The following is a 57,105-nucleotide window of genomic DNA, read 5'->3' as shown; positions in this document are numbered from 1 at the left end:
TTGCTCCTGCAAACATTCAACCCAAGAAAAAGGTATTCATTGTTCACGGACGTGACAATGAGTCAAAGCAAGAGCTGTCTCGTTACATTGAAAGCCTTGGCATAGAAGTCATTATTCTTCATGAACAAGCAAGTAGCGGTATGACTATCATTGAGAAAATTGAGCATTACTCAAATGAAGTTGGTTTTGCGTTTGTTCTTTACACTGCATGTGATCATGGGCGTGGTATTCACGAAACTAAAGTTCATCCAAAGAATAGAGCGAGGCAAAACGTTGTTTTTGAGCATGGCTACTTAATGGCTAAACTAGGTCGCCAAAATGTTTGTGCTTTAGTTAAAGGTGAAATTGAAACACCAAACGATATTAGTGGTGTAGTTTATGTGGCATTAGACCAAGTAGGTTCTTGGAAAATAGAAGTAAATAAAGAGCTTAATGCTTGTGGGTATAATATTTAACTGTAAGTATTGGTACAATATGCACTTAACAAGTGACTAAGGTTATGACTGCCCGCAATTGGCACATATGCGACTGTCAGATTTGATCAAAATCTAAAACCTGACAGATTAAGTTAAGACTTATTCACTTTAGTCTATGTGTAACGCTTTTTACTTTCCCTTTAAAAGCCCGTACAATTCGCCTCGCTTTTAGCGAGTACTTATTCCTGTTTACTGAGGCGAATTATTAAACCTTATGCACCAAATAGCCGATCTAATATCTATTTTTGAGTCAACGTTTTATCAAAGCCATAATACGCGCTTAGTAAAAGGTGAGCATGAGCCTATTTATATTCCTGCGAGTGATGAAACAAACTTTCATCAAATTATTTTTGCCCATGGTTTTTATGCCAGTGCACTGCATGAGATTGCTCACTGGCTAGTCGCGGGCGATAAACGACGATTATTAGAAGATTACGGTTATTGGTATTGCCCTGATGGCCGTGATAAAGAGCAGCAAGCTGAGTTTGAAAACGTTGAAATTAAACCACAAGCCATTGAATGGGCACTTAGTGTTGCCGCTGGGGTTAATTTTAATGTCTCGGTTGATAACTTAAATGGCGAACAAACGTGCCGATTTGCTTTTCAAACTCGCGTATACCAGCAGGTTTTACATTTGCTACAAGTAGGCTTTAATGAGCGTACTAATCGGTTATTACATGCGTTAAGTTCATTTTATAAAACACCGTGGCCTATCAGTGCTACGCAATTTGAGTGGCAGCCCCCTGAGGAGCTAAAGAATGCAGTTTAAATTAGGCTTAATTGTTAACCCTGTTGCAGGCCTTGGTGGCAGTGTTGCACTAAAAGGCAGCGATGGTATTGATACTGCTGCAAAAGCGATTGAACTTGGCGCTCAGCCTAAAGCCAATTTACGCACTAAAGCCGCGCTTGAGGTGTTGCTGCCTTATAAAGAGCAGTTAACCATTTTTACTGTTAATGATGGCATGGGTGAAAACACGGCTAAGGAACTTGGCTTTTCAACGCAGGTTATTTATCGCAGCGAGCACTCTACAACAAGTGATGATACAGAGCTTGCTGCAAAAGCCTTACAGCAACTTGGTGTAGATTTAATATTGTTTGCTGGTGGCGATGGTACCGCACGCAATATTTGTCATGCGGTGGATGACAGCGTACCAGTGCTTGGCATTCCTGCTGGCTGTAAAATTCATTCAGGAGTTTATGCCATTACCCCTAAAGCAGCGGGTCGGGTTGTAGAGATGCTGGTTAAAGGCGAGCTTGTTACATTAGCCGATGCGGATGTCATGGATATTGATGAAGATGCGTTTCGTCAAGGCACAGTAAAAGCCAAGCGTTACGGTGAAATGCAAGTACCTAGTGAAGTACGTTATGTACAAGCCGTTAAAAACGGCGGTAAAGAAACTGATGAATTAGTACTTGCTGATATTGCAGCTTACGTGGTGTCAGAAATGGAAGAAGATACCCAGTATATTATGGGCAGTGGCTCAACCGTTGAGGCCATAATGGAAGAAATGGGTCTGAATAACACTTTATTAGGTGTTGATTTAGTACAAGATCAAACCCTTATAGAACAAGATTTAACCGCTCAACAATTAATTGATTTAACGAAAGATGTGCCAACAAAGTTGGTGATCACTTTAATTGGCGGGCAAGGGCATATATTTGGTCGGGGTAATCAACAATTAAGCCCTGCACTTATTCGTGCAATCGGTAAAGACAATATTATCGTTGTGGCAACCAAAACAAAATTACAGGCCTTAAATGGCCGGCCGCTCATTGCTGATACTGGCGATAGCGAACTAGATGATGAATTAAGTGGTTATATGCGGGTTACAACCGGATTTAACGACCATGTTATGTATGCTGTGGGTCACCAAGACACCCTGCAAGTACAGGAGAATTAAATGAGTTTAGTAAGTTACATTGATGCAGCGCAGCAGTATTTTGACGATTTAGTAGTAAAAGCCACTGATGATGAGCTTTTTGCAGGTGGTTATCTACGTGGTCATTTTGATTTAGCTGTTGGGTATGCGCAAGTTGAAGAGCTTAATTTAGAAGTGTCAGAGCTCAATGAAACGGTTGAGAAAAGCTTAGTTAAAGCGTATCGCAATGGCGAACTAAACGAAGATGATAAAGCACTTGTAGTGCGTATTTGGGAAGAAGTAAAAGCACTGGCTTAAATGAGATTTATTGTTGTACAAATAAAAACGGCTGAATGGCCGTTTTTTTGTGCACTTACAAATGTTTGTTCCTAATTTACAGCTTTATTGTTTACTTAAAATTTACCTAACGTAGCATTTACGGTAATGTATGCTGGTTAAACTTCTAGGGAACAAGCGAAATGAACAACAATAATGATGCGACAATGCCGACCGGGCTAGTTGCGCGATTTTTAAACTTTGTAGAAAGGGTCGGGAATAAGCTTCCAGATCCGGCAATTATCTTTCTATTTGCCATGTTACTAATATGGGTTTTGTCGTGGTGGTTTTCAGGCGTTAACTTTGACGCCATCGACCCACGTACTGGCGAGGCCATTATAATCAATAACATGTTGGCCAGTGATTCACTCGCCACCTTTTTGTCTTCAATGGTAAAAACCTTTACTGGTTTTGCACCACTGGGCGTGGTTTTGGTTGCCATGTTAGGTGTGGGGGTTGCTGAGCATTCTGGCTTTATTAACACGGGCTTAAAGCTCATGTTAAAGGTCACGCCTAAACAGCTACTTACGCCTTCTATTATCTTAGTAGCTATTGTGAGCCACACTGCAACTGATGCTGGTTATGTATTGGTTATTCCTCTTGCGGGTGTTATTTTTTATGCGGCAGGGCGTCATCCACTTGCGGGTATTGCTGCGGCGTTTGCTGGTGTAAGTGGCGGCTTTGGTGCTAACTTTATTCCTTCAGGCATTGACCCATTATTGCAGAGTTTTACGCAAAGTGCGGCGCAAATAATTAACCCGACTATGTCGATTAATCCATTAAATAACTGGGCGTTCACTTCAGCTTCTAGTTTATTTATTGTTTTATTGGGCTGGTATATCACTGATAAAATTATTGAGCCTCGATTAAAAAATACTGATCTTGACGGAAATGAAGAAGATCTTCCTGTGTTTGAAGATGCCCGTAGCGATGAAAAGCGAGCTTTCTTTATTGCAAGTGCTGTGATGGTGGCGGGCCTTGCCTTATTAGCATTTGTTTCTGCGCCAGCGGATTCAGCAATGCGAAGCAGTGATGGTTCGCTTACTAATTTTAGTTCGCCATTAATGCAGTCTATTGTACCGTTAATCTTTTTATTGTTTTGGATACCTGGTGCAGTTTATGGCTTTACGGTTGGTACCTTTAAAAGCAGTAAAGACATGATAGATGCAATGAGTAAAGCAATGAATGGCATGGCTTATTATATTGTAATGGCGTTTTTCTGTTCACTATTTATTGCTGCATTTAGCAAATCAAACTTAGGTGCGTTATTGGCAATTGAAGGCGCACAAATTTTAAAAGCAATGGAGCTACCAAGCGCTGTAACGGTTGTTGGTATCATCTTTTTAACTGGCTTTGTAAACTTATTTGTAGGTTCTAGCTCGGCCAAATGGGCGCTACTAGGCCCTGTGTTTGTGCCTATGTTAATGCAACTGGGAATTTCACCTGACTTAACGCAGGCTGCATATCGTGTTGGTGATTCAAGTTCAAATATCATCACTCCGCTAATGCCTTACTTCCCGCTTGTGGTAGTGTATTGTCAGAAGTATGTTAAAGGCACAGGCATCGGTACACTCATCGCCATGATGCTGCCATACTCAATTGCCTTTATGATTGGTTGGAGTTTGTTTTTACTGGGCTATTGGGCACTTGGTATCCCGCTTGGTCTTGATGCAAGCTACGTTTACCCAGCTGTTGCGCCATAGTTTAAGCAGCTTATTTTAAGTTTAAAAACCTCACCATGAAAATGGTGAGGTTTTTTTGTATTTACGATATTTTATACACTAGCTAATGCAATAAAAGCTAACGAGTAAGCAGTTAGCAGCTTAATAGCTTTTGCGTAACTTTTGATTGAGGCTGGCCAAAAATAGTCTCTGTTTTACCACTTTCAACAATTACTCCGTGATCAAGAACGACTAAATGGTCGCTTATATGGCGAACTAAACTTAAGTGATGGGTGATCAAAATATAACTTAACCCAGTCTCTTGTTGTAATTTGAGTAATAAATTAACGGTTTGAGCGCGTACAGAGGGGTCTAACGAAGATAACGCTTCATCTAATACAACGACTTTTGGGTCGAGTATTAAAGCACGAGCCAGAGCGACTCGCTGCAATTGACCGCCGCTAAACATGTGCGGGTAATAATGTTGGTGGTCGTTCAACAAACCCACTTTATGCAAGGTCGCTGAGATTTTATTGGCGCGGGTTTCTTTATCTAAATCACTATTGTATTGCAGACAGTCATCGAGCATATCGCCAATGGTTAACCCTGGGTTTAATGAAGCTTCCGAGTCTTGGAAAATCATTCTTATATGGCGGCATTGTTGATCGCGAATGCCTTTATCTTCGATAATCGTGCCATCAAGTAATATTTGACCGCTATCAGCGTTGTCTGCACCAGATAAAAGTTTTGCTAGCGTGCTTTTTCCTGAGCCAGTTTCGCCAATAATGGCTAATGTTTCACCTTGGTTTAAGCAAAACGAGATATCTTTCAAGACCTCAAAGCGTTTACGTGAAAACAGACCTGCGCGTAAGTTAAAGCTTTTTGATAAGGCTTGCACCTTTAAAAGTGGTTGCATCATTTCATCGCCTTAATCAATGGAAAATGGCATGCATAACTATGGCCATGTTGTTTCGTTAATTGAGGAGTTACAACACAGGCTTTTTGTGCTTGTGGGCAGCGTGGCCCAAGCCGACATCCGATGGGTAAATGCTGCAAGGTCGGGATCGTTCCCTTTAGAGCATAAAAAGGCTCTTTATGCGCCAAGCCTTGCTCATAATCTGGAAGGCTCTTCAACAGGGCTTGAGTGTATGGGTGACGAGGCTGTTTAAAAATTTTCCCCGTAGGACCTGCTTCAACCATTTGTCCGCAATATAAAACATGCATGCCGTGAGACCAGTTCACAATTTCTTCAAGCTCATGGGAGATCATCAGTATCGACATGTTTTTAAGTTGATTCAAACTTTTTAATAGCCTAAACACTTGCGCACGAGTGGTGCTTTCAAGTGCAGTTGTGGGTTCATCTGCAATTAAAAGTTTAGGAGTACGAGCAATGGCCATTGCTATCATAACCTTTTGGCAAACCCCTTCTGAAAGCTCATGTGGGTAGCTTGTTAAAACTTTTTCATGATCTTTAATACCCACCTTATGGATAAGCGCTTTTACACGGTCTTTACGCTGACGATTGCGCTTTAAAAAAAAGCCCTTACTTTGAATCTCTGGTAAGGTTTCTGCTATTTGGTCAAATATTTTAGCTGTGGGGTCAAGGCAGCGACTTGGGTCTTGATATATCATTGCGATATCTTGACCAACAATTTTTCGTCGTTGTTCACTTGATAATCGCATTAAATCGACACCGCGCCAGTGCATACGATCGGCCGTAATGTGCCAGCGTTTATTGAGCACGCCAACAATGGCTTTGGCAATCAAGCTTTTTCCTGAGCCAGATTCACCGACAAGGGCATGAACTTCACCTTCTTTTAAGCTCAAGCTCACTCTATCTACTGCACGAATTACAGTGTCTGAAGTTCTAAGCTCTATCGTTAAGTTGCGTATGTCGAGTAATTGCATTTAATCTGCCTTACGTTCTTTTAACACTTGGCGAAGACCGTCACCGACTAAGTTAGTAGAGAGGACGGCTAAAAAGAGCAATACGCCGGGTAATCCAACTGTCCATGGAGCTAAATAAATTAATCCAAGGTTTTCAGCTAAAATAGCACCCCACTCAGTTGTTGGTGGTTGTGCGCCAAGTTTAAGAAAGCCCAGTGCTGCTATATCTAATATAGCGGTAGACAGCGCCATGGTAAAAATAACCACGATATGCTCGTAAATATTAGGGAAAATACCACGAGAAAGCACATGCCAATTAGAGGCTCCATCAAGCTTAAAGGCGGTGATATAGTCTTTATTAAGTTCTTCCACAATAAGGTTACGCACTGAGTGAATAAACTGAGGTAACAAGGCTAAAATAATTGCCCAAACTGTGTTCATCAAGCCAGGGCCTAGAATAGCAATAATAATAATGGCCAATAATAGTGATGGGATAGACAAAGTAATATCGAGTAAATGATTTAAAAAGCTCGAGCGTAAACCGTGGCTAATACCGGCAAACGTGCCCACTAAAACACCTATAACCGTGGTTATTAATGCCGCAATAACGGACAAACCAAAGGTATAGGTTGCCCCGTTCATTAAGCGTGAAAGTACATCTCGTCCCAAATCATCAGTGCCAAGTATAAAACGTACATCCCCAAGATCATGCCATGAAGGAGGAATGAGTAATGCATCGCTGTGCTGTTGATTAACACCGTAGGGTGCAAGAAAAGGTGCCGTCGTGGCCAACAAAACAAAAGCAATAAACACCCATAAGCCAACTAATGCGGGGTGATTAGACTTAAATTTTCGCCAAAATCGCGCTAGGGGCGACTTGTTAGACTCTTCTGAAAATAAATTAAACTTTGCCATGCGCTTGGTTCCGAGAAAGCGGATCGAACAGGGTATAGGTCAGTTCAGCAATAATAGTGGCCAAAATAACAAACATAGAAACCGCAAGTAAACCGCCTTGAATTGCAGGGTAATCACGTTGATAAATACTATCAATCAGCCAACGGCCTACACCAGGCCATGAGAAAATAACTTCTGTTATCATTGCAAGTGTGATCAAGGTACTAAATTGAAGACCAATTTGTTTAATAACAGGTAAAAGAGCATTACGCAGTGCATGATGGATTATTAATTGTGCTCGATTTAGCCCTTTAGCTCGCGCAGTTTTAATGAAGTTTTGCTCGAGCACATTTAGCATCGATTCACGTGTAAAACGAATCAATACCGTGGTGGGGTACATGGCCAATACAATGGTAGGTAATGTTAAGTGATGAATTGCATCAATCATTGCCATACCAGAGTAAGGAAAGCCTGCTAAGGCGATATCAATCAGAATAAACCCGGTGTCTGGTGGGATTTCGTAAAGTAGTCCCATACGTCCTGACATCGGAAACCAACCTAGTTGCAAAGAAAAGACCATGATGAGTAATAGTGCCAACCAAAAAACGGGCATTGAATACCCAGCAAGGGTTGAGGAGTTAATGAGTTTATCGGGCCACTTTTTATAATAGGCTGATGCTATTATTCCTGCAGGTACGCCAACTATCACCGAAATTATTAATGCGTATAAACTTAGCTCAAGTGTAGCGGGAAATAAATCCACAATGTGGTTAAAGACATTATCGCCAGAGGCAAATGATAACCCCCAATCACCCGAAATTATACGCTCTAAAAAAGCAAAATATTGATATACATAATTTTCGTTAAAGTGGTATTTTTCTTGTAATTCACTGGTCTGTGCAAAACTTGTATTTGAAATACCGCTTAAATTACTTAATGCATCCCCTGGAAACAAGTAGCTGAGTGAGAAGGTGAATATGCTTAAGGTGAGCATCATAAAAAAGAGTAAGCCCAAACGTCGTAAGAAATAATCTAATACCATTACTTCTTCCTCGCATTGGCTAATGAAATAGCGCCAAACGGTCCAAGCACAATGCCTTCTACATCGCTGCTACTTGCTTGAAATCGCATACCATGAGCAATCGGTAACAAGGGAAGTTCGTTAATAAGCATGGATTGCGCTTGTTGGTAATATTGTTTGCGCATAGCCAAATCAGTGCTATCAAGCGCTTGTGTCAACAATAAGTCAAACTTAGGGTCGCACCAATTTGCAGGGTTTTTACCACTAAAGGTAGCGGAGCAACTCAGTAAAGGGCTAAAAAAGTTATCTGGGTCTGGCGTATCAGCTGCCCATCCAAGCAATACGCTATCATGGCGATGTTCACCAATACGTTGAATAAACGTATTCCACTCATATTCTACTATGCTGACATTAACACCAATCTTGCGTAAATCACTTTGCATTAACTCTGCCATTTTACGCGCATTTGGGTTATAAATTCTGCTCACAGGCATAGCCCAAATCGTCATATTAAAACCGTTTTCCAGACCCGCTTCTTTTAAGAGTTCCATGGACAAGTCAGGGTTAAAAGCGGGCATATTTTGCTGCGATTTATATGCCCACGATGTAGGAGGTAGAATAGATCTTGCTCGAATACCGTTACCATAAAAAACGGCTTGCATGATTTTTTCAATATCGATGGCGTGGGCAAGCGCTTTGCGTACTCTAATATCATTAAATGGTGGTCGTTCAGTGTTAAACGCCCAATACCCCACATTAAGATTCGTTTCTTTTTGTACGGTTATGTCGTCACGTTGCGCCAAGATACTCAATTGAGCGCTACTTGGGTGTGCTGTTACATCACATTCTTTGGTGAGCATTTTCGCAATACGGGTTGTGCCATTTGGCGTGATGTCGTAAACCAGCTGCTCAAGTATGACTTTGTGTTTCCAGTATTCGGTGTTGCGATAATAGCGTACTAAATGGTCTCGGCGATATTCTTTATAAATATAGGGGCCGGTGCCTATTGGGTATTGATCAAATAAATTGAGTTGCTCTTGTGCTTTTAATTGCATTGCGTACTCACGAGACAATACCACTGCAAAATCTGTTGCCATATTGGCTAAAAAACTACTTTCTGCATTAAATAGTTCAAAACGAATTTGGTAGTCAGATACACGTACTATGCGGCGAATCAGTTGATCAATACCCACACTTTGAAAGTAGGGGTAGTTTGCATCACCAACAAAGTGGTAAGGGTTGTAGACATCAAATAAGCGACTAAATGTAAAAATAACGTCATCTGCGTTAAAATCACGAGTGGGTGTAAAGTAATTAGTAGTGTGAAACTTAACCCCTTTACGCAGTGTAAAAGTCACTGATTTACCATCAGGGCTGATTTTCCAATCTGTTGCTAATTCACTTTGAAATTCAGCCGTAACAGGGTCAATGCTGATTAAGCGGTCATAAAGTTGATTGGCAATAATGTCAATAGTTGAACCAGTGGTCGTGACTTGTGGATTAAACGAAACAGGATTTGCCTCAGCGCAATACACTAAGCCTTGGTTCTTTTCTTCTAGCGTTTTTTCTTCGGTATCGATGCAGCCTGCTAGGCAGAGCGACAGCATACCAAGTAATAATTTATACACGCGTTCAACCTCTGACTATTGTTGTTGATCTAGCAAATTATATTTTTTCAAATAGCCTCTAAGTTGATGATACGTCAAACCAAGTACTTCTGCAGTCTTCTTTTGATTAAATTGACTGTATTCCAGTGCTTTTTTTATTAAATCAATTTCAAACTCATTTGAAAGATCTTTTAAACTACATGGAAAGCTATGAACCGCAGGCTCACTAACCGACGTAACTTCTGTAACAATCGGCACATCCTGTGTTAATTGCTCAGTCTTAACAGGGGCTTTAATACGTTGCTTGGGCCTAAATTTACTTTCAAATGGGTCTAAAATAATCTGGTGAACGGGAATATGTTCATTGCCATGACGATATAAACTACGCTCCACGACATTTTTCAGCTCACGAATGTTACCTGGCCAATCGTAGCTTAGTAGCTTTTCAACGGCGCTTCGGGTAAAGCCACTAAATAACTCCCACTCTAAATCGCGAGCCATATTAATGGCAAACTGTTCAGCCAGTAGCATTATATCATCGGTACGCTCACGTAGCGGCGGCAGAGTAATTACATCAAAGGCGAGTCGGTCGAGTAAATCACTTCTAAATTCGCCTTGTTCGGCCAAATAGGGCAGGTCTTCATTGGTAGCACAGACTAAACGGGTATCTACTTTAACCGTTTGTTTCCCCCCAACTCGTTCAAACTCGCCGTATTCAATGACTCGTAACAGTTTTTCTTGAACCATGGCTGAGGTGTTTGCTAATTCATCTAAGAATAGAGTACCGGAGTTAGCACGCTCAAAGCGACCTTCATGGCGTTTACTGGCACCCGTAAATGCGCCGCTTTCATGGCCAAATAATTCGCTTTCAAGTAAGTTCTCGTTTAATGCCGCGCAGTTGAGCTTTACATAGTTTTGCTCCCAGCGTTTTGACAAAAAGTGTAAACGAGCAGCAATTAACTCTTTACCTGTACCGCGCTCTCCAATAATTAACACCGGTTTATCTAAACTTGCTAGCTGCGATACTTGATCCAGTACAGCTAAAAAGCTGTCTGATTGGCCGAGTAAGTTATCCTGTTGACGAAATTGGCTCATATTCCCTAACTCTTAGTCATTTTTACTAACAGTTAGTGTATTTCATAATTCGGGAGAACTAAAGGAATTTGTATTTTTAGTTTAACTTTATGAAAATATTACTGTATTTTATGTTTTATAAAGTTGGCAAGCATATTGTAACAGTGAGTGCAGACCAATTAAGTTAAACATCACAGAGGTAAATGTTATGGGAATTTTTTCACGTTTTGCAGACATTGTTAATTCTAATATCAATGCCATTTTGGATAAAGCAGAAGATCCTGAAAAAATGGTTCGTCTTATCATTCAAGAAATGGAAGACACGTTAGTTGAGGTGCGTTCAACATCAGCTAAAACATTAGCAGAGAAAAAAGAGTTAGTACGTCGCGTTGATACACTAAAAGCACAAGTATCGCAGTGGCAAGATAAAGCGGAACTGGCACTAAGCAAAGACCGCGATGACCTAGCACGCGCCGCTTTACTTGAAAAGCAAAAGTCGGCTGACGCTGTGGCTGCTGTTGAAAGTGAGCTAAGCCATGTTGAATCTCATATTGAGAAACTCCAGCAGGAAGTTAGCACACTTCAAGAGAAGTTAGCAGACGCTAAAGCACGTCAAAAAGCAATTATCTTACGTCAACGCTCGGCTGAGTCGCGCCTTGGAGTGAAAAAAGCATTAGATAGCTCAAAAGTTGAAGATGCATTAAATCGCTTTGAACGTTACGAAACTAAAATTGATGGTCTAGAATCTCAAGTAGAATCGTACGACTTAGGCAAAAAGTCATTGTCTGATGAAATTGCTGATTTACAGCAAAATGAAAAAATTGATGATGAATTAGCAGCGCTTAAAAAGAAGCTTGCAGACAAATAAAATATAACAATTAAGGGGGAGTATTCCCCCTATGCTTAAACAAATAAACGGATTGTGCAGGAGAAGGTTATGATTGACGCAGATGTGTTGGTTGCCCCAATTATCATTTTTATGATTGTGGTTGCGCCACTATGGTTAATTTTACATTATCGTAGCAAAAAGCAGGTAAGCCAAGGCTTGAGTGAACATGAACACCGCCAGTTATTAGAGCTTGCTCAAAAAGCAGATAAAATGGCAGACCGAGTAGAAACACTAGAAGCACTACTTGATCAAGAGGCCCCACAGTGGAGACGTAAAGTATGAATACTAAACGCGAACTGTTAAGAGACCCAGTACGAGGCAAAATTGCCGGTGTATGTGCAGGGCTCAGTGATTATTTTAATATGGAATTGTGGTTAGTCAGAATCATTTTTGTCACCGCAGTTTTATTAGCCGGCGGTCCTTTATTTGTGGTCGCGTATATTGCAGCATGGTTTATTTTAGATAAAAAGCCAGCAAATTCAACGGCAAGCTCTTATACAACACAACATGAAGACCCACTTGAAGTAAAATTTAAGGTATGGCAAAAAGGTGAGCCACCACGTCGCGCGTTACAAGATCTCAAAGATCGCTTGGGCCGTGTAGATTCACGCTTGCAAGAGATGGAGCGTTACGTGACTTCAACAGAGTTTACGGTTAGCCGTGAAATCAACAAGCTTTAAAGGATTTAATAGCACTTTATCAGACTAGTAAAGTAAGTAGATAAAGTGCTCACTCATTATGATAAACACTTCATCTGCAAAAAAAGCCTTCAATAAACTTAAAGGGAAAGCTGAAAAAGCAGTCCACCGAAGTTTAGACCAACATGTAAAACTTGCTGTAACAGGCTTAAGTGGTAGCGGTAAAACAGCATTTATTACTGCACTTGTTAAACATTTGACCAGCCAAGCTGACGATAAAAACTTACCCTTTTTTGATGTTATGCAGCAAAAGCGTCACATCGCCACTAAAGTTGTACCGCAACAAGCGCTGACTATTCCAACCTTTGCTTATCAAAATGCGTTAGGGTCATTACTGCCTCACGATGGCGAACCTATGTGGCCTGCCTCAACAGAGCGTATAAATACCTTGCGCTTGGCTATTAAATATCAAAGTGGCTCGGGTTTACGCTCGCACATTGCACCACAATCTACATTATATCTTGATATTATTGATTACCCGGGTGAGTGGCTACTTGATTTACCGATGCTTGAGCAAAACTATCAGCAGTGGTGTGAGCAACAATACGCGTTATTGGTGCAGCAGCCTCGTGTTGATAAAGCACAAAACTTTTTATCTGCTCTTAATAACCTTGATTTGAATGCGCCTGTCGATGAGCACGCATTGAGTGAACTTGCTAAACTCTACCAAAGCTTGTTAGTGGGTTTAAAAAAAGACACTAAACTTGCTATGCTCCAACCTGGACGTATGTTGATGCCAGGAGAGCTCCAAGGCGCACCACTTTTGTTGTTTTTTCCTGTGGCTGAATATGACTCTGAAGTAATACCCGGTTCAAACTTGGCACATTTACATAAGCGTTTTAACGCTTATGTAAAAGAAGTGGTGAAACCATTTTATACCCAGCACTTTCGTCACTTTGACCGACAAATTGTGTTGGTAGATGTACTGAGTGCATTAAACGAAGGGCCTGAAACGCTGCATGAGCAAAGCGCCGTTATTGGGCAATTACTAGCGCATTTTAGCTATGGTGAAAATAGCTTTATAAAGCGCTTGTTCAAACCCAATATAGATAAATTATTGTTTGCGGCTAATAAATCAGATCATATTAGTGGTGAACACCATAAAGACTTAGCCTTACTACTTGATTCATTAGTACATGAGCAAGCAAATCAGCTTAAGTTTGACGGGGTGAAAATTGAGACCATCGCGATGTCATCTATCGCAGCGACGCAACCTCGAAAAATTACTGAGCAAGGCAAACCCCTTAATTGTATTTATGGCAAACCATTAAATGAGCAGCAATGGCTGACCTATTTACCACCGCAGCCGCCATCACGCATGTTAACTAAAACAGAATGGCCTGCAAATGGGTTTGAGTTTTTGTCATTCTCACCTATGCCATGCCCAGATAAACAGTTAAAACATATTCGGTTAGATCATGTTATGCAGTACCTACTAGGAGATAAACTTACATGAGTGAATCAACTTCATTTCAAGCGGGAAGGCGTATTGAGTCTGAACAGCCGATTGGCGATCCTGAATTAGACTTGGTTACTGCAAAAATCGTTGAACACGGTGAATTTGAACACCAAGCCGAAGAGGATCCTGAGTTAGAAGACGATATTGACCTCGCACCAGTATATAAAAAATCAAAATGGCAAACCTTAAAAGGGGTATTCGTTGTCAGCTTTTTAACGTTAGTGCTGATGGAATTTGCATTTTCGTTAGTGGTTGCATTTCAACAATCAATTATTTTAGGCACTGTTTATTCTATTGCCGTTGTTACTGGTTTTTTGCTAATTGGCCGCTTGTTATGGCGTGAGTACCGTATGTTGCGCAGTTTAAAGCGCAATCAATTACACCGTCACGAAGCCGATAGGTTACTTAATTCAGAACAAGTGGGTGGTGCATTACCTTGGCTTGAAAAGCTTAATAAGCATCAGCAATTAACAGGCTTTGATGAGTTTAAAGCAAGTGTTGCAACACACCATACGGATAAAGAAATAATGACCTTGTACGCTGATAGCTTATTGGTCGCGCAAGACACTCAAGCAAAAAAATTAATTAACCGTTTTGCTACAGAATCAGGTTTGCTGGTGGCACTTAGCCCGATTGCATTAGTTGATATGATGGCCGTTCTTTGGCGAGGCACTAAATTAATAGAGCAAATAGGGCGTATTTATGGCATTGGCTTTGGTTATGCAAGCCGCATTAAGCTTTATAAAATGTTGATAAAGCAAGTGATGTTTGTTGGTAGTGCAGAGCTGGTCTCTGACTTAGCGGCAACCGCACTTAGCGCTGAGTTACTTGGTAAACTGTCGGGTCGTGCGGCGCAAGGGTTAAGTGCTGGCATATTTACCGCGCGTATTGGTTATAAAGCCATGGAATTGAGCCGTCCGTTACCGCGCTTAGAGCATAAACGTAGTTTACTAAAAGGCACCGCCCAGCTTATTGCCAGTAAAATTGTGTCTCGTAAAAAGACTACAAAAGAGAGTTCATCAAGCGCAAACTGACAACATATCTGTACAGTGGCTATTAGGTGCCTAACACTTAATAGCCATCTGAGCATCCGGCATGCTTGTCATCTACCAGCTGATACGCTTTGATTATCATATTAATAGTAATCAAAAAAGATCAAACAATGAACAAACTCCACATAGACAGTCAATGTATTCATGGTCCAAATAAAGCGAACGACCCGCATGGTGCGTTAACATCGCCTTTGTATCAAACATCTACCTTTCATTTTACTGATGCAGCACAAGGCGCAGCTCGATTTGCAGGGGAAGAACCCGGCTATATTTATACCCGTTTAGGAAATCCAACGACCACAGAGCTTGAGCAAAAGGTTGCTCAACTTGAAAACTGCGAAGCCGCTGCGGCCACAGCAACCGGAATGGGTGCTGTGTCAGCATCGGTGTTGAGTTTTTTATCACAAGGGGATCACCTTGTTGCTTCAAGTGCTTTATATGGCTGCACATTTGCATTTTTTGCACACATGTTACCGCGCTGGGGGATTGAGGTAACGTTTGTTGATATGACTGACGAGCATGCACTGCGCAGTGCCGTTAAGCCAAATTCAAAAATGATTTTTGCAGAAACACCTATTAACCCAACCATGGCGGTGTTAGACCTGAGTTTAATTAGTGACGTTGCCAAACAGCATCAACTAATTAGTGTTATCGACAATACTTTTTTAACTCCACTGCTGCAAAAACCAACTGATTATGGCATCGATTTAATTGTCCACAGCGCAACAAAATACCTAAACGGCCATGGTGATGTTGTGGCAGGCTTAGTGTGTGGCTCCGATGAGCATATTAACTTAATTAAAATGACGGTACTTAAAGACATTGGTGCAACCATTAGTCCCCATGATGCGTGGTTAATTAACCGTGGTTTAAAAACATTAGCAATACGAATGCAGCGCCATTGCGAAAGCGCGCAAACTATTGCTGAATTTTTAGAGCAACACCCTCATGTTAACACCGTTTATTACCCTGGTTTGAAATCTCACCCGGGAAATAAGTTTATTGGCACGCAAATGAAAGCGGCTGGCGGGGTTATCGCATTTGAGCTAAAAGGCAGCCTAAAAGACGGCGAGCAGTTTATAAATAGCACCAAGCTGTGCACATTAGCAGTGAGCTTAGGTGATGCTGAAACATTGATACAGCATCCCGCATCGATGACTCATTCGCCCTATACACCAGAGGAAAGAGCGGCTGCGGGTATAAGCGATGGCTTAATTCGCCTTTCTGTTGGGCTTGAAGATGTTAACGATATAATTAATGACCTTAACCATGCATTTACTCAAGCTATGTAATTCGTAATTTTATGTGTACATTAAGCTGGGTCTTAAGGCCAGTGTTTACAATGGTGTAAACATAACTCTCTAAAGCTGTAATTTTAAATTTACGATCTTGGTGTTGTGGCCATTGGCTGATATGAACCCAGCTATTAAACTTTGCCTTACATTTGCTTAGTATCTGGGTAACACGTTGATACCGATATTCGGTTTAACAGCAAGAAGGTAATTATGGCTAAAGCAAGTAAGTACACCTCTAGAACACCCGATGAAAATGGGGTGATTCACTGGAGCGATGAAGAAAACAAAACATGGTCAGAGCTCGTTGCCCGTCAATTAAAGTGTATTGAAGGCAAGGCATGTGATGAGTATATGGAAGGGCTAAAAAAAATAAACCTTCCTCATGATCGCATCCCGCAGTTAAGCGAATTAAACGAAGTGTTGTTAGCAACCACAGGTTGGCAAGTAGCCCCGGTGCCTGCATTGATTGATTTTGATGAGTTCTTTCGTCTACTAGCTAACAAACAGTTCCCTGTGGCGACTTTTATAAGAACACGTGAAGAGTTTGATTATTTACAAGAGCCAGATATTTTCCATGAAATATTTGGCCATTGTGCGATGCTCACCAATCCTGATTTTGCTGAGTTCACTCATAAGTATGGCCAGTTAGGCTACGCAGCAGAGAAAAAAGATCGCGTTTACTTGGCGCGTATGTATTGGTTTACTGTAGAGTTTGGTTTGATGCAAACCAAAGACGGCCTGCGTATTTACGGCGGTGGTATTTTATCAAGCCCAGGTGAGACACAATACGTGTACTCTGATAAGCCAGAAATTAACCCAATGAATGTACTTGATGTATTACGCACTCCGTATCGCATTGATATAATGCAGCCTTTGTACTACACCATAAACTCTATCCATGATTTATTCGATATTTCACAGTTGGATATTATGGCGATAGTTGAGCAAGCAAAAGAATTAGGGTTGCACGACCCAAAATTTCCTCCTAAAGAAAAAATAGCAAGTTAAGGATTTAAAATGTCATCATTAAGTGCACAAAAGTGTGAAGCATGTCATGTTGATGCTCCAAAAGTGTCAGACGAAGAGCTAGCAGAACTAATTAAAATGATCCCGGACTGGGTGCCAGAAGTACGCGATGGCATTATGCAGTTAGAGCGTGTTTATAAATTTAAAAACTTTAAACAAGCTATTGCATTTACTAATAAAGTAGGTGATATGGCTGAAGACGAAGGTCATCACCCTGGTTTATTAACTGAATGGGGCAAAGTGACGGTTACTTGGTGGAGCCATTCAATTAAAGGTCTGCATAAAAATGATTTTATCTGTGCTGCAAAAACTGACGAGGTTTTTGCTGCACTTTAAGTAACACTGTTCTGCCCAAAGAACGTCAAAGGCGCATTATTCAATGCGCCTTTTTGTTATTGAATTTTCTTGGGCCAATATAGCGCCAACTTCCTTAGTAGAAAACCTGAAACCAATTCAACATAGTGCCGCCATAACAAACAATCTATCAAGTAGGGTGACCAATCTGTTCATTAAGTACTATATGTCCCTAATGAGCGCCAAGCATAGCATTATCTGTTTACAGCCTAAGTCAAAATCGGCACTCACAGATAAAATTCATATTGCTGTAAAGTTTGATACAATTGGGCGTCTTTATTCAAAATTATTAAGGAAGTCGCGGGTGGTAAACCTAGGTCAATTGTTTGGTGAACTCAAAACGTGTTTAAGAAAAGATCAATTCATCTTCAAAAAGCGCCTTCATGGCATAAAAAAAATATCTGATGAAGCTAAACAAGCTGCTGTTATAGAAAAAATAACCGCAGATATAACACGTAGTCAACAGTTGCGTGAGGTTCGCTTAGCTCAGTTACCAAAGGTAACGTACCCAGAGCAACTTCCGGTTAGCCAGAAAAAAGACGACATTAAAGACGCTATTGCCAATAACCAAGTAGTTATCATTGCTGGTGAAACAGGTTCAGGTAAAACAACTCAAATCCCTAAAATGTGTTTGGAGCTTGGCCGCGGGGTTGATGGCTATATTGGTCATACACAACCGAGACGTTTAGCAGCGCGCAGTGTTGCAGATCGGATTGCCAGTGAGATGCAATGTGAACTTGGCCAACAAGTGGGTTTTAAAATTCGTTTTAGCGACCAAGTATCAAATAATAGTTACATTAAATTGATGACCGACGGTATTTTGCTAGCCGAAATTCAGCAAGACCGTTTTTTAAATCAATACGACACCATTATTATTGATGAAGCCCACGAGCGTAGCCTTAATATCGATTTTATTTTAGGTTATTTAAAAAACCTATTGCCAAAACGCCCCGATTTAAAAGTCATTATTACCTCTGCAACGATTGACCCTGAGCGTTTTTCAAAACATTTTAATGATGCACCGATTATTGAAGTATCGGGGCGCACTTTCCCGGTGGATGTCCGTTACAGACCGTTAGTTGAAATTGATAAAGATGACATGGAGGCAGAGGGCGATCAACTGCAAGGCATTTTTGATGCAGTCGATGAACTGTGCCAAGAAGGCCCAGGCGATATTTTAATCTTTTTAAACGGTGAACGGGAAATACGTGATACCGCCGATGCACTCAGTAAGCGTAACCTTAAAGGAGCTGATGTACTGCCGCTGTATTCTCGACTATCAAATGCAGAGCAAAACCGCATTTTTGCCCCGCATAGTCGCCGCCACATTATTTTGTCGACCAACGTAGCTGAAACGTCTTTAACGGTGCCGGGCATTCGTTATGTTATTGACCCAGGAACAGCACGTATTAGCCGCTACAGCTACCGAACCAAAGTACAGCGCTTGCCTATTGAACCAATTTCACAAGCCAGTGCGAACCAGCGTAAAGGGCGCTGTGGCCGTGTTGAAGCGGGTATATGCATTCGGTTATACGCAGAAGACGACTTTAATTCACGTCCTGAGTTTACCGACCCTGAAATACTGCGCACCAATTTAGCCTCGGTTATTTTAAAAATGCTTGGTTTAGGCCTAGGCGACATGGCTAACTTCCCATTTGTGCAAGCCCCTGATAGCCGTAACATTAACGATGGTTTAACCTTGCTGGAAGAGCTTGAAGCCGTTAAACCAACTAAGCGCCATCAAGAAACACGATTAACAAAATCGGGCATGGACTTAAGCAGACTCCCGGTAGACCCGCGCTTAGCTAAAATGGTATTAACTGCGCAAAAGCTGGGTGCATTGCGTGAAGTGATTATTATTGTTGCAGCTTTGTCTATTCAAGACCCTCGGGAGCGCCCGCAAGAAAAACGTGCCGCAGCCAATGAAAAACATGGCCGTTTTGACGACCCTGATTCAGACTTTATTGCGTTTTTGAACTTGTGGAATTATTTAGAAGAACAACAAAGCGAGCTCAGCAACAGCCAATTTAGAAAGCTTTGCCAAAAAGACATGCTGGCGTATATGCGTATCCGTGAATGGCAAGACATTGTTTATCAACTAAGCACGGTTTGTAACGAAATGGGCATGAAAGCCACTACAAATGTAGCTGATGGCGATAAGATTCACCAAGCGTTATTGAGTGGTATGCTAAGCCATATTGGTTTTAAAGACGAAAAGCAATTGTACAAAGGTGCGCGTAATAGTCAGTTTCATATTTTTCCTGGCTCAGGATTATTCAAAAAGAGCCCTAAATGGATTATGTCTGCTGAGCTGGTTGAAACCAGTAAGCTTTATGCGCGTATCAACGCCAAAATAAATCTTGATTGGGTTGAACCGTTTGCGCAGCATTTAGTTAAACGTAGTTACAGTGAGCCCCATTGGGAGAAAAAGCCGGGCGCTGTTATCGCGTTTGAGCAGCAAGTGCTTTACGGGTTAATTATTGTCTCTAAACGCCGTTGTGTGTATAGCAATATTGACCCAAAAGTGAGTCGTGAGCTATTTATTCGTAGCGCCCTGGTTGAACAAGAGCTGGGTCAAAATGAAGGGTTTTTACAGTTTAACCGTGAGCTGATTGAAGATATTCAAACGCTTGAGAATAAAAGCCGCCGCCGCGACATACTTGTTGATGAGCAAACGCTTTATGAGTTTTACGATAAAAAAATTCCGCAAGATATCAATAACCGTGCGGCATTCACTAAGTGGTACAAAACCAAAAAGCAGCAAGATAAACGCTTTTTACATATGACTCGTGATGATTTAATGCAGCACGGTGCTGACAGTGTTACTGAGTTTGACTACCCTGATGTGTGGCAACAAAATAATTTAATGTTGCCGCTGAGCTATCATTTTGATCCAGGCCAAGCTGTTGATGGGGTAGCTGTACAAATACCCGTCGCTTTATTGAATCAGGTTGAAGAAACGGGTTTTGACTGGCATATTCCAGCGTTTCGCCATGAGCTTATTACTGGTTTAATAAAATCATTGCCGAAATCGTTGCGTCGTAACTTTGTGCCCGCACCAAACTATGCTGATGCTGTGCTTGGTGCTATTACACCAATGCAAGGTAACTTTATTGAAGCGCTTAGTCATCAGTTGTTGCGTATGACTGGGGTACGCGTTGAACCTGATGCATGGGATTTAACAACACTAGCCACCCATTTACGGTTTCAGTTTGAAGTGCGTGATGACAAAAATGCACTGCTCGCTCGCGGTATGGACTTAGCTAAGCTAAAAGCGCAGCTGCAAGGTAAAGTAACGCAAACACTGTCTAAAGTAGCTGATAAAGGAATTGAAAAAGCAGATTTAACGCAGTGGGATTTTGGTAAGCTTCCCGCTTCATATGTTAAAAAACAAGGGCAATACGAAATTAAAGCGTATCCTGCGCTGGTGGATAAAAAATCATCTACCGCAGTTGAGTTATTTGACAATGAAATTAAAGCACAAGCAGCGCATCAACAAGGACTGCGCCGGTTAGTGTTGTTAAATGTGCCCTCACCAATAAAGTATTTACAGCAAAACCTACCCAATAAGGCAAAACTCGGGCTATATTTTAATCCATTCGGCAAAATCGCTGATCTAATCGATGATTGTATTGCGGCAGGTGTGGATAGCTTATTACTTAATTTAGGTGATATTCGTACAGCTGACGCGTTTGAGCAGGTTAAAGAGCAAGTTCGTGGAGAGCTCGGTGATACCGTTGTGGCGATTGCCACTCAAGTTGAGCAAGTGCTAAGTATTGCGCACGCCTTACATAAAAAAATGAAAGGGCGAGTGGACTTAACCATGATCACGGCGCATGGTGATATAAAAAGCCAGCTAGAGTCACTGGTGTTTAAAGGTTTTGTCTCTTCGCATGGCGCTGAGAAACTGGGCGATCTCATCCGTTATCTAAAAGCCGTAGAAAAACGCTTAGAAAAGTTGCCAGTTGATCCAAATCGTGACAGATTATGTGTACTAGAATTAGACAAGGTCGCACAACAATATCAAAAGCAGCTTAAAAAAGTGGCGCCGGGACTACCTGTACCCCAAATGCTGGTTGATATTTTTTGGATGCAGCAGGAACTTCGCGTATCACTCTTTGCGCAAACCCTAGGCACGCCTTATCCAATTTCAGCAAAGCGTATTTTAAATGCTTTAAAAGAGTGTGAGTAGCTTTAATAGAACAAGAAGGAACTAATTGTAATATGGATTTAATGGCTCGTTCGCGTCTACGGCTTTTGGTTGTAGACGATGAGTACTTTAATTATGAAATGCTCAAGGCAGCTTTATCAGGAAGTTTTGAGCTAAGCTATGCCGATTCAGGGCAGAGTTGTTTGGCATCAGCCATTGCTAATCCACCGGATGTTATTTTGTTGGATGTGTGCATGCCGGGGCTTGATGGCTACGATACATGCCGGATGCTAAAAAATACACCAGAGACACAGGATATCCCGATTGTCATGGTGTCGGGCTTAGAGTCTGAAAAAGAACAGCAGGCTGGGTTTGAGGCTGGCTGTGATGCCTATGTTATTAAACCATTTTCAGTCGATGTGCTAGTTGATAAAATTAATAGTGTTGTTTAGGAGATAGTATGCTTAATGAAGACCAACGTAATTTTAGACGGATGCAAATTAACGCAAAAGCCACTTTAACAACGTTAGAGCCAATTAAAGATGAGCAATACGACGCATTATGTGTTGATTTGAGTGCTACAGGTTTATCTTTGCAATTAGACGATCTGTTAGAGATAGGCACAATTGTTAAGGTTAAAATTGACTCCACGAGTCCAACAATTGCACCGTTAGATGCTGTCGCTAAAGTGATTCGTGCCTCTAAAGAAGACGATGGCACGATCACCGCCGGGCTTGAGATTATGCAGTTTAATTAGACTGCGTTGTCAGACTAATATACTTTACAAATTAATCCTTTGAGGTAAAAACCTTCTGGGTAGCTACCAGCAATAGGGTGATCTGCAGCTTGGTTTAAACGCTCCATAATCAACAAGTCTTTACCTGCATCAAGCGCTGCATCGGCAACCACTTTTTGGAACAAATTTTGCTCCATCAAGCCTGAGCATGAGAATGTGAGTAATGTGCCGCCGGGTTTAAGTATTTGCATAGCAATCATGTTGATATCTTTATAACCACGACACGCGCCAGTGAGTTGCGCTTTGTTATCTGCAAATTTTGGTGGGTCCATTACGATGGTGTCGAATAAAACGCCTTCTTCACGGTATTGACGTAATAGCTTAAAGACATCTTGTTTGACAAAATCGACTTTATTTAAATCAAGATTGTTATGTTCAACGTTGCGCTTTGCTGTATCAAGAGCAGGTTGTGATACATCAACATTAGTGACATGCTCACACCCCCCACGTAATGCATAAAGTGAAAAAGTACCAGTATAGCTAAAGCAGTTAAGTACTTTTTTGTCTTTAGAAAAGCGTTCTAAGGCGGCACGGCTATCACGTTGATCAAGGTAAAAGCCAGTTTTATGGCCTTCAATAATATCAACTTCGAGTTTTAAACCGTTTTCTTCAATTAATACTGGCTGTTGTGGTTTATTGCCCCACAGCACACCCGTTGTAGGCTCCAAACCTTCTTTGTTACGTACATCAACATCAGAGCGCTCATATACATCACAACCAGGAAAAATAGTCATTAGAGCGGCGACAATTTCACCTTTATGGCGCTCTGCACCTGCGCTCAATAACTGACAAACTAATACATTGTCAAATTTATCAATGGTTACGCCTGGTAAAAAGTCAGACTCAGCGGCACATAAACGAAAACCGGTTAAGCCACCTTCTTCAATAACTTGGGCGCGAGCTTGCAAAGCGCGACGCAAACGACGCTCAAAAAAGTTTTGGTCGATAACCTCTTTTTCATCAAAACTCCAAACACGTGCACGAATTTGCGAATGCGGGCTATAAGCAGCAGTTGCTAGGAATTTACCTTCGTTATCGTGAATAGTAACGGTGTCACCTAGGCCAGGTTTGCCCTTAATTTTTTTAATAGCTTTAGAAAATAACCAAGGGTGCTTTCTTTTTAAAGACTTCTCACGACCAGCTTGCAGGTAAATAGCAGATGACATTTGCATACTCATAACAGATAAATTAGCGGCTATTTTAGTAAAGCGGGGTCGAACATACAATGAATGTTTTGCACAAGTGCCTATAACCGCGTTAAAGTAGCCGTAATATATTGTTTTACATTGAAACAGCGAAATTTATGGAACAGCAAATAGCGTTACCAGCGCCGCTACAACAACTTGAAAATGAATGTCGTAGCTTCATCTCGTCACTTATTTGCGCTGATGTAGCCCATGATATAACCCATATTGAACGGGTTGTGAGAGTAGCCAAACAATTATGTATTGCAGAGCAGGCCGAGATGGCTGTAGTGCTCCCTGCAGCATGGTTACACGATTGTGTAGCGGTTGCAAAAAACCATCCAGATCGTGCAAAAGCGTCAACCATGGCGGCAGATAAAGCGATCACCTTTTTAGCCTCTATTGGCTACGATGAAAGCTACTTTGATGCGATTCATCATGCTATTGCAGCCCATAGCTTCAGTGCTAATATAAAAGTACAATCGATTGAAGCGCAAATCGTTCAAGATGCAGACAGAATGGATGCACTCGGTGCAATAGGGGTTAGTCGTTGCATGAAAGTAGGGGGCTCAATAAGCCGTCATTTATATCATCCACAAGACCCTTTTTGCCTAGACCGTGAAGCAGACGATAAGCTTTATACTCTTGATCATTTCTTTATTAAGCTACTCCATGTCGCAAAGAGTATGAATACACCGTCAGCTAAAGCAGAAGCTCAGCGCCGCACTGATTATATGTTGGCATTTATTGAGCAGTTAAAGTCAGAAGTAGGTGAATAATATGACCGCACCATTATTATCGGGTATTGATCATTGCCATCTTAATGTTGAAAATTTGGCCGAGGCTGTTGTTTGGTATAAGGAGATACTCGGTTTTAATATTGTGCCTGAGCTTGCGTTTTGGGATGAGGGCAAAGGCCCGCTGACACTCCAAGACGCAGCAGCAACAACACGACTGGCATTATTTGAGCGCACAGGGGCAAGTAAAGGAATCGCGTTTGGCGCAACAGGGCAGCAATTTATTACTTGGCTTAGCCACTTCGAATCGCATAAAATCAAAACGATTATTGCCGACCACGGTGTAACATTTTCGATGTATTTTAAAGATAACAGTGGTAATAATCATGAGATTACTTCCCATGATTACAGCCATGTCAGCAAAGCTATCGATAAATCAGTTTTGGTAGGTTGAGTATACTTTCATAACTTCATCAAGCTGGCGTTCAAACAGGTCAATAAGCTGCGGATCAAAGTGCTTACCTGCTTGTTCTCTCATGTGGGTGAGTGCTTCATCGACACTCCACGCCTGCTTATAAGGGCGTTTAGAGGTAAGCGCATCAAACACATCGGCGATGGCGACTATGCGCCCCTCAATTGAAATCTCTTCACCTTTAACACCGTTAGGGTAACCAGTGCCATCCCACTTTTCATGATGTTCCATAGCGAGGACATAAGCGAGTTGCAATAACGGTGAGGTTGAGTTTGCTAATATCTTGGCGCCTATTTCAGCGTGCTGCTTCATATAATCAAACTCATTAGATGTGAGCTTTCCTGGCTTTAATAAAATTGCATCAGGAATACCAATTTTACCTATGTCGTGCATGGGAGCAGCCTGCCTTATAAGCTCGGCGTGATGTTCATCCATTCCATAAGCCAGCGCCAATATTTTACTATACTTACTCATTCGAACAATGTGTTCGCCGGTATCAGTGTCCTTATATTCAGCCGCTTGACCAAGACGGTGAACTAAATCAACGTGCGCGAGTTTCAGTTGTTCTGCTTGCACCAGTGATAGGTGTGTTTTTACTCTAGAGCGAACAATAGCAGGGCTTATAGGTTTTGTGATGTAGTCAACAGCGCCTATTTCGAAACCTTTAAATTCATCGCTTTCATCAGCAAGAGCAGTAACAAAAATAATCGGAATATGCTGGGTTGCTGGATTAGCTTTTAACCGTTTACATACTTCAAAGCCATTCATATCAGGCATCATAATATCGAGTAATATAAGCTTAGGCGGTTCTCTATCTATAAGCGCAAGGGCGGCTTCACCCGATTTTGCAAACGATAAACGGTATTGGTTACTTAACACCTCACGCATCACTTTAAGGTTAGCAGGCTCATCATCAACAATTAATACACGAGGTCGGTTTGCGTTAATATCCATCACTGGACCTCCATTTGTTCTGTTTTATTCAACAGCTCAATTAAAGCTTTTAAACTATCTTGTGCTGCATCGAAATCAAATTCGTCGAAGTATTCAACCAAATTGTCGATATCGGTTTGATACCCTTCAGGTGTATGACGTTTAATCTTGTCTAAAAGTTCATCATTAAGCTCTGCATGCTCAGCGTCTTTATACAGTTGCTCACAAAGTCGTTTAAATTCGATGATAGAGAGCGCGCTCGTGTATTGTGCATTATCTGCGGTTATAGCTGGTTTACATGCTAAGGTTTTTTCCTCGAGTAATAAGTTTACCGCTGTTAATTCAACTTCAAGTTTAGAAATTAGCTCAGTTTGCAATTGAGGAGATTGTGCCTTCTCAAGCTCTGAAAATAACGCCATCATAGTCGGTAAACCTAAGTTACCCGCCAACCCTTTTAATGTATGCAGGTTACTGTGTGCATTATCTAAGGCATCGAGCCCGCCAGTAAACAGGGCATCGCAAAGCGTTTGCTGTTGATCCAGGAAACGCTGTATTTGTGTAATTTGTTTGCACTTGCTGCCCCACAGTTGGCGCCCTCTTTCAAAATCAATATGCTTTGCTTTGGGGTCTTTTTGTTCTATGAGTACTTCTTTTTTTAGACCATAGCCAAGTACTTGAGAAATTTCTTGGTTTAGCTGGTTAATATCAACTGGTTTGTTGGCAAAGCCATTCATACCGGCCTTTTTAGCGGTTAACTTATCTTGCTGTAAAACGCTCGCTGTTAAGGCAATAATTGGGGTGTTTTTTAGTTGCCTATGTTGTTCAATCTCGCGTATTTTTTGAGTCGCTGTTATGCCATCGCACTGTGGCATATGAATGTCCATTAAAATTACATCAAAATCTTGTTGTTCAAAAATAGCCAGAGCTTCTAATCCATTGCTCGCGGTGCTGACTGTATGCTTATCACGAGAGAGCAACAAACGTAGCAGTTCTACATTTTGTTCAATATCGTCAACTACTAAGATGCGAAGAGCTGGTAATTGCGTGTGTAAACCGTCAAAGTAGTTTATAAGGTTTTCATCACCAACCTCTAACGGAAGTGTGAAAAAGAAGCAGCTGCCTTTATTTTCTTTACTCACTAAGTTGATAGTTCCGCCCATAAGCTCAACTAATTGTTTGCTAATAGTAGTACCAAGCCCTGTGCCACCAAAACGGCGTGTAGTGGTGCCGTCAGCTTGTTCAAAAGGCTGAAATATGGCTTTTATGCGCTCTGGTGCAATACCAATCCCCGTGTCTTGAACTTCAAAAAACAGGTGTTCATTTTGTGTCGTACTCACTGTTACATGGATAGAACCTTGTTCGGTAAACTTAATAGCATTGCCAATCAAGTTTGTTAGTACTTGGCGAATACGATCGGGGTCGCCATAATAAGCTTTATGAACAGAGTCTTTGATTGTTAACGTTACTTCCAGGTTTTTTTTCTTGGCTTCTAACCAAAAGGTTGAAATTATACTGTCGAGCACAGGTTGCAAATTGAAATGCACTGGTTCAATGGTTAATTTTCCTTTTTCAAGTTTAGCAGAGTCAAGTACCTCATTTAACAGCCTAAGCAATGAGCGAGCAGCATTGTTAACGGTCACCAGATGCTTTTGTTGCTCTTGATCAAGAGGCGTATCCATCAGTAAGTCACTAAAACCAATAATTGAATTCATCGGAGTGCGAATTTCATGACTCATGTTGGCCATAAATGACTGTTTAGCTTGTGCAGCTTCTTCTGCTGCAATCTTGGCAAGTTTTAGCTTGTCTTCGTACTCTCGTCGTTCACTGATATCGACTAAAACACCATCAATCCAAATAGCTTCGCCTTGTTGATTAAATTCAAAGCTACCCTTTTCAAGTATCCATATTAGTTTGCCATTACGGTGACGCAATCTGTATTCAATAGAGTATTGCTCTTTTTTAGCAATCGCTTGCTCGACAACTTTATTTATATGCGCAATATCGTCTTTGAATAGTAAATCGCCATATTCTATATTTTTGTTTATAAACTCATTAGGTATATAGCCAGTCATTTCATTGATATTAGGGCTGATAAATATCATGCTCCATTTTTCGTTTATGTGGCAACGAAAAACAACGCCAGGCATGTTATCCATCAAAGAACGATATTGTTGTTCTTTAGTGACTAAGTCTTGCTGTAGTTTGCGTTGCTCAGTCAGGTCTGTAATAAAGCCAACATATAATGGCTCTTGATTAGGTTGCTTTACCTCTCCAACCCCTAAGCGAATGGGGAAGACATTCCCATTTTTGTGCTTTGCAAAAACATCACGGTTGACCCCAATGACAGCTTTTACATCAATTGTATTTGTTCTTGCTTTAGATAAGTAGCCATCGTGATGTTTAGCAATCTCTTCATCCATCAGCATTTTGACGTTATTCCCTTGCACTTCTGCTTCTTGCCAACCGAATATATGTTCAGCTGCTTTGTTGAAACTGAGGATGCTACCTTTTTGATCTATTGTCACTATGCCATCAATGGCGGTAGATAAAATTGCAGCGAGCCTTGATTCATTACTGGTCTTATCTTCTAGTAGCATTCGGTAGCGCACCATACCGTTGATGATAGCAACAATAGCTGTGAGAATAATTGTTGAGAAAACCACGCTAATAGCAATTAAAGTAAGCTCTGAGCTTTGTCCGTCAGTAATTAAAGGTGATACTGCAACAAAGCGAGTTGCGGCCATGCCCATGTAGTGCATTCCTGCAACGGCAAAACCTAAAATAATTGCACTAATAAGACGGGTTTGCGTCACGTTTAATTTTGGGAAGTGTCGGTTGATATTAAAGCGGGCATAAAGTGAAATATACGCAAGTACAACAGCAACCAAAATAGACAAACTGAACGTCAGCGGATCATATCTAAGTAATGGGCTAAGCTCCATAGCCGCCATACCACTGTAATGCATCGTTCCAATCCCTGCCCCCAGTAAAATGGCAGGAATGATCAATTCTATATTCGTTTTATCTTCTTTAACAAGCATTGATGTCGCTGTGAGGCAGGCCAAAAATGCGGGTATAAAAGATAAAAAGGTCAATGCTGGATCATAGCTAATATTTGTGCATAAGGAGAACGCTAACATGCCAATAAAGTGCATACTCCAAATACCGCCTGATAGGACTAATGCAGCCGTAGAGTTAGCGAGCTTCTGGTAGTTATGAAATCGGGTTACTTTAGCAAGATCAATTAGTAGTGCTGAAAAATAAGCTGCAAAAATGGCAGTGAGGACTGATAATGTAACCAGTAATGGATTATAAGTCCCGTTAATGATGAGACTAGGATTCTGGTCGGTAATAAAAAAAGCAGACAGCATAGCGGCTCAAATTTTGTCATTACAATCAGTTAACTACTTGATTGAAAATGAAATGCGTGAAAATAATTAATTTAAAAAACAAAACTAACTGAAAAATATATTAGTAATTATCATACCATCAATATGAATAATAGTTATAGCCTGATTGTATATTTCTAACTTTTCCTAACGCGTCATTCGTTTTACAAATACGACTACGAATAAGGCTAAAGAAAAGCTGCCACAGAAAGCTTCAATCGCCGCGATCAAACGTGATACGCCAATTGGAGTTATATCGCCATACCCCAAAGTAGTAAAGGTAACCACACTAAAATAAAAACTGTTTAGTAAGGCTGATAAATTGTCACTTAATGGGGCCGAAAAGTTGAGTTTTAAAAGAGTGTCGTTGTATGTAACGCCAAATAGGAAATAGCACAAAGCACAGATAACGATGAGTGATAAACTAAAGCGAATCACATTTTGTGGTTTTTCACCGTAACCACATAACATATTAATAAAGCTTGAACTGAGTCGCTTTAAAGAATATTTTGGATATTGCTCATGACGCATTCTAAGTTCTTTAAAGGTAAAATTACCCGCCAGTTCAAACAACCCCTGTTGCTCAGACGCTTTTCTCAAATTACGATAAATCTCTTCAGATTGTTCATAAAGATCTATTGATTTAGCCGCATCTTGCTTTTTAAAGGCCGCTTTTGCTTGCTTTTCTTGAAGTAGCTGAACGCCTAAATCTATATTATCTATTCGCGTGTTATGTAACTTTATACCTAATAAGTTTGTGTGTTGAAGATTACAATAATGCAGACTTGCTTCGTGAAGGTTGGCTTTCATCAATGAAGCATTAGCAATTTTATTATTAAATAAGTGAGCGCCTGAAAGGTTTGTACGGTAGAAATTACTATAAGAAAGATCGAATCCTTCCTCGTCATCATGTTTAACCAAGTTGAGTCCGGTTAAATTTGCGCGTTGAAGCTCGAGTCCTTGGAGTAGTCCACCTTTTTTTGCATAGCGTTCTAGCTTTTGAGTCAACTCAAGGCCTGTTTTATCAAACTTTTTATCGTGCCAAAAGCAAAATCCTGTGCCCATGTCTGTTTCTTGGCATTGTTTGTTATCAGGTGAGGTATAACTGCAACAAGGCTTATCTGGCATAATTGTTTGAGCTTTAAATTATTATACTTATTTATAGATTAGCAGTTATTTAGCAAGGTATTATATGCGCATGCAAATTTCTTTATTAGTGCGCTCAAGAGTTTAAATTGGTTGAATACACATTAAAACGAAGCCGCCGGCGTAAAACGGTTGCGATGAAAGTACAACAGCAATCACTGACGGTTTATGCTCCTTATGGTGTCGCGGTTGCTTCAATAGAACACTGGTTACAAACAAAACAAGATTGGATTCAATTACAGATAACAAAACAAAGTGAATTAATACAAACGCAGCAGTTACCACTCAAATCCTTGCAGATTAACTTGTTTGGCTCACCATTGAAGCTCAGCTTTAATATCGGTAAAAAAACGGCAGTGGCTGAAATTGACAGTGGTATAATGTCAGGCCTAAACATCACAGTTTCACCTCGTGTAAAAAATAAAACAGCAATGTATCAAAGTCAGCTAGAAAGTTTTTTGCACGCTCAATTAGAAAGTTATATTGAAATGCGAATACATGATTATTGTAAGCAAATGGGGGAAGAGTTACCGAACAAGTTAAAAATCATGATTTATAAACGACGTTGGGGCAGTTGTAATCGTCGTAGAGAGTTGACGTTTAACCTTTTACTAGTCGGTGCGCCAAAATGGGTGATTGATTATGTGGTAGTGCATGAATTATCACATTTAAAATACTTAAACCACAGTAGTCAGTTTTGGTTGAGAGTGGGGACGTTTCATCCGCAATACAAAAAAGCATCACAATGGCTAAAGCAGCATGGCATGAGTTTACAATGGGTATTTGATTAGTGTATTGATTTTTTATAATTAAAAAACTGAGGTAGAAAGAAGTGGTGGAGGGAGCTGGATTCGAACCAGCGAAGGCTGAGCCGTCAGATTTACAGTCTGATCCCTTTGGCCGCTCGGGAACCCCTCCACACTATTTTGTTACATTTGGCCCCACTTAACTTAGCGGTAAGAAAAGTGGTGGAGGGAGCTGGATTCGAACCAGCGAAGGCTGAGCCGTCAGATTTACAGTCTGATCCCTTTGGCCGCTCGGGAACCCCTCCAATGCAACGGCGCCGATAATAGCAAACTTATTATTTAAGTAAAGAAAAAAGCTAAAGAAATATCAAATAATGCCGATAAATATTTATTCATGAACATAATCGGCCAAAGTCTATGCAAATTGATGGATTGTTAATCACAGAGAGTCAGCTCGACAATCGCCTCGCGAAAAGCGTGTGTGAATCACGTCGAGGCGAGTTTGCGTTACTTTTAGCTATGTTGTCCCATGATGCTCTAGATTTTAGTCAATTTCATTTACCCAAAACCCCATTTGGCGCTGATGCGAAAGAATACGATGAAGCACAGTTGCGCTCTGAGCTCGGCGCTGGCCCCAAACAACCTCTTGCGCCAGATGAGTTTGATATGCTTATCGGTGAGCACAACGCACAGATTTTGCACCAAGCAGGAATGAGTGATATACGCTTACGCAGCTGTTTATCACCTGAGCCGCTTGCTGTTCGAGATGATAAGCAACATATTCCTCTTCACATTATCGATAACTGTGAGCCAGCGGTTCGCAAGCGTCATCTTGATAAAGAAACGCAACTAGATAACCCACAAATTGATGCGGCCGCATTTTACGACAACCTTAATAATGACGCATTACACCAGCCGTTACACGTGGCCCAAGCATGACACTTTTTTGCAATAAATAACCGCTAAAGTAATTTATTCAGTTTAAGGAAAAAAAAGCACCCAAAACTTAAATGCAGTTGCTATAATGGCCTTAAATGGGATTCAAAAATGCCATTATCATTAAACCAAGGTAATTTAGGAACATAATGAAGAAAACATTCACGCTGAATCACGAGAAAATCAAATACCCTCGCATGGTTGACGCTGCAAAGCATGAAGTGAAAAAATATTTGAAAAGAGAGCGTAACAAAACGTTACCGTTCGATGCTGATTATTGGGCATTTGATTGTAAATTTGGTAACACAGTAGAAGAAGCGCAAGTTGTGCATGTTGCCGAAATTAATAATTGTATCAGCGAAATTGAAAAGCAGGAGCTATCATCTTTCTATGTGGAAATTTTGGCAAGACCAGCACAGCGCCAGTCGCCAGATTTTGATGATGAAGCTGATGATTAAGCAATAAATATTATTGTGCTAAAAGAGTGGGCTTAATTGCCCATTTTTTGTGCCTGAAATAAAAACAAATTTCAGGTATGCTAACAACAACTGTAAAGAAAAAATAATAAAAAGGATGTTGTATGTTTATTCCAGCCTTATCGCTTATGGTACTTAGCTCTGTACTTTCAGTGTCTTCAACCTCAGCACCGCAGTGTCAGCAAGAGCCGGCTCCAACCGCACTTAATGAAAAAGATTGGCGCTTTGCCACTGATCCACACGGCAGTGAAGTCAAAATGAAGCAGACGCTGTTAACAGATGAGCGCATCTGGATTTCGTTTAAACGAGTGCCAAGAGTGGATGCCAAAAATAATTCTTGGGTTGAGCTGATCTATGATTTACCGGAGCAAACGTTTGAAGGTAATTCAGCTATTTTACTTAAATATAAAAGCAGCAAAAATCTCGTTGTGAAGCTCTCTCAAAAGGATTATGGTGGGCAAGGTGATAAAAGTTATGCACACTACCAGTATATACTTCCAGCACAAACTCAGTGGGGTACTCACTGCATAGGTTTAGCGGATTTTGCTAGACCAAGCTGGACTCCTGAAAATTCCGTCGATAAGGGAATAATAAAAGAGAACGTAAGTGCAATTTATTTAGTGCCAGATCTAAAGGATGAACTTGGTGGGGAAGCGACAATTGAGGTTAAAAATATTTCATTGAGACCTTAACCTCCAGCCTCAGATTCTAGATATAAAAACCAGCAATTGCTGGTTTTTTGTCTAGCGTGGTTTTTTTAAGCGTCAGCCAATTTAACACGGATCTTGTTCTTATCAACATTGCTTTGGTTTAACGCTTTAATTGCATCGTTAGCTTCTGATTCAATAGGCATTTCAACAAATGCAAAGCCCTTTGATTTACCTGTTTCTTTGTCTAATACAAGCGTGCATTCAGCAACTTTACCATAAGCGGTAAATAACACACGAATATCTTGCTCAGTCGTTGCGCGTGAAAGGTTTCTAACTAATAATTTCATAATAAGCCATGTTTTAAAAATAACTAATGTGATTGTCTCAAGGAAAAGCCGTTTGACCTAATGATTAATTACAAACAGCAAAAATAATTTTAAGATGATAGCCAAAAAAAAGAACAATTGAGAGTGGCGAAATGAGAGCAGTGACGAATAGCGTAATTAAAACAGCAATAATTGTTTTAGGTGGGCCAAATAATAATGACGGCAGTTTATCATTGATAGCAAAAAGCCGTTGCGAACAGGCGTATCAAACTTATCTAAAAATGCCCGCTAAGATTTTGTGTACAGGTGGGTTTGGAGCGCATTTTAATACCACTAACCATGCTCATGGTGAATATACTAAAAGTTATTTAATTGAACTTGGCATACCTGAATCTGCTTTTTTACCGGTGGCGCTAAGCCGCTTTACCTTTGAGGATGCATTACTCACTAAGCCACTACTCGCAGCGGAAAATATAACTGCGGCCACTTTGGTCAGCTCAGAGTTCCATATTGCACGAGTTCACTATGTATTTAGTCATGTGCAACCTAATCTAGAGCTAACTTCAGTCAGTGCTAAAACGCCATTATCAGAAGTTAAATTAGCGCAATTACATGCCCACGAGCGTGCAGTCATGCCTAGAGAAGTAAAAAATGTGCAGCAATTTATTGCATTACAGTCACAAAAAAGCCGTTAGTTGCTTAACTCATTACTAACGGCTTTTTCAATTGTGTAGAAATGATTACTTAACTTCTTTACCCGCGGCTTGTTGATCAGCGTGATAACTCGAACGTACAAATGGGCCTGAGGCTGCATGAGTAAAGCCAATTTCATCTGCATAATCTTTCAACGCATCAAATTCAGCTGGCGGTACATAACGCTTAACAGGCAAGTGGTGTTTAGAAGGTTGTAGGTATTGGCCTACAGTTAGCATATCGACATTATGCTCACGTAAATCGCGTAATACTTCTTCGATTTCGCTAATTTCTTCGCCTAAACCTACCATTAAACCAGATTTAGTTTTAACTTCTGGGTGCGCATCTTTAAAGCGACGTAGTAACTCTAATGACCATTTATAATCAGCACCTGGGCGAGCAAGCTTGTACAAGCGTGGCGCAGTTTCGAGGTTGTGGTTAAACACATCTGGTGGCGTTTCAATCAAGATCTCAAGTGCACGGTCCATACGACCACGAAAATCAGGGACTAAAATTTCGATGGTAATGGTTGGATTGTGTTTGCGGATTTCGCGAATGCAATCAGCAAAGTGCTGCGCACCGCCGTCACGTAAATCATCGCGGTCAACTGAAGTTATAACAACATAGCTTAACTTCATGTCTTTAATAGTTAGTGCTAGCTTCTCAGGCTCTGCGGCATCCGGTTTTAATGGGCGGCCATGGGCAACATCACAAAACGGGCAACGACGAGTACAAATAGCCCCTAAAATCATAAAGGTTGCTGTACCATGGTTAAAGCACTCTGATAGGTTAGGGCATGAAGCCTCTTCACATACTGAGTGTAAGCCGTGCTTACGCATTGCTTGTTTTATGCCGTCGATACGTTCAGTTGACTTTGGTAAACGTATTTTTAGCCACTCGGGCTTGCGCAACATTTCAGTTTTTTCAGTCGGTAATACTTTAACTGGGATCAACGCCATTTTTTCGGCGTCACGTAATTTTACCCCTGGTTCCATCTTGACTGGTTTATTCATTCGTTTTCAAACCCTTCAGTATGCTTAACCTGTGTAGCATTAAGCTTTGTGATCATGTGTTTTACAAGTCCATTACCTGCTTGCTCGAGGTTTTGTGGACCATCTAAATCAGTTGTCTGCACCATATTCATACCCGCATAACCACAGGGGTTAATACGTAAAAATGGGCTCAAATCCATACTTACATTTAAGGCCAAGCCATGAAATGAGCAGCCGCGACGAACGCGAAGGCCTAACGATGCGATTTTACTATCATTTACATACACACCCGGTGCATCGGCTTTAGCGTATGCTTCAATATCATATTCTTTCAATGTATCGATAATACATTCTTCAAGCCAAGTTACTAATTCACGTACACCAATTTTTAAACGACGTAAGTTAAATAAAACATACATCATTTGTTGGCCTGGCCCGTGATAGGTCACTTGACCTCCGCGATCAACTTTGATCACTTCAATATCACCAGGTGCAAGTAAGTGCTCTTCTTTTCCTGCTTGGCCTTGCGTGAAAACAGGTTCGTGCTCGACTAACCAGATTTCATCAGCAACAGCATCATCTCGAGTGTCGGTAAACTCTTGCATTTTTTGCCATATTGGCATGTACCGCTGGCGGCCTAATTGACGCACGATTAACGTGTTTTCGCTCACTGCAATCTCCAATTAGGGCTTAAAGCATGTGACGAACGTCATCGATATTACTGATCACGTTGTAGATTTCTTCAATATGCTTGCCACTGGTCACTGTTGCAACAAGGGTCACAGACTCATAAGTACCTTTACTGCTAGGTTTTACTTTAGGCGCGTAGTCGCCAGGAGCAATTGGCTGTAACTTTTCAAGAATTTGGTCAGTTAAATTAACGTTTGCTAAGCCCATTACTTTAAAAGTAAAAGGACAAGGGTACTCTAGGTACTCATCAAATTTAGTATTTTCTACGGGTGTAGCCACGACGATGACTCCTTACATAATGCTCTGATAACCGACTAATAACCCACGCTCGACCTTGCAGGTTAGATATGAGGCGCATTCTAGCATTTTTCAGGCAAAAAAAAACGCCTTGCAGTGCAAGGCGCTTAGAATTATTAAATCGTTAATTACATAATCTGTAAACGTAAGTAATCATAGATTTTGCTAAAGAAGCTGCCTTCCTCAACTTCTTCAAGCGTTACAAGTGGATATTGTGCAATCTCTTCGCCTTCAAGTTGTAAAAACAAGGTGCCAACTTTAGTACCTTTAGCAAGCGGTGCTTCTAATGTTTTGTCTAGCTCAAAGTTAGCTTTTAAATTTTTACGTTGGCCGCGAGGAATGGTAATAGGGGTATCTTCTAAAATACCTAATGATACATTTTCTTTATTACCCATCCAAATGCGTTGCTCTGCAAAGCTATCACCTGCTTGATATGGTGTGATTGTTTCGAAAAATCGGAACCCGTAGTTTAAGAGTTTTTTACTTTCTACTTTACGAGCTCGTTCACTTGATGTGCCCATAACTACAGCGATTAAACGCATTTCGTCTTTGGTAGCAGAGGTGACTAAGCTGTAGCCAGCTTCTGAAGTATGACCCGTTTTAATGCCATCAACATTCAAGCTTTCATCCCATAACAAGGAGTTGCGGTTATACTGCTTGATACCGTTAAAAGTGAATGACTTTTCAGCGTAAAAAGCATATTCCTCAGGAACATCACGAATTAGTGCTGCACCTAACGTTGCCATATCGCGAGGTGTTGTGAAGTGCGCGTCAGTATCTAAACCATGGCTGTTAATGAAATGAGTGTTGCTCATACCTAATTTTTCAGAGTGAGCATTCATTAAATCGGCAAATGCACTTTCACTTCCTGCAATATGCTCAGCCATTGCTACGCATGCATCATTGCCGGATTGAATGATAATACCACGGTTTAAATCTTCGACGCTGACCTGCTTACCCACTTCAATAAACATTTTAGAAGATTCAGGGAAGTTTTTGGCCCATGCTTTTTCACTGACAGTAACCATATCTGTTGGCGCAATATTACCCGCTTTAATTTCTGTGCCAATAACGTAACTGGTCATCATTTTAGTTAAGCTTGCAGGCGCTAATCGAGTATCTGGCTCACCTTCAGCAATGACTTTACCAGTGGTAAAATCAACAAGGAAATAACCTTTTGCATTAATTTGTGGAGGCGCAGGGATTATTTGTGCAGTTGCAGAGAAAATGGCAGCAGAACATACTAAGCCGCACACACCGTTGAGAATTTTGTATTTAAATGATTTCATCATACTCATTAATGGTTAAAGTTAAAGATTCGCGTTACACCATTCTAAAGGTGTTATTGGCCGTAAAGCAAGAACGCGTTTTGAAATTGGTTTTGTTTTAATTTTTCTAGCACTTGCTGAGCTTGCTCAGCGTCTTTAATAGGTCCAAGTCGCAACCTATAAATGGCATCTTTTTCTACAATACTTGTAGGTAAATGATATTGTTGGCGCAAGGACGAGGCAAGTGCTTCAATATTTGCTAATGTACTGCCCGCTGCAACTTGAATATAACTTGGACGTGTGGGCGAATGCGCCAGTGTAATAGCCTCAAGCTTAACCTTGGCTGTACCATGGTTGTAATAACCAAGCTTATAAGCCGCTGCGTATGATAAGTCTATGATTCTATCATCATGAAAAGGGCCACGATCATTAACCCGCACAATGGCAGACTTACCATTGGCCGTATTAGTTACCCGAACAAAACTTGGTAAGGGCAATGTTTTATGTGCGGCAGTCATGGCAAACATATCATAAATCTCACCATTTGATGTATGGTAGCCGTGGAATTTGCGGCCATACCACGAGGCTATACCTTCTTCCTTGTAGCCAGTTTCATCCAGCATAGGCGTATAGTTTTTACCGAGTACAGTATAAGGACGGCCTGCGCTGGCACTTTTTATTACTTCAGTTACAACAGCGTCCTGCATTTCTAAAACGGTTGGTGCGCGTAAAGGTGCGGCATCATGCTTCATGCTATAACGACTACTGTGGTCCGTTTTATTACCAGAACTACTACAGCCGCTTAATATAAGTGCAATCAGCATTAGGCTTATATACTTCAACATCCACTTCATTATTTTAAAAGCATCCTCTTATCAGTGGCAATCGACATAATTATGCCAAACCCTGCCATTAAGGTTACCATTGAGGTACCACCATAACTGATCAATGGCAAAGGAACACCTACAACCGGTAAGAGCCCAGATACCATGCCAATATTTACAAATACATATACGAAAAAAGTAAGGGTTAGTGCACCTGCGAGCAACTTACCAAATGCATCTTGTGCATTGACGGCAATGTATAAACCGCGACCTATAATAAATAAGTACATGCATAACAATAGACATACGCCAAACAGACCAAACTCCTCGCTGAGTACTGAAAAAATAAAGTCAGTGTGGCGCTCAGGTAAAAACTCGAGTTGTGATTGCGTACCTTGTAGCCAGCCTTTACCCTCAATTCCGCCTGAACCAATGGCTATTTTTGACTGGATTATATGATAACCAGAACCTAGAGGGTCACTCTCAGGGTTGAATAAAGTTAGTACTCGCTGCTTTTGATAAGCATGCATTCCGTAGTGCCAAAAGGGCCAAGCAGATAATGCAACTAATCCTGTTAAAAAACCAATTAGACGCCAACTTAGTCCTGATAAAAATATGACGAATATACCTGAACTTGCTATTAAAATAGATGTGCCAAGATCTGGCTGCTCCATTATAAGTAACGTGGGTAAAATCACGATGGCAAAGCCAACCATTAAGTGTAATGCCCTAGGGGGGAGGTGATTTCGCCCGATATACCATGCAACCATCATTGGCACAGCTAGCTTCATTAGCTCGGACGGTTGAAAGCGGGTGACTCCTAAATCTAACCAGCGTTGCGCTCCTTTTGAACTAACACCAAAAAGTATCACCCCAACCAACATGAGTAGCCCTAAGCAGTACAATGGAATCACGAGCCGCTTCAGTGTCGCTGGGCTAAATTGCGCTAAGACAATCATCGCTATGACAGCTGCGGCCATGCGGGTAGCGTGGCGAAGCATCATTGCATCATTTTGACCACTTGCGCTGTAAACAATAGTTAAACTGGCAACCATCATACAAACTAATGCAAGTAGCAGAGGTAAATCTAAATGTAATTTATCCCAAATAGATCGCTTATCATGTAATTGCATTATTGTTTAACACTCCTAGCAACCGTTATGGGATTCGCTGAAAAATAATAATCCATTAACTGACGGGCAATAGGAGCGCCAACAGAGCTACCTCCACCGGTATTTTCTACCACCACAGATACCACAATTTGAGGGTCTTTGTATGGTGCAAAACCAATATAAATTGCATTGTCGCGTTGTCGTTCTTTGAGTGATTCTGCATCGTAACGCTCACCTTGGGCGATACTGACGACTTGAGCTGTACCAGTTTTACCTGCTGGATCATAAGTTGCACCTCTGAATGCTTTGTGGGCTGTGCCTGTTACTTTATGCACAGTATTATGCATTGCATCCAGAGCAATACGCCAGTGATCAGCATTTTTCAATTCCACTGGAGGCTTTTCTTCATTATTTATTTGCGTTACTTCATCTTCTTTTTTTGCAACTTGGACTAAATGGGGTGGGAAGTTGCGGCCCTTATTAACAAGAATATTGGTTGCGTTTGCAATCTGCATAGGCGTGGCGGTCCAGTAACCTTGGCCAATTCCGACAGAAATAGTGTCTCCTCGCCACCACGATTCACGAAAGCGGCCTTCTTTCCATTCTTTTGATGGTAAAATAGCGCTCGTTTCTTCGTGTATATCAATGCCTGTTAAATCTCCGAAGCCAAATTGAGCCATAAAGTTGCTGATCTTTGTGATCCCCAAACGATAAGCAGTATCATAAAAATAGGTATCACATGACTCTTCAATCGCTTTGTAAACATCAACATGACCATGGCCCCAACGCTTCCAGTCACGCCATTTATGTTCTACATTGGGGATTTGAAAAAAACCAGGATCCCACATTTTTGTTTGCTCTGTTACTAAACCTTCTTCAAGAGCAAGGATCGCAAGGTGTGGTTTTACAGTTGATGCCGGTGCATATCGCCCTTGAGTTGTTCTATTTATAAGTGGGCGGTCGGGGTTTAGTAATGCTTTATAATTTTTACTACTGATACCATGAACAAACAAATTTGGGTCGTAGCTTGGGTTTGAATAAAGCGCCAAAACTCCACCGTCTTTTGCGTCCATCACCACAATTGCACCGCGCATGTCTTTTAGCGCGTGCTGGGCTATTTGCTGTAAGCCAATATCTAGAGTGAGCACAAGATCGTGACCAGGCTCAGGTGGGGTCATACTCAAGGTGCGAATAACCCGACCCCGGTTGTTTACTTCAACTCGTTGTGAACCTACTTGTCCGTGCAACAGTTGCTCATAATATTTTTCAATACCTAGTTTACCAATGTCGTGAGTTGCTCTGTAATTGGTGGCTTGATCATCCATTTCGAGCTTGGCGAGCTCTTTTTTATTTAGTTTAGCAACGTAACCAAGCGCATGGGTAAGCGTGTCGGCGTAAGGGTAGTAGCGAGCAAGACGGGCCTCAATACTAAAACCAGGAAATTTATGTTGGTTAACCGAGAACTTAGCGACTTCAGATTCGTTCAGTCGCGCTTTTAATACTTGGCTTTTAAAGCGGCGGTTATGTTTGATGTCGTCAAGAAAGTCACTTTTTTGCTGATCAGAAATAGCGATGAGTTGACTAATGGCTGCTAACGAGTCATCAAGACTCTTAACATCTTCGGGTATAACTTCAAGGTTATAAACTGGCTTGTTTTCGGCAAGAAGCACACCGTTTCGGTCATATATAAGGCCTCTATTAGGTGCAATTGGAATAACCTTTATGCGGTTGTCGTTGGAGCGGGTTTGATAATCCTGATGATCGTCAACCTGTATAGTGTATAAGTTAGACAACAATACAGCGACTAAAATAGTGACAAAAACAAAACCCACAAACGCGCGACGAGCAAACAGATTAGCTTCTGCTGAGTGGTCTCGAATTGTGGGTCTTCTTTTGAGCATCGATGGCTACTCGCGATGATAAGGATGGTTGTTGTTTAAACTCCACCCTCGATACAAGCTTTCAGCTACAATAATGCGCACTAATGGGTGCGGCAAGGTCAAGTTCGATAATGACCACTTCTGTTCGGAGGCTGCAATACATTCTGGTGCTAATCCTTCCGGGCCACCAATCAACAAACTTACATCGCGGCCATCTAGTTGCCACTTTTCCATATTTTTTGCTAACTGATGCGTATCAAGTGGCTTACCTGTTACCTCTAAAGTAACAATACGATTACCTTTAGGTATTGCCGCAAGGGTTTTTTCGCCTTCGATATGTAAAATCCGCTTTATATCGGCATTTTTGCCGCGCTTACCTGCTGGGATTTCAATTAGTTCTAATGCCATATCTTTTGGAAAGCGACGCTGGTACTCTGCAAACCCGGTCTCTACCCACGCTGGCATTTTTGTACCAACGGCAATCATTTGTATTTTCACGCGTGTCCTTCCAAACTCAATTTAAATAAAGGGCTGTTAGCTCCAGAGCTTTTCTAGGTCATAGTAGCTACGTGCTTGATCTTGCATCACGTGTACGACAACATCACCTAAATCTACCAGAACCCATTCGCCTTCATTTTGGCCTTCGTATCCAAGAGGTTCTTCACCGGCATGACGAGCTTCTTTAGCAACATGATCAGCAATTGATTGCACATGGCGTTTAGAATTACCAGAGCAAACAAGCATATAGTCAGTAATGTCAGAATTGCCTTTTACATCAATCTGTACCACATCACGGGCTTTCATATCGTCAATTTTGTCTAGTGCAAAGGCGAGTAGTTGTTTCGAATCCAAAGTGTTATCTCATTAAAAAAGGGAATAGCTGTTATTTTATCATGGCGGTGATTTTTATTCACCACTTAGATAAAGTTGCTGCTCACCTATATAGTGACTCACCGCAGTAGGAAGAAGTTCCCCACACGATTGACCTTTTTTAAGTTTTTGCCGAATATCGCTAGACGCAATATCCATCATCTGACCAGGCAAGAAATACAGTCTCCCAGCGCGCTCTAAACGAAGTGTGTCAGGTGATGTCGTGAGGGCCTTTTTTTTGTATTCAATAAGCTGCGGGCTTAAATTTATATTTTGATTTGGGCGCTGGAAAACTACAAGGTGACAAAGCTGAGTAATAGTTTGCCATTCAAACCATTTATCAAGCGTATTAAATGAATCGAGGCCAATTAAAAATAAAATGGGATCGTTAGGGTGTTCCTCGCGTAGCTCTTGTAAACTTAATAGCGAATAAGAAGGCCCTTGGCGTTTTAACTCACGCAAGTCTAGCGAAAAATACGGATAAGGTTCAATAGTGGCCTGCAGCATTGCAATTCGATCCTCGTTACTGATCCCCGGTACCGCTTTATGCGCTGGGATAGCACATGGCATAAATTGTAAATTACGAAGGTTTAAGTGCTCAACACATTGCTTAGCCATATTGATATGGCCTAAATGAATAGGATCGAATGTACCACCAAATAGTGCAATCATCTTTTGTTCCTAATCGTTATGAAACAGGGTGAGCGGGGAGAGCAACCTCAACGGGTTGACAAAAAACGAGGCATATATGCGCTAGTGCCTGATAAGGTTTAATTAGCGTACCTTGCTTATAACTTGCATCAAATTGTGCAAGCAAACTTATCAGATGTTCAAGAGTCGTAATCGATAAGCGGTTTAGTGCTTGATTAACAGGCCCCTGCTGGTTTTTCCAAATCGCTTTTTGTTTAAATAAATTGGTTAAACTCTCGCCTTGTAATAGGCCTAATTGCAAACTTAATAGTGTATTTGCTTCTTTGTTTATAGCCCATAAAATAGTGACCGCTTCAGTATTATGATCTGCAAGCTTGGTGAGGATTTTAATTGCTTGGCGGTTATTACCTTGTAAGAGTGCATCACTTAAATCGAAAATATCGAACTTAGCTTGATTAAGTAAACCTTGAAGCACTAATTGTTGATCTATTAGCGCACTGCCGTGAAGTAATGAGAGTTTTTCAAGCTCTTGAAAACACGCTAGCAAATTACCTTCAGTTGCATCAATCAGCGTACGCTTAGCATCATTTTGCATATTAATAGATAAACGATGGCACTGCTCATCGAGCCAACGTTGTAAATGATTGCCAGCCAATGGGTAGCAAGGCACAAATACACCGTGTTTATCTAGTGCTTTAAACCATGCACTGCGCTGAATTTCTTGGTTTGCCTTGGCTCCGGTTACAATTAGAAGTGTGTCGGGGTTATTGAGTTCAACCAGTTTTTTAAAAGTTTGGCTGCCAACAGTACCTGGCTTTTGAGAATTGAGATCAAGTTCAATTAAAGTACGAGCACTAAATAACGACATACTTTGATATTGGGCGATTAGCTCTTGCCAATCAAAGCCGGGCATTAGTGTAAATTTTATGACTTCATCAAAGCCTTGTTGCTTGGCTTTTGAGCGAATTTGCTGTGCGCATTGCGCTATTTGAAATGGTTCTTCACCAAACACTAAATAAAAGGGTTGGAGTGCTTTATTTAATTCACTCGGTAATTGATTAGCGTAACAGCGCATTATAGTTGTGACAGCTCTCGTACTATTCGACGACTTGCTTGTTTACGTATTTCATTAAGCAATAAATCAAGCTCCTTGGCTTTTGCCAAGGCGTTATCTGGGTCATCTTGGTAATTACGGTAAAGCTCAAAACTTTGCTCTATAGGATCTTTTCCGGGGCGTTTTAGGGTATACGCAACACTGTAAGCGAGTTCATATTCGGCCACTTGGCCATTTTTAAATAACGACAAAATCTGTCGTTCTAAACGGTCTTTAGACAAATATAGTTGAGCAACATTTTTTTCAGGCACTGATTGCAATTCAACTTTGCTCACAATGAGTTCTTTTTCAAGGATAGCAAAAAGAGCAGACTTTTCATCATCGCCATTAAGGGTCATGATTTTTAAGTCATCTGGTAAGCTTGATGCCTTTTTTAAGTGAAAGCCACAGCCGGTAAGTAAAAAACAGACTAGCACTAAGACTAGTCCGTTTTTAAAGGCATTAAATGATGCCATATTAGTTAGCAACCACGTTGAGTAGTTTGCCTGGTACGTAAATCACCTTACGAATAGTTACGCCATCGGTAAACTTAGTTACGTTAGATTCTGCAAAAGCAAGTGTTTCAACTTGTTCTTTAGTTGCATCAGCAGGCACGGTTAACTTTGCACGTAGCTTACCGTTTACTTGCACGATTATAAGCTTCTCATCTTCAACAAGTGCAGACTCGTCAACTGTTGGCCAAGCGGCGTCAAGAATGTCGCCTTCTTTGCCAAGCTCTTGCCATAATTGATGTGACAAATGCGGTGTGATTGGTGCAAGCATAATTAATAGTGCTTCAAGTGCTTCATTAGCAATCGCCACATCTTGTTTATCGGCCAAAGGGGCTTTTAACAATTTGTTCGAGATTTCCATAATAGCGGCAATCGCGGTATTAAATGTTTGACGACGTTCAACATCATCAGTCACTTTAGCAATGGCTTTGTGTAGCTCACGACGAAGTACTTTTTGTGGGTTGGTTAGCGCTGATTTATCAAGTGCTTGGTAACCTACTGTGTTTACATCAACCGCGTATTTCCATACTCTTTTAATGAAACGATGCGCGCCCTCTACACCTGAATCAGACCATTCAAGGGTTTGCTCTGGCGGTGCGGTAAACATCATAAATAAGCGTACTGTATCTGCGCCATATTGAGCAATAACTTGCTGCGGGTCGATACCGTTATTTTTCGACTTTGACATTTTGCTCATGCCAGATGAGAACACTGGCTCGCCATCGTCTTTATGCCATGCTTTTGTTACACGGCCTTTTTCGTCGGTTTCGGTTTCAACATCACTTGGCGAAATCCACACATCGCCGCCTTTCTCATCTTTACGATAGAAAGTTTCAGCCAGTACCATACCTTGACAAAGTAGGCGGTCAAAAGGCTCGTCTGAGTTTACTAAACCAAAGTCACGCAATAATTTATGGAAAAAGCGCGAGTACAATAAGTGTAAAATAGCGTGCTCAATACCACCAATGTATTGGTTTACTGGTAGCCAGTAGTTAGCTGCTGCAGGGTCTAACATGCCTTCATCATGGCGAGGGCTGCAATAGCGCGCGTAGTACCAAGACGATTCCATAAAGGTGTCAAAGGTATCTGTTTCGTGAAAAGCAGGAGCACCGTTAACAGTGGTTTTAGCCCACTGTGGATCAGCTTTGATTGGTGACGTTACACCATTCATCACTACGTCTTCAGGTAAGCGAACGGGTAGCATATCCTCAGTAGCGGCAAGCTCTTTACCGTCTTCATCGCTAAGCATTGGAATTGGCGAACCCCAATAACGCTGACGGCTTACGCCCCAGTCACGTAAGCGGAAGTTTACTTTACGCTCACCTACGCCAAGTGCTTCAAGCTTATCTGCAACCGCATTAAATGCATCGTCAAACTCTAGGCCATCAAATTCATTTGAGTTAACTAACACACCTTTTTCTGTGTAAGCTTCTTGATCAAGGTTTACTTCAAGTTCAGAGCCTGCGACAGGCGCGATAACTTGTTTTATGTCTAGGCCATAAGCTGTCGCAAATTCGTAATCGCGTTGATCGTGTGCCGGTACTGCCATCACTGCACCAGAGCCGTAATGCATAAGTACAAAGTTAGCGACCCAAATTGGCAGTTTTTCACCAGTTAATGGGTGAGTTGCATAAAAACCTGTTGCAATGCCTTTCTTTTCCATAGTTGCCATGTCTGCTTCAGCAACTTTGGTGTTTTTACATTCTTCAACAAACATTGCCACAGCGTCGCTATTTTTAGCCGCTTCTTGAGCAATAGGGTGCGCACCTGCAACCGCAAGATAAGTTACACCCATGAAAGTATCTGGGCGAGTCGTGTATACGCTGAATTTTTCGTTGTTATCTGTGCGGGTAAACTCGATATCTAAGCCTTCAGAGCGGCCAATCCAGTTACGTTGCATGGTTTTGACTTGCTCAGGCCAATCTTCTAGTTTGTCTAAGTCGTCAAGTAATTCTTGTGCGTAATCGGTAATTTTAATAAACCACTGAGGGATTTCTTTTTGTTCAACCACGGCACCAGAGCGCCAACCGCGACCATCAATAACTTGCTCGTTTGCAAGTACTGTTTGATCAACTGGATCCCAGTTTACAGTCGACATTTTTTTATACACTAAGCCTTTTTCGTAAAGCTTGGTGAAAAACCATTGTTCCCACTTGTAGTAATCTGGGTGGCACGTCGCGATTTCACGATCCCAATCATAACCAAAACCTAATTGCTTAAGTTGGGTACGCATGTAATCGATATTTTCGTAGGTCCATTTTGCAGGCGCTGTTTTGTTTTTAATTGCCGCATTTTCTGCTGGTAGACCAAACGCATCCCAACCCATAGGTTGCATTACGTTTTTGCCTTGCAAGCGTTGGAAGCGAGAAACAACATCACCAATGGTGTAGTTACGCACATGACCCATGTGGAGTCGGCCGCTTGGGTATGGGAACATAGAAAGGCAATAATACTTTTCTTTACTCTCATCTTCAGTGGCTTTAAATACTTGGTTTTCTTCCCAATATGCTTGGACTTTTGACTCTATATCTTGTGGGTTATATTGCTCTTGCATCTATGATTCCAGACTTCTTGCAAACTAGTAAAAAATTGCCGAATAGGATACCCCAAAAATAGTACTAATCACAGCGGCAAATAAGCGGATTTTATAAATTCATGACTTAATTAGTTTTCAGGGCAGGTTAACCTATACTTGTTTAAGGTAAACACTGATTTAACGTAGTTTTGAAGGAGTATGAAATGGCTGATTATAAAGCATGGTTAACAGATTTAAGTGCCTGGTTAAAAGATGTAAAAGAGCATGAGCTTAAAGACGCAATGGATAAGTTTGTTGAATCTGAACAAGCACTCAAGCAATTAGGTCAAGAAAAGCTAACGTTGTACCGAGAATACCTTAAACGTGATATTGAACACATTAAAGAAAACGACAATCACTATGACTCACTTGCATGGCAAGAACTTAAAGAGTCTTTATGGTTTGAATTGTCACACATAGAAGATAAAACCCAGTTAGAATGGCACGCATTAAACCAAGATTTTAAGCATAATGGCGTTTATCACCAAGGTGAATGGATAGCCATGGGCACATTAGTATGTAAGAATTGCAGCCATAGTTATGATATTTATCATGCCACGCAAATTAGAGCTTGTTCGCAGTGCGACGGTATCTATTTTTCTCGTAAGGCATTACAACCATAAAATAGTGGGTAGGCTCATTGCTCTGCCCATATTAAAATTAATCAGCCGTTGTGCTGATACAAAAAGAAGTTAGAATGACGAAAAAATTGCTGCCATTACCTGTGTCTGCGTTAGCGCCGACTATCTCACTTAATCATGTGCAAACGTGCATGAATAATCCGTATCCTGAAACCTTGACTTTCATAGGTCAACAGCGCGCTCAAAGTGCGTTGGATTTTTCATTGGGGATGGAGCTTCCTGGTTACAATGTGTATGTCATGGGTGAAGCTGCCCATGGTCGCTTTACTTTAGTAAAAGACAAATTAGAGGCGCACAGTAAAGGCCGCCCAACGCCAAATGAGTGGTTATACGTTAATAATTACGACGATCACCGTGAACCAATCGCGATGTTCTTGCAAGCAGGGCAAAGCAAGCAATTGGCTGATGATATCGACTCGTTTATAGACGAAGTGCTAGATACTTTTCCGGCAGCATTTGATAACCCAGCTTATCAGCGTAAAAAGAAAAAAATAGACCGTGAGTTTAATGACGCCTACGACGCTGCAATCACCGAAGTTGAAATTGCTGCACTTGAACAAAGCGTTGCTTTAATTGAAGAAAAAAGCGTAGTGGGGTTTGCTCCGTTAGTGGATGGTAAACAATTAAGTGACGCTGAATTTGCAGCTCTTGATGATGATTTACGCGAGCAATTTTATGAGGTTATCGAAAAACTAGAAGATGCCTTAATCGAAGCATTAATAGAGTTACCGCGTTGGAAGCGTGAATCGTCAGAAAAACTACGGAATTTAAAAAAATCCACCGCAGAGCTTGCTACCAAACCGCTGTTAAAAGATTTAGAACATAAATACGCCGCCCATATCGGCGTGCTACGTTATTTAAAAGATATTCGAGTTGAAATTATTGATGCGGTGCTTGAATGGCTTGACGATGAAGATGTCAGCGAGGAAAACAAAGAAGATTTTGATAGCAAAGGCATGTTGACCGACTTTTTTGCGCCCAATATCTTGGTCGAATTTAAAGAAGGCGATGCTGCGCCTGTCGTCTATGAACCTAACCCAACGTTTGGCAATATTTTTGGCAAAATAGAATACGCGGCGTCGCAAGGCTCGTTGATCACTAGCTATCGCTCAATTCAGCCAGGGGCTCTTCACCGTGCTAATGGCGGCTATTTGATTATGGATGCCGAAAAAGTCATGGCAAACCCACAAGTGTGGGATGGCTTAAAGCTGTCATTAAAAACGCATCAGATTAAAAATGATTTACCGTATCAAGACAGCGCAGTGGGCAGCAGTTTTACGCTTCGTCCGCAGTTAATACCCCTTGATGTGAAAATTATTTTACTAGGCTCACGAGATTTGTACTACACCATTGGTGAGTACGACGAAGAATTTGCTGAATTATTTAGAGTACTAGCAGATTTCGATTACTACCTACCTAGTAGCGATAAACTGCAATATCAGTTTATTACTAAAGTAACTGAGTACTGCCAAAATACGTTAAAATGTAGTTTGACCGAGTCAGCTATGGCACGACTACTTAAGTTTAGTTACCGCCAAGCAGAGCACCATAATAAATTATCAGCGCGTTTTGCTGATGTGCTAGAGCTGGTGGCAGAGGCAAGCTTTTATACTAAACAAGATAATTTAAGCCTAATTGACGCTCACCATATTGATGAAGCGATTGAAGGTAAACAGTACCGCACTGGGCAAATTAGCGAAAACATGCTTAGTGATATTAAAGAAGGGCACACCTTAATTGCTACAGACGGCCAAGCCGTTGGTAAAGTGAATGGCTTAACCGTATTGCACATTGGTGATACATCATTTGGCACGCCTGCACGTATTACTGCCACAGTGTACGCAGGGGCTGATGGCGTTATTGACGTAGAGCGTGAAGCAGAGCTTGGTAAAGCAATTCACTCTAAAGGGGTCATGCTACTTACCGGTTATTTGGGTAATAAATACGCTCAGCAATTTAGTTTAACCCTCAGTGCCAATATCGCTATCGAGCAAAGTTATGGCTACATAGATGGTGATAGCGCCTCACTGGCTGAGTTATGTGCGCTGATTTCAGCTATCACTAACTTACCCATCAGCCAATCGATTGCACTGACCGGCTCAATTAACCAACATGGTGATGTACAAGCCATTGGCGGTGTAAATGAAAAAATAGAAGGCTTTTTCAAACTGTGTAAAATGCGCGGTTTAACGGGTCAGCAAGGTGTGATTGTGCCTAAATCTAACCAAGTTAATTTGGTCTTAGATGACGAAATACTTACAGCTGTTGAATTAGGTAAATTTCATATTTATGCCGTCGAAACAGTTGATCAAGCTCTTAACGCATTAATGGATATAGACGCTGGTGAGCTGGTTGATGGCCATTACCCTGAAGAGTCGGTTAATGGCATTGCTTTAGCACGATTAAATAATATTGCCGATATCGTTAATGGCGATAGTGACGAAGACGAAAAAGAACAGAGTGAAGAATCATGATTAATATTATTTTAGTGATTATTATCGCTATATTTTGCTACTTAATCTTTCAAAATAGTAAAAAAGCTAAGCAACAAGCCCTAGCCAATGCGCAGCTTTGCAGTGATTTTTTAGCGACCAACAGTAAAGTTGAAGGTGTAACAGAGACTGCTTCTGGCTTGCAATATAAAATTGAGCACAGCAGTGGCTCTGATGTAAAACCAAGTGCGACCAGTATGGTGAACGTTCACTATCATGGAACTTTGCTTGATGGCAGTGTGTTTGACAGTTCAGTTGAGCGAAACAGCCCGATTAGTTTTGGCTTACAGCAAGTGATCAAAGGCTGGACTGAAGGCTTACAACTGATGAGCGAAGGTGACAAATTTACCTTTTATATTCCTCATCAGCTAGCCTATGGCGAAAAGCGAGTAGGGAGCATTCCTCCTGCGTCTTTACTTATTTTTGAAGTTGAATTATTAAAAGTTGAGTCGTAAAAGTAGCGTAATTAAGCGCTTTTATGGGTATTGTTTACTAAGGGGGGAATATAATCCTCCCCTAGTTTATTGCCTAAATACTTGAATATAATTACACTACCCACTGAAAGCGACGTCGCTTATTTCAAGTTTAAACTCACCTTGTTGTTTTTTAGCAATCATAAAGCCTAGTTGACTAATTTCTTGAAAGTTAATTATTGGCTGCTGTTCAAGCTCTCGTCCCCGAAAGGTCAAAATAAAATCATTTGGAGCAAATGTAAAAACCTGCCATTGGTCTTTTTCTGTATCAAACGATACGGTGTAAGCAGGGCCATCCATATATTTACTCGTTCTTAAACGAAGCTGATAGCTTTTTCCATCACCTTTTACGCGCAATGCAATCTGTTTAGAAGGTTCACTTTCTGTGTTGATGATAGTGCGTACAGAGGCAAAGCCGCCATTATTCTCAAGTGACACAGTTCCTGTAAAGATTAAGTTGTTATTCTTTTCGTAAACTTGGCTAGTCGAAAGCCCGCCCATGACCGAATCATTAACAATGTACCAATTTGGAATGGCATCAACATCGCTAGACGCTAAAAGCACGCCCGCAGACAACAAAGGTGCCAGATGAGTCTTCATACTAAATCCTAACGCGTTGGGTATTTAGATAAGCAATACGTAATATGGAATAAATGGTTCAAATTGTTAGCTAATTTTCACACACGGTTTATTTTTAGATAAGATATTTGTTTTTAAACAGAGCAATCGTTATTTATCAAATAATGCATCCAACGTGAAATACTCAACACCATGACCCGATTGCATACTGATCTGAGATAGCTTGATTGCAACTTGTTGCCCTGTAATAGGCCGATATTTTTTTAACCTGGGAATCACACAAAGCACTGGTAACAATATACTGCCAACTTTTTCTGCAAAGCGAAAATCATTAGTGCGCTTACCCAGCAATAACGAAGGTTGGATAATACTAATGCGTTTAAATGAAAGGGCTTGAACAGCATCTTCAAGTTCACCTTTCATCTTTAAATAAGCGCTAGTACTGTTTGTATTTGCACCACTTGAAGACACAAGTAAATAGTGTTTTACCCCCATTTTTGCAGCAAGCTCAGCGGCATGAAGTTGATAATTAAAATCTACTTTTCTTTGCGCATCAGTAGAACCAGCTGTTTTTTTAGTTGTGCCTAAACATGAAAATAATATATCAGCTTCAAACAGCGCCGAATATTGAGGTAGGTTATCAAAGTCAATAACATGATTAATCACTTTATCGCTGTGATAGTTAACAGGTCGGCGTGTTAAAGTAACGACCTTAGTGATATGAGTTGCCTTAGTTAATTGCTTAACTAAATGGCTACCCACTAAACCTGTAGCGCCAATGACAATAGCTACTTTATTATGCATAGGCATCCTTAGATATAAAATTTATGAGTAGTTGCTGATAAGTATATGCGAATAAGCAATGTATTAGCTTATTCGCAGGTTACAATCTAGTTTTTTTCAGTATTTAAAATAACGATAGGGTCTAAAATATGTGTCAGGATATGCTCATACTTTCTATGGTCGTTTAAATCCGGGGTATGCAAGTCTAAACCAATCTCGATATTGTAACTTTTGCTATCTGGAATATAGTATTTTAGAGCTAGGCTTATAACAGGCCTAAATTCAACTGATCTCATAGTCACTATATGTTGTTCAACACCATGCCAATTAGCAGCGCCATTAACCACTTTGATTGAAGTTTCTTTTGGATGAATAATTAGCAGAGTGTCAATGTTTGGGTATGCTGCGGTAACTTTTTTAAACGTGTGCTGCGTTGCAGTTTGTATTAACTCAGCGTTAAGCTTGCCTGTTTTGGTATCATAAGCGCCTCCTTGCTTGATAATAAAGTCACTAAAAATCGTTTGTGCTAGCGGATTTAGATTAGTTAAATTTTTTTTTTGAGAAATAGGTTACATTATTATCGAATACTTCTCGATAGAGTGCTTTGTTACCTGTATTAGCAGTTGGCAACCATATATATGCTAAGTTACGGTGGGTTGCGGGCTTGGCGAGTGAGATTGCATCTGCCGTCACTTGCGGGTCGCTATTGTATTGAAATAGTTTGCAACCTACTAAATTTAACAAAGCGATAATGACAAAAATGTATCTAATCATTTTTTCGCCTTCCTAGTGTCAATAGCCTCTAATGCAAATTGCAACGCACTATCTAATTTAGCAGGGTTTTTAAATAGTTCTTCGGGGTCTTTAACAATGATTTCTTCATTACTATTAAATTGCGCCACTAATTCAATGCCGCCAGAGCCCATTGTTAAAACTTTGTCATGTTCATCTCTAATGCGAATATACACTCTGCTACCTGGTACATACCCTTGTTGGTTTTGAAATAATGATACAAGAATATCACCGCCATCTGCACCGCCCTCAAGGTAAGACTCTTCTTGGCCGTACCATTTGGCTACATGACCTAATAAAATACTGTTAGTAAAGTGTGCACGTACTGTATCAACACCTGCAAATACGAATGCACTTACACCTAGTTTAGTTTTTGTTGTGGCAAGGGCTTCTATCCAGAGTTCATTACGTAGATTTTGATTTTCTTGGCCAGTAAGCGGGTCATATAAGTTGTCAGCGTTATCTAATAATTCATGAAAGACGTTATAAACTTCACTAGTGTCTACGACTTTAAAGCCACGCTTTTCAAGTGCCTCTTTTATCGGTTTTTTATAATGACTTTTTAATTGTTTTTCAAAGGAAACTAGACTCTCTTCGACATGAAAACCGCTAAATCCTAGCACCTGGTGGTTTGATTTTAATTGTTCTGTATTCATGTAATTAGGTGAAGACTTACACCCACTTAAAGTAATAAAAATAATAATAGTAAAAATAAATCTCATAATAACTCCTGAAAATGAGTGTAAAACTAAAGTAATTTGATGCCAATTTTAGCGAATGAAGTGAGGGTGAGGTGCCTATATTCACTGCCACCGACTTGCGAGCGCCAATTGATTGTGGTTTTTTTATTAGTCAAACTGCTATCAGTATAAACAATTAAATATTTAGCTTCCTTTGGTAGAGTAAATTGTGTTTTGTAATATAAATTGCCATCCAAATCTAAGCTTGTTGGTAAGCCATTTTTCCATGATTCATAGGGTTTTAGATGGTTAATAACTTGTTTTGATTTATTTAAAATCAGCAATTGCGGATAAACGAGGGTGGCAGTTTGAACAAAAGCACCATTGGCGTAACTAAAAACATGTAAAAAACGGGTGTCGCTAGGTTTTTCAATTGCAATAAATGGGCTTTTTGCATAATCAAAAAGCTTTACTGGCTGATTTCTTAAATCATAATAAATAAGCTGTTTTGTTTGTTGCGCTACGAATGTAATGTCTTCTAAATTAGTACAGCATACGCTGCGATTGTTTAATACTTCGAGATCACTTTTAGCTGAACTCGCGCAGCCAAATAACAATAGAAGTATGAGAAGCCCAATTATTAACTTTTCCATAAGTATTTTTAATTTTTATTAGTGGAATGGATAATATCTAATATTAACTCAGACTGAAATCTATAAATTGCAAAATTGTGACATAATGTAAATGCATACAAGGTGTTGAATTTTTGTTTAAAAATCTCAACGATCGATAATTTGATTGTAAATGAGTCATCGGTATTATTTAGAAAACGATAAAATTGAAGAGGCACTCCATGAGTATCATCATTCTCACTACTGACAATAACATTGCGGTGATAACCCTAACCAATGGTGAAAACCGCCACAATCCACAGTTTGCTAAAGATTTGAAACACGCCCTTGCAGAGGTTGTAGCAAACGATGATCATAAAGCACTAGTCATTACGTCAAATGATGAAAAAAGTTGGAGCTTGGGCATTGATACTGATTGGTTGATGCCTGCAATGAAAGCGAATAAAGCCGATGAAATACGTGGTTTTATGTATGACATGGACGATATTTTTAAAACGTTACTACTTTTTCCAATGCCTGTAATTGCGGCGATTAATGGTCATGCGTTTGGCAATGGAGCTATCTTAGCATGTGCGTGCGACTTTAGATTTATGCGTATCGATCGTGGGTTCTTTTGCTTCCCTGAAGTTGATTTATCAATCCCATTTTTACCGGGCATGATAGCCTTTGTGAAAAAGGCGATACCATACTACCGTTTTAACGAAATGAAGTTAACAGGCCGTCGCGTTGCGGGTGCTGAGCTGGCAAGTGATCACGTTATTGTGAAGGCCTCAAAAGATAACGACGCTTTGCTTGCTGATGTAATGGAATTTGCCGCTACATTTGACAAAAAGCGAGCTATTTTTGCAGAGCATAAAAAACGCCTGCACAAAGAAATAATTCAGATTATCGATGAAGAAAATAAACCGTATATTGATAACCTTTCATTGATGGTTTAGTTGTACAACAGGAAATCGTTAGTTATAGGATATAGGCGTTTATGAAAGCAAAAGAAATGGAAGAGTTAGCATTAACACGAGCAGAAACTAAGGAAGTTATAACGCCTTATGCATTTAAAATTGATCAAGCATTATTAGGCTTGCCATTGGCGTCACCCACAAGACGGGCGCTAGCGATGCTAATAGATGTAATGTTAATTTTTCTTGCGGCAAAACTCAGTGCTGCTTTAATTGCATTTGTAGCTACAGTGGCTTTTTATAAAGGCACTGCGCAAAAACACTTACCTAAAATGAACTCGCTTTGGCGGCGAATATTAAAACTAACGGCTGCTACTTTGCTGTTCATCAGCTCGCTGTATTTATTGTCAGTAGCAATTGATTACTTTGATGGTGACACTGCGACTATTCAACAAAATATAATATTAAACCCAGAAGAAATACAGGCTGTTAATACGTATTTAAAACAGACCAAAGACGCACAGCAGTGCGATCAAGCGTGTCAGGCAGCTGAGCTGGCTAGTTTAGTATCTCAAGTAGCAAAGCTAACTGAACTCAATGAGCTCAGCGAAGTGAATAAAATTGAACATATTAATATGGCGAAAGGGCTGTTGGATTTGATCATCGAGGCAAGCGAGCAATCACACAATGAGCAACGATTAGCGGAAATTGAATCTATAGAGCCTCAGTCAAACTCATCAACATCTCATAGCATTTTAAAGTGGGGTAAAGGGGTTATAGAAGATTTAGGTCTAGGCTTTGGCTGGGCAGCTATTTATTTCACGTTGTTTTCCCTTTTATGGAAAGGACAAACGCCGGGTAAAAAAATATGTAATATTCGTGTTGTGGCATTGAATGGGGAGCAGTTAGGGTTACTCGATTGTTTTGGTCGGTACGGTGGTTATGGCGCAGGCTTTGCAACCGGTTTATTGGGGTTCTTACAAGTCTATTGGGACCCAAACCGTCAAGCCATTCAAGATAAAATATCAGCGACAGTTGTTATAAAAGGGATTTTGAATCAGCCTGTTACTCCAGAAACAATAGAAAAGGCGATTAAGGAATAAATTAAAAGTCTGCTTTAATAAATATTTTAGCTCTGGCTTAGTCAAACTAAGGCATTCAGCTATAAATTGTAGGTCGCCATTTATGGCGAAAGAACGCTTTTATTAAATAATACAGGGTTAGCTTTAAGTTAAATAATACTATTAAATGAGAGACGGCCAATGAGTACTGAAACACAAATTGATGAAGATAAAATAGACGACGCAGCATTAGCGCTGATGTATTTAACCTTGCACGACTATTGCCGTGCATGGAAACAAATTGATTGGGACGTAACCAATCGGCTGCATGAAAAAGGTTTAATTGATAACCCAATTGGTAAAGCTAAATCAGTCGTACTGACCGAAGAGGGCTTAAAACAAGCAGAGTTATTATTTGAAAAGTTGTTTACGAAATAGTGTGTGTCGGAAATAAAAGGCTCTAAAAAGCGCTAGCTATAAGACTAAAAAAGGTCTAAAGTTAGCTCATATTTATGGTCGTTTTGGTGAGTTATGAGACAAATATTAGCAGACTGTTCAGCAAGTATTTCAGAATTAAAGAAAAATCCAACAGCGTTATTAAATGAAGCTGATGGTTCAGCGATAGCTATTTTAAATCACAATAAACCAGCAGCTTATTTAGTACCTGCGCAAACGTATGAGTTTCTAATGGAACTTATCGACGATATTGAATTAGTAAAAATTGTCGAAAGTCGCAGAGCTGACTTATCAGAGGTTGTTAAAGTTAATATTGATGACTTATAAGCTAAAATTTTTACTCGTAGCACAAAAAGAGTGGAACAAGCTTGTTCCTCCCATAAAAAGTCAGTTTAAAAAGAAACTCATAGAGCGTCTAGAAAATCCTCATGTACCAGCATCGAAACTGAGAGGTTTTGATAGTGTATATAAAATAAAATTGCGCACAGCAGGCTGCAGGCTTGCATATGAAGTGATAGATGATGAAGTGGTAGTATATGTTCTCGCTATCGGCAAACGAGATAAAGATGCAGTGTATAAAAAGTTGGTGAAGAGCTCAAAATAAAGGTACTACTGGCTTTGTTACATTTATGGT

The 57,105-nt window shown here is 40.7% G+C and carries 60 protein-coding genes and 2 tRNA genes (1 of these 62 only partly in view); 31 read left to right on the top strand and 31 right to left on the bottom strand.

Annotated features, from left to right (window positions below; all coding sequences use genetic code 11):
• From ACFI4Z_RS07620 to ACFI4Z_RS07600, 5 genes are all read left to right on the top strand, one after another.
• A protein-coding gene (locus ACFI4Z_RS07620; protein ID WP_462670062.1) for a TIR domain-containing protein crosses the window boundary here: on the top strand, positions 1–455 show its 3' portion. The gene continues 343 nt to the left of window position 1, outside the view; the window shows 455 of its 798 coding nt (coding positions 344–798); the start codon falls outside the window, past its left edge; the stop codon is at positions 453–455.
• Positions 456–690: 235 nt separating this feature from the next.
• On the top strand, positions 691–1,245 hold the full coding sequence (locus ACFI4Z_RS07615; protein ID WP_462670061.1) for an elongation factor P hydroxylase: 555 nt from the start codon (positions 691–693) through the stop codon (positions 1,243–1,245).
• The gene (locus ACFI4Z_RS07610; protein WP_462670060.1) at positions 1,235–2,377 is read left to right on the top strand and encodes an ATP-NAD kinase family protein; all 1,143 of its coding nucleotides are present in this window, start codon (positions 1,235–1,237) and stop codon (positions 2,375–2,377) included. Before ACFI4Z_RS07615 ends, ACFI4Z_RS07610 begins: the two co-directional genes overlap by 11 nt.
• On the top strand, positions 2,378–2,653 hold the full coding sequence (locus ACFI4Z_RS07605; protein ID WP_058560528.1) for a YfcL family protein: 276 nt from the start codon (positions 2,378–2,380) through the stop codon (positions 2,651–2,653).
• 161 nt (positions 2,654–2,814) lie between these two features.
• A complete protein-coding gene (locus tag ACFI4Z_RS07600; protein ID WP_394192176.1) occupies positions 2,815–4,374 on the top strand; it encodes an AbgT family transporter in 1,560 nt (519 codons plus the stop codon).
• 112 nt (positions 4,375–4,486) lie between these two features.
• Here ACFI4Z_RS07600 and ACFI4Z_RS07595 read toward each other — a convergent pair whose 3' ends face one another.
• Genes ACFI4Z_RS07595 through pspF form a run of 6 tightly spaced genes read right to left on the bottom strand, consistent with a single transcriptional unit; the run spans position 4,487 to position 10,836 of the window.
• Positions 4,487–5,248 (bottom strand): ATP-binding cassette domain-containing protein, encoded by a 762-nt coding sequence (locus ACFI4Z_RS07595; RefSeq protein WP_462670231.1) that lies wholly within the window; start codon positions 5,246–5,248, stop codon positions 4,487–4,489.
• Positions 5,248–6,240 carry a peptide ABC transporter ATP-binding protein gene (locus ACFI4Z_RS07590; RefSeq protein WP_394192177.1) on the bottom strand — a complete coding sequence of 331 codons (993 nt, stop codon included), beginning with the start codon at positions 6,238–6,240 and terminating at the stop codon, positions 5,248–5,250. The genes ACFI4Z_RS07595 and ACFI4Z_RS07590 overlap by 1 nt, the downstream gene beginning before the upstream one ends.
• Positions 6,241–7,134, bottom strand: coding sequence for an ABC transporter permease subunit (locus tag ACFI4Z_RS07585; RefSeq protein WP_462670059.1), 894 nt, complete (start codon positions 7,132–7,134; stop codon positions 6,241–6,243).
• Positions 7,121–8,155 (bottom strand): ABC transporter permease, encoded by a 1,035-nt coding sequence (locus ACFI4Z_RS07580; RefSeq protein WP_462670058.1) that lies wholly within the window; start codon positions 8,153–8,155, stop codon positions 7,121–7,123. Before ACFI4Z_RS07580 ends, ACFI4Z_RS07585 begins: the two co-directional genes overlap by 14 nt.
• On the bottom strand, positions 8,155–9,762 hold the full coding sequence (locus ACFI4Z_RS07575) for an ABC transporter substrate-binding protein (RefSeq protein ID WP_462670057.1): 1,608 nt from the start codon (positions 9,760–9,762) through the stop codon (positions 8,155–8,157). The genes ACFI4Z_RS07580 and ACFI4Z_RS07575 overlap by 1 nt, the downstream gene beginning before the upstream one ends.
• A 15-nt stretch (positions 9,763–9,777) precedes the next feature.
• A complete protein-coding gene (gene pspF, locus ACFI4Z_RS07570) occupies positions 9,778–10,836 on the bottom strand; it encodes a phage shock protein operon transcriptional activator (RefSeq protein WP_462670056.1) in 1,059 nt (352 codons plus the stop codon).
• A gap of 187 nt (positions 10,837–11,023) precedes the next feature.
• Here pspF and pspA point away from each other — a divergent pair, with 187 nt between their 5' ends.
• From pspA to ACFI4Z_RS07515, 11 genes are all read left to right on the top strand, one after another.
• A complete protein-coding gene (gene pspA, locus ACFI4Z_RS07565) occupies positions 11,024–11,683 on the top strand; it encodes a phage shock protein PspA (RefSeq protein WP_462670055.1) in 660 nt (219 codons plus the stop codon).
• 69 nt (positions 11,684–11,752) lie between these two features.
• Complete coding sequence (pspB, locus tag ACFI4Z_RS07560; protein ID WP_099296101.1) at positions 11,753–11,986, top strand: envelope stress response membrane protein PspB; 234 nt, start codon at positions 11,753–11,755, stop codon at positions 11,984–11,986.
• Entirely contained in the window at positions 11,983–12,384 is a 402-nt protein-coding gene (gene pspC, locus ACFI4Z_RS07555; protein WP_462670054.1) for an envelope stress response membrane protein PspC, read from the top strand. Before pspB ends, pspC begins: the two co-directional genes overlap by 4 nt.
• A gap of 58 nt (positions 12,385–12,442) precedes the next feature.
• Entirely contained in the window at positions 12,443–13,858 is a 1,416-nt protein-coding gene (locus ACFI4Z_RS07550) for a YcjX family GTP-binding protein (protein WP_462670053.1), read from the top strand.
• Positions 13,855–14,895, top strand: a complete 1,041-nt coding sequence (locus ACFI4Z_RS07545; RefSeq protein WP_462670052.1) for a TIGR01620 family protein — start codon at positions 13,855–13,857, stop codon at positions 14,893–14,895. The genes ACFI4Z_RS07550 and ACFI4Z_RS07545 overlap by 4 nt, the downstream gene beginning before the upstream one ends.
• 128 nt (positions 14,896–15,023) lie before the next feature.
• Positions 15,024–16,205: a methionine gamma-lyase gene (gene megL, locus ACFI4Z_RS07540; protein WP_462670051.1), complete on the top strand. Its 1,182-nt coding sequence runs from the start codon at positions 15,024–15,026 to the stop codon at positions 16,203–16,205.
• Positions 16,206–16,418: 213 nt separating this feature from the next.
• Positions 16,419–17,216, top strand: coding sequence for a phenylalanine 4-monooxygenase (phhA, locus tag ACFI4Z_RS07535; protein ID WP_394192187.1), 798 nt, complete (start codon positions 16,419–16,421; stop codon positions 17,214–17,216).
• 9 nt (positions 17,217–17,225) lie between these two features.
• Positions 17,226–17,570, top strand: coding sequence for a 4a-hydroxytetrahydrobiopterin dehydratase (locus tag ACFI4Z_RS07530; RefSeq protein WP_087530773.1), 345 nt, complete (start codon positions 17,226–17,228; stop codon positions 17,568–17,570).
• 322 nt (positions 17,571–17,892) lie between these two features.
• Positions 17,893–21,780: an ATP-dependent RNA helicase HrpA gene (gene hrpA / locus ACFI4Z_RS07525; protein WP_462670230.1), complete on the top strand. Its 3,888-nt coding sequence runs from the start codon at positions 17,893–17,895 to the stop codon at positions 21,778–21,780.
• 32 nt (positions 21,781–21,812) lie between these two features.
• Positions 21,813–22,190 (top strand): response regulator, encoded by a 378-nt coding sequence (locus ACFI4Z_RS07520; protein ID WP_462670050.1) that lies wholly within the window; start codon positions 21,813–21,815, stop codon positions 22,188–22,190.
• An 8-nt stretch (positions 22,191–22,198) separates the two neighbouring features.
• Positions 22,199–22,495 carry a PilZ domain-containing protein gene (locus ACFI4Z_RS07515; protein ID WP_394192191.1) on the top strand — a complete coding sequence of 99 codons (297 nt, stop codon included), beginning with the start codon at positions 22,199–22,201 and terminating at the stop codon, positions 22,493–22,495.
• Between the two features lie 14 nt (positions 22,496–22,509).
• Here the strand turns inward: ACFI4Z_RS07515 and ACFI4Z_RS07510 are convergent, their stop codons facing one another.
• The gene (locus ACFI4Z_RS07510; RefSeq protein WP_462670049.1) at positions 22,510–23,700 is read right to left on the bottom strand and encodes a class I SAM-dependent methyltransferase; all 1,191 of its coding nucleotides are present in this window, start codon (positions 23,698–23,700) and stop codon (positions 22,510–22,512) included.
• A 137-nt stretch (positions 23,701–23,837) separates the two neighbouring features.
• On the opposite strand from ACFI4Z_RS07510, the gene ACFI4Z_RS07505 reads away from it, so the two are divergent.
• Both ACFI4Z_RS07505 and ACFI4Z_RS07500 read left to right on the top strand, forming a co-directional pair.
• Entirely contained in the window at positions 23,838–24,497 is a 660-nt protein-coding gene (locus tag ACFI4Z_RS07505; RefSeq protein WP_462670048.1) for an HD domain-containing protein, read from the top strand.
• A gap of 1 nt (position 24,498) precedes the next feature.
• Positions 24,499–24,909 (top strand): VOC family protein, encoded by a 411-nt coding sequence (locus tag ACFI4Z_RS07500; protein WP_462670047.1) that lies wholly within the window; start codon positions 24,499–24,501, stop codon positions 24,907–24,909.
• Here ACFI4Z_RS07500 and ACFI4Z_RS07495 read toward each other — a convergent pair.
• The 3 genes from ACFI4Z_RS07495 to ACFI4Z_RS07485 all read right to left on the bottom strand — a co-directional run bounded on the left by ACFI4Z_RS07495 (position 24,892) and on the right by ACFI4Z_RS07485 (position 30,377).
• Positions 24,892–25,881 carry a response regulator gene (locus ACFI4Z_RS07495; protein WP_462670046.1) on the bottom strand — a complete coding sequence of 330 codons (990 nt, stop codon included), beginning with the start codon at positions 25,879–25,881 and terminating at the stop codon, positions 24,892–24,894. The genes ACFI4Z_RS07500 and ACFI4Z_RS07495 overlap by 18 nt on opposite strands.
• Positions 25,881–29,231, bottom strand: a complete 3,351-nt coding sequence (locus ACFI4Z_RS07490) for a PAS domain S-box protein (RefSeq protein WP_462670045.1) — start codon at positions 29,229–29,231, stop codon at positions 25,881–25,883. The genes ACFI4Z_RS07495 and ACFI4Z_RS07490 overlap by 1 nt, the downstream gene beginning before the upstream one ends.
• Before the next feature lie 165 nt (positions 29,232–29,396).
• The gene (locus ACFI4Z_RS07485) at positions 29,397–30,377 is read right to left on the bottom strand and encodes an ion channel (RefSeq protein WP_462670044.1); all 981 of its coding nucleotides are present in this window, start codon (positions 30,375–30,377) and stop codon (positions 29,397–29,399) included.
• A gap of 107 nt (positions 30,378–30,484) precedes the next feature.
• On the opposite strand from ACFI4Z_RS07485, the gene ACFI4Z_RS07480 reads away from it, so the two are divergent.
• Entirely contained in the window at positions 30,485–31,186 is a 702-nt protein-coding gene (locus ACFI4Z_RS07480; RefSeq protein ID WP_462670043.1) for a M48 family metallopeptidase, read from the top strand.
• 42 nt (positions 31,187–31,228) lie between these two features.
• On the opposite strand, the gene ACFI4Z_RS07475 is transcribed toward ACFI4Z_RS07480, so the two are convergent.
• Positions 31,229–31,313, bottom strand: a tRNA-Tyr gene (locus tag ACFI4Z_RS07475).
• Positions 31,314–31,361: 48 nt separating this feature from the next.
• Positions 31,362–31,446 (bottom strand) — tRNA-Tyr (locus ACFI4Z_RS07470).
• A gap of 112 nt (positions 31,447–31,558) precedes the next feature.
• Between ACFI4Z_RS07470 and ACFI4Z_RS07465 the strand changes: the two genes are divergently transcribed.
• The 3 genes from ACFI4Z_RS07465 (at position 31,559) to ACFI4Z_RS07455 (ending at position 33,245) form a co-directional block, all read left to right on the top strand.
• Positions 31,559–32,080, top strand: a complete 522-nt coding sequence (locus ACFI4Z_RS07465) for a VC2046/SO_2500 family protein (RefSeq protein ID WP_462670042.1) — start codon at positions 31,559–31,561, stop codon at positions 32,078–32,080.
• 146 nt (positions 32,081–32,226) lie between these two features.
• Entirely contained in the window at positions 32,227–32,535 is a 309-nt protein-coding gene (locus ACFI4Z_RS07460) for a DUF6172 family protein (protein ID WP_462670041.1), read from the top strand.
• A gap of 122 nt (positions 32,536–32,657) precedes the next feature.
• The gene (locus ACFI4Z_RS07455) at positions 32,658–33,245 is read left to right on the top strand and encodes a hypothetical protein (RefSeq protein ID WP_462670040.1); all 588 of its coding nucleotides are present in this window, start codon (positions 32,658–32,660) and stop codon (positions 33,243–33,245) included.
• A gap of 65 nt (positions 33,246–33,310) precedes the next feature.
• On the opposite strand, the gene ACFI4Z_RS07450 is transcribed toward ACFI4Z_RS07455, so the two are convergent.
• Positions 33,311–33,550 carry an RNA recognition motif domain-containing protein gene (locus ACFI4Z_RS07450; RefSeq protein WP_058560552.1) on the bottom strand — a complete coding sequence of 80 codons (240 nt, stop codon included), beginning with the start codon at positions 33,548–33,550 and terminating at the stop codon, positions 33,311–33,313.
• 131 nt (positions 33,551–33,681) lie between these two features.
• Here ACFI4Z_RS07450 and ACFI4Z_RS07445 point away from each other — a divergent pair, with 131 nt between their 5' ends.
• The gene (locus tag ACFI4Z_RS07445; RefSeq protein ID WP_462670039.1) at positions 33,682–34,224 is read left to right on the top strand and encodes a YdcF family protein; all 543 of its coding nucleotides are present in this window, start codon (positions 33,682–33,684) and stop codon (positions 34,222–34,224) included.
• 45 nt (positions 34,225–34,269) lie between these two features.
• On the opposite strand, the gene lipA is transcribed toward ACFI4Z_RS07445, so the two are convergent.
• From lipA to leuS, 13 genes are all read right to left on the bottom strand, one after another.
• Positions 34,270–35,235, bottom strand: coding sequence for a lipoyl synthase (gene lipA / locus ACFI4Z_RS07440; RefSeq protein ID WP_462670038.1), 966 nt, complete (start codon positions 35,233–35,235; stop codon positions 34,270–34,272).
• Entirely contained in the window at positions 35,232–35,885 is a 654-nt protein-coding gene (gene lipB, locus ACFI4Z_RS07435) for a lipoyl(octanoyl) transferase LipB (protein WP_462670037.1), read from the bottom strand. Before lipB ends, lipA begins: the two co-directional genes overlap by 4 nt.
• A 19-nt stretch (positions 35,886–35,904) precedes the next feature.
• Complete coding sequence (gene ybeD, locus ACFI4Z_RS07430) at positions 35,905–36,183, bottom strand: DUF493 family protein YbeD (protein WP_058560556.1); 279 nt, start codon at positions 36,181–36,183, stop codon at positions 35,905–35,907.
• 146 nt (positions 36,184–36,329) lie between these two features.
• Positions 36,330–37,490 (bottom strand): serine hydrolase, encoded by a 1,161-nt coding sequence (locus tag ACFI4Z_RS07425; RefSeq protein ID WP_462670036.1) that lies wholly within the window; start codon positions 37,488–37,490, stop codon positions 36,330–36,332.
• Between the two features lie 53 nt (positions 37,491–37,543).
• Positions 37,544–38,314: a septal ring lytic transglycosylase RlpA family protein gene (locus ACFI4Z_RS07420; RefSeq protein WP_462670035.1), complete on the bottom strand. Its 771-nt coding sequence runs from the start codon at positions 38,312–38,314 to the stop codon at positions 37,544–37,546.
• An 8-nt stretch (positions 38,315–38,322) separates the two neighbouring features.
• On the bottom strand, positions 38,323–39,429 hold the full coding sequence (gene rodA, locus ACFI4Z_RS07415) for a rod shape-determining protein RodA (protein WP_462670229.1): 1,107 nt from the start codon (positions 39,427–39,429) through the stop codon (positions 38,323–38,325).
• The gene (gene mrdA, locus ACFI4Z_RS07410; RefSeq protein WP_462670034.1) at positions 39,426–41,306 is read right to left on the bottom strand and encodes a penicillin-binding protein 2; all 1,881 of its coding nucleotides are present in this window, start codon (positions 41,304–41,306) and stop codon (positions 39,426–39,428) included. The genes rodA and mrdA overlap by 4 nt, the downstream gene beginning before the upstream one ends.
• A 6-nt stretch (positions 41,307–41,312) precedes the next feature.
• Positions 41,313–41,783 (bottom strand): 23S rRNA (pseudouridine(1915)-N(3))-methyltransferase RlmH, encoded by a 471-nt coding sequence (gene rlmH / locus ACFI4Z_RS07405; RefSeq protein WP_138604989.1) that lies wholly within the window; start codon positions 41,781–41,783, stop codon positions 41,313–41,315.
• Positions 41,784–41,819: 36 nt separating this feature from the next.
• A complete protein-coding gene (gene rsfS, locus ACFI4Z_RS07400; RefSeq protein ID WP_099296074.1) occupies positions 41,820–42,137 on the bottom strand; it encodes a ribosome silencing factor in 318 nt (105 codons plus the stop codon).
• Between the two features lie 54 nt (positions 42,138–42,191).
• Positions 42,192–42,827: a nicotinate-nucleotide adenylyltransferase gene (gene nadD, locus ACFI4Z_RS07395; protein ID WP_462670033.1), complete on the bottom strand. Its 636-nt coding sequence runs from the start codon at positions 42,825–42,827 to the stop codon at positions 42,192–42,194.
• 16 nt (positions 42,828–42,843) lie between these two features.
• Positions 42,844–43,881 (bottom strand): DNA polymerase III subunit delta, encoded by a 1,038-nt coding sequence (gene holA / locus ACFI4Z_RS07390; RefSeq protein ID WP_462670032.1) that lies wholly within the window; start codon positions 43,879–43,881, stop codon positions 42,844–42,846.
• Positions 43,881–44,375, bottom strand: a complete 495-nt coding sequence (locus ACFI4Z_RS07385; protein WP_462670031.1) for an LPS-assembly lipoprotein LptE — start codon at positions 44,373–44,375, stop codon at positions 43,881–43,883. The genes holA and ACFI4Z_RS07385 overlap by 1 nt, the downstream gene beginning before the upstream one ends.
• Position 44,376: 1 nt before the next feature.
• Entirely contained in the window at positions 44,377–46,965 is a 2,589-nt protein-coding gene (gene leuS, locus ACFI4Z_RS07380; protein WP_462670030.1) for a leucine--tRNA ligase, read from the bottom strand.
• 185 nt (positions 46,966–47,150) lie between these two features.
• Here leuS and ACFI4Z_RS07375 point away from each other — a divergent pair, with 185 nt between their 5' ends.
• From ACFI4Z_RS07375 to ACFI4Z_RS07365, 3 genes are all read left to right on the top strand, one after another.
• Positions 47,151–47,609: a zinc ribbon-containing protein gene (locus tag ACFI4Z_RS07375; protein WP_394192211.1), complete on the top strand. Its 459-nt coding sequence runs from the start codon at positions 47,151–47,153 to the stop codon at positions 47,607–47,609.
• A 74-nt stretch (positions 47,610–47,683) separates the two neighbouring features.
• Positions 47,684–50,101: a Lon protease family protein gene (locus ACFI4Z_RS07370; protein WP_462670029.1), complete on the top strand. Its 2,418-nt coding sequence runs from the start codon at positions 47,684–47,686 to the stop codon at positions 50,099–50,101.
• Positions 50,098–50,574 (top strand): FKBP-type peptidyl-prolyl cis-trans isomerase, encoded by a 477-nt coding sequence (locus tag ACFI4Z_RS07365; RefSeq protein ID WP_462670028.1) that lies wholly within the window; start codon positions 50,098–50,100, stop codon positions 50,572–50,574. The genes ACFI4Z_RS07370 and ACFI4Z_RS07365 overlap by 4 nt, the downstream gene beginning before the upstream one ends.
• A 96-nt stretch (positions 50,575–50,670) precedes the next feature.
• Here the strand turns inward: ACFI4Z_RS07365 and ACFI4Z_RS07360 are convergent, their stop codons facing one another.
• The 5 genes from ACFI4Z_RS07360 to ACFI4Z_RS07340 form a co-directional block, all read right to left on the bottom strand.
• Complete coding sequence (locus tag ACFI4Z_RS07360; protein ID WP_462670027.1) at positions 50,671–51,192, bottom strand: CIA30 family protein; 522 nt, start codon at positions 51,190–51,192, stop codon at positions 50,671–50,673.
• Positions 51,193–51,321: 129 nt separating this feature from the next.
• Positions 51,322–51,975, bottom strand: a complete 654-nt coding sequence (locus ACFI4Z_RS07355; RefSeq protein ID WP_462670026.1) for an NAD(P)H-binding protein — start codon at positions 51,973–51,975, stop codon at positions 51,322–51,324.
• A 519-nt stretch (positions 51,976–52,494) separates the two neighbouring features.
• Positions 52,495–52,728, bottom strand: a complete 234-nt coding sequence (locus ACFI4Z_RS07350; RefSeq protein WP_462670025.1) for a hypothetical protein — start codon at positions 52,726–52,728, stop codon at positions 52,495–52,497.
• Positions 52,725–53,468, bottom strand: a complete 744-nt coding sequence (locus tag ACFI4Z_RS07345) for a hypothetical protein (RefSeq protein ID WP_462670024.1) — start codon at positions 53,466–53,468, stop codon at positions 52,725–52,727. The genes ACFI4Z_RS07350 and ACFI4Z_RS07345 overlap by 4 nt, the downstream gene beginning before the upstream one ends.
• A 26-nt stretch (positions 53,469–53,494) precedes the next feature.
• Positions 53,495–54,079, bottom strand: a complete 585-nt coding sequence (locus tag ACFI4Z_RS07340) for a hypothetical protein (RefSeq protein ID WP_462670023.1) — start codon at positions 54,077–54,079, stop codon at positions 53,495–53,497.
• 200 nt (positions 54,080–54,279) lie between these two features.
• Between ACFI4Z_RS07340 and ACFI4Z_RS07335 the strand changes: the two genes are divergently transcribed.
• The 5 genes from ACFI4Z_RS07335 (at position 54,280) to ACFI4Z_RS07315 (ending at position 57,075) form a co-directional block, all read left to right on the top strand.
• A complete protein-coding gene (locus tag ACFI4Z_RS07335) occupies positions 54,280–54,996 on the top strand; it encodes an enoyl-CoA hydratase/isomerase family protein (RefSeq protein WP_462670022.1) in 717 nt (238 codons plus the stop codon).
• Between the two features lie 41 nt (positions 54,997–55,037).
• Positions 55,038–56,057: an RDD family protein gene (locus ACFI4Z_RS07330; protein ID WP_462670021.1), complete on the top strand. Its 1,020-nt coding sequence runs from the start codon at positions 55,038–55,040 to the stop codon at positions 56,055–56,057.
• Between the two features lie 159 nt (positions 56,058–56,216).
• Positions 56,217–56,453: a DUF6429 family protein gene (locus tag ACFI4Z_RS07325; protein ID WP_462670020.1), complete on the top strand. Its 237-nt coding sequence runs from the start codon at positions 56,217–56,219 to the stop codon at positions 56,451–56,453.
• Between the two features lie 93 nt (positions 56,454–56,546).
• Complete coding sequence (locus tag ACFI4Z_RS07320; RefSeq protein ID WP_462670019.1) at positions 56,547–56,798, top strand: type II toxin-antitoxin system Phd/YefM family antitoxin; 252 nt, start codon at positions 56,547–56,549, stop codon at positions 56,796–56,798.
• Positions 56,788–57,075, top strand: a complete 288-nt coding sequence (locus tag ACFI4Z_RS07315) for a type II toxin-antitoxin system RelE family toxin (RefSeq protein WP_462670018.1) — start codon at positions 56,788–56,790, stop codon at positions 57,073–57,075. The genes ACFI4Z_RS07320 and ACFI4Z_RS07315 overlap by 11 nt, the downstream gene beginning before the upstream one ends.
• Positions 57,076–57,105 lie beyond the last annotated feature (30 nt).

Source organism: Pseudoalteromonas sp. RWi3, from assembly GCF_054960735.1.
The sequence above is the reverse complement of the archived record's forward strand: the minus strand, read 5'-3'. Positions and strand labels throughout refer to the sequence as shown.

Coding starts and splice junctions, on each gene's coding strand:
- ACFI4Z_RS07615 (WP_462670061.1), top strand. CDS start 691: ATGCACCAAATAGCCGATCTAATATCTATTTTTGAGTCAACGTTTTAT.
- ACFI4Z_RS07610 (WP_462670060.1), top strand. CDS start 1,235: ATGCAGTTTAAATTAGGCTTAATTGTTAACCCTGTTGCAGGCCTTGGT.
- ACFI4Z_RS07605 (WP_058560528.1), top strand. CDS start 2,378: ATGAGTTTAGTAAGTTACATTGATGCAGCGCAGCAGTATTTTGACGAT.
- ACFI4Z_RS07600 (WP_394192176.1), top strand. CDS start 2,815: ATGAACAACAATAATGATGCGACAATGCCGACCGGGCTAGTTGCGCGA.
- ACFI4Z_RS07595 (WP_462670231.1), bottom strand. CDS start 5,248: ATGCAACCACTTTTAAAGGTGCAAGCCTTATCAAAAAGCTTTAACTTA.
- ACFI4Z_RS07590 (WP_394192177.1), bottom strand. CDS start 6,240: ATGCAATTACTCGACATACGCAACTTAACGATAGAGCTTAGAACTTCA.
- ACFI4Z_RS07585 (WP_462670059.1), bottom strand. CDS start 7,134: ATGGCAAAGTTTAATTTATTTTCAGAAGAGTCTAACAAGTCGCCCCTA.
- ACFI4Z_RS07580 (WP_462670058.1), bottom strand. CDS start 8,155: ATGGTATTAGATTATTTCTTACGACGTTTGGGCTTACTCTTTTTTATG.
- pspF (WP_462670056.1), bottom strand. CDS start 10,836: ATGAGCCAATTTCGTCAACAGGATAACTTACTCGGCCAATCAGACAGC.
- pspA (WP_462670055.1), top strand. CDS start 11,024: ATGGGAATTTTTTCACGTTTTGCAGACATTGTTAATTCTAATATCAAT.
- pspB (WP_099296101.1), top strand. CDS start 11,753: ATGATTGACGCAGATGTGTTGGTTGCCCCAATTATCATTTTTATGATT.
- pspC (WP_462670054.1), top strand. CDS start 11,983: ATGAATACTAAACGCGAACTGTTAAGAGACCCAGTACGAGGCAAAATT.
- ACFI4Z_RS07550 (WP_462670053.1), top strand. CDS start 12,443: ATGATAAACACTTCATCTGCAAAAAAAGCCTTCAATAAACTTAAAGGG.
- ACFI4Z_RS07545 (WP_462670052.1), top strand. CDS start 13,855: ATGAGTGAATCAACTTCATTTCAAGCGGGAAGGCGTATTGAGTCTGAA.
- megL (WP_462670051.1), top strand. CDS start 15,024: ATGAACAAACTCCACATAGACAGTCAATGTATTCATGGTCCAAATAAA.
- phhA (WP_394192187.1), top strand. CDS start 16,419: ATGGCTAAAGCAAGTAAGTACACCTCTAGAACACCCGATGAAAATGGG.
- ACFI4Z_RS07530 (WP_087530773.1), top strand. CDS start 17,226: ATGTCATCATTAAGTGCACAAAAGTGTGAAGCATGTCATGTTGATGCT.
- ACFI4Z_RS07520 (WP_462670050.1), top strand. CDS start 21,813: ATGGATTTAATGGCTCGTTCGCGTCTACGGCTTTTGGTTGTAGACGAT.
- ACFI4Z_RS07515 (WP_394192191.1), top strand. CDS start 22,199: ATGCTTAATGAAGACCAACGTAATTTTAGACGGATGCAAATTAACGCA.
- ACFI4Z_RS07510 (WP_462670049.1), bottom strand. CDS start 23,700: ATGTCATCTGCTATTTACCTGCAAGCTGGTCGTGAGAAGTCTTTAAAA.
- ACFI4Z_RS07505 (WP_462670048.1), top strand. CDS start 23,838: ATGGAACAGCAAATAGCGTTACCAGCGCCGCTACAACAACTTGAAAAT.
- ACFI4Z_RS07500 (WP_462670047.1), top strand. CDS start 24,499: ATGACCGCACCATTATTATCGGGTATTGATCATTGCCATCTTAATGTT.
- ACFI4Z_RS07495 (WP_462670046.1), bottom strand. CDS start 25,881: ATGGATATTAACGCAAACCGACCTCGTGTATTAATTGTTGATGATGAG.
- ACFI4Z_RS07490 (WP_462670045.1), bottom strand. CDS start 29,231: ATGCTGTCTGCTTTTTTTATTACCGACCAGAATCCTAGTCTCATCATT.
- ACFI4Z_RS07485 (WP_462670044.1), bottom strand. CDS start 30,377: ATGCCAGATAAGCCTTGTTGCAGTTATACCTCACCTGATAACAAACAA.
- ACFI4Z_RS07465 (WP_462670042.1), top strand. CDS start 31,559: ATGCAAATTGATGGATTGTTAATCACAGAGAGTCAGCTCGACAATCGC.
- ACFI4Z_RS07460 (WP_462670041.1), top strand. CDS start 32,227: ATGAAGAAAACATTCACGCTGAATCACGAGAAAATCAAATACCCTCGC.
- ACFI4Z_RS07455 (WP_462670040.1), top strand. CDS start 32,658: ATGTTTATTCCAGCCTTATCGCTTATGGTACTTAGCTCTGTACTTTCA.
- ACFI4Z_RS07450 (WP_058560552.1), bottom strand. CDS start 33,550: ATGAAATTATTAGTTAGAAACCTTTCACGCGCAACGACTGAGCAAGAT.
- ACFI4Z_RS07445 (WP_462670039.1), top strand. CDS start 33,682: ATGAGAGCAGTGACGAATAGCGTAATTAAAACAGCAATAATTGTTTTA.
- lipA (WP_462670038.1), bottom strand. CDS start 35,235: ATGAATAAACCAGTCAAGATGGAACCAGGGGTAAAATTACGTGACGCC.
- ACFI4Z_RS07425 (WP_462670036.1), bottom strand. CDS start 37,490: ATGAAATCATTTAAATACAAAATTCTCAACGGTGTGTGCGGCTTAGTA.
- ACFI4Z_RS07420 (WP_462670035.1), bottom strand. CDS start 38,314: ATGTTGAAGTATATAAGCCTAATGCTGATTGCACTTATATTAAGCGGC.
- mrdA (WP_462670034.1), bottom strand. CDS start 41,306: ATGCTCAAAAGAAGACCCACAATTCGAGACCACTCAGCAGAAGCTAAT.
- nadD (WP_462670033.1), bottom strand. CDS start 42,827: ATGATTGCACTATTTGGTGGTACATTCGATCCTATTCATTTAGGCCAT.
- holA (WP_462670032.1), bottom strand. CDS start 43,881: ATGCGCTGTTACGCTAATCAATTACCGAGTGAATTAAATAAAGCACTC.
- ACFI4Z_RS07385 (WP_462670031.1), bottom strand. CDS start 44,375: ATGGCATCATTTAATGCCTTTAAAAACGGACTAGTCTTAGTGCTAGTC.
- leuS (WP_462670030.1), bottom strand. CDS start 46,965: ATGCAAGAGCAATATAACCCACAAGATATAGAGTCAAAAGTCCAAGCA.
- ACFI4Z_RS07375 (WP_394192211.1), top strand. CDS start 47,151: ATGGCTGATTATAAAGCATGGTTAACAGATTTAAGTGCCTGGTTAAAA.
- ACFI4Z_RS07370 (WP_462670029.1), top strand. CDS start 47,684: ATGACGAAAAAATTGCTGCCATTACCTGTGTCTGCGTTAGCGCCGACT.
- ACFI4Z_RS07365 (WP_462670028.1), top strand. CDS start 50,098: ATGATTAATATTATTTTAGTGATTATTATCGCTATATTTTGCTACTTA.
- ACFI4Z_RS07360 (WP_462670027.1), bottom strand. CDS start 51,192: ATGAAGACTCATCTGGCACCTTTGTTGTCTGCGGGCGTGCTTTTAGCG.
- ACFI4Z_RS07355 (WP_462670026.1), bottom strand. CDS start 51,975: ATGCATAATAAAGTAGCTATTGTCATTGGCGCTACAGGTTTAGTGGGT.
- ACFI4Z_RS07350 (WP_462670025.1), bottom strand. CDS start 52,728: ATGATTAGATACATTTTTGTCATTATCGCTTTGTTAAATTTAGTAGGT.
- ACFI4Z_RS07345 (WP_462670024.1), bottom strand. CDS start 53,468: ATGAGATTTATTTTTACTATTATTATTTTTATTACTTTAAGTGGGTGT.
- ACFI4Z_RS07340 (WP_462670023.1), bottom strand. CDS start 54,079: ATGGAAAAGTTAATAATTGGGCTTCTCATACTTCTATTGTTATTTGGC.
- ACFI4Z_RS07335 (WP_462670022.1), top strand. CDS start 54,280: ATGAGTATCATCATTCTCACTACTGACAATAACATTGCGGTGATAACC.
- ACFI4Z_RS07330 (WP_462670021.1), top strand. CDS start 55,038: ATGAAAGCAAAAGAAATGGAAGAGTTAGCATTAACACGAGCAGAAACT.
- ACFI4Z_RS07325 (WP_462670020.1), top strand. CDS start 56,217: ATGAGTACTGAAACACAAATTGATGAAGATAAAATAGACGACGCAGCA.
- ACFI4Z_RS07320 (WP_462670019.1), top strand. CDS start 56,547: ATGAGACAAATATTAGCAGACTGTTCAGCAAGTATTTCAGAATTAAAG.
- ACFI4Z_RS07315 (WP_462670018.1), top strand. CDS start 56,788: ATGACTTATAAGCTAAAATTTTTACTCGTAGCACAAAAAGAGTGGAAC.